Source organism: Aquidulcibacter sp. (assembly GCF_044346625.1).
GTDB lineage: Bacteria > Pseudomonadota > Alphaproteobacteria > Caulobacterales > Aquidulcibacteraceae > Aquidulcibacter.
The window spans coordinates 1-41,986 of record NZ_JBIIYV010000022.1 but is presented as its reverse complement, the minus strand read 5'-3'; the positions used below and the strand labels follow the sequence as shown (position 1 = coordinate 41,986).

45 protein-coding genes, 2 tRNA genes and 1 pseudogene are annotated in these 41,986 nt (G+C 55.8%); 11 read left to right on the top strand and 37 right to left on the bottom strand.

All coding sequences use genetic code 11. From position 1 onward, the window contains the following. The 9 genes and pseudogenes from ACIQ20_RS07745 to nuoF all read right to left on the bottom strand — a co-directional run. Positions 1-311, bottom strand: a pseudogene (locus ACIQ20_RS07745) (hypothetical protein); the annotation flags it as partial. 3 nt (positions 312-314) lie between these two features. Further along, positions 315-620 (bottom strand): NADH-quinone oxidoreductase subunit NuoK, encoded by a 306-nt coding sequence (gene nuoK, locus ACIQ20_RS07740; protein WP_290804187.1) that lies wholly within the window; start codon positions 618-620, stop codon positions 315-317. Continuing rightward, positions 617-1,234 (bottom strand): NADH-quinone oxidoreductase subunit J, encoded by a 618-nt coding sequence (locus ACIQ20_RS07735; RefSeq protein ID WP_346383194.1) that lies wholly within the window; start codon positions 1,232-1,234, stop codon positions 617-619. Before ACIQ20_RS07735 ends, nuoK begins: the two co-directional genes overlap by 4 nt. 76 nt (positions 1,235-1,310) lie before the next feature. Beyond that, positions 1,311-1,796 carry an NADH-quinone oxidoreductase subunit NuoI gene (gene nuoI, locus ACIQ20_RS07730; protein WP_290804191.1) on the bottom strand — a complete coding sequence of 162 codons (486 nt, stop codon included), beginning with the start codon at positions 1,794-1,796 and terminating at the stop codon, positions 1,311-1,313. Further along, positions 1,793-1,963, bottom strand: a complete 171-nt coding sequence (locus tag ACIQ20_RS07725; RefSeq protein ID WP_395779030.1) for a hypothetical protein — start codon at positions 1,961-1,963, stop codon at positions 1,793-1,795. Before ACIQ20_RS07725 ends, nuoI begins: the two co-directional genes overlap by 4 nt. Positions 1,964-1,969: 6 nt before the next feature. Continuing rightward, a complete protein-coding gene (gene nuoH / locus ACIQ20_RS07720; RefSeq protein ID WP_395779032.1) occupies positions 1,970-2,989 on the bottom strand; it encodes an NADH-quinone oxidoreductase subunit NuoH in 1,020 nt (339 codons plus the stop codon). A 78-nt stretch (positions 2,990-3,067) separates the two neighbouring features. After that, positions 3,068-5,152: an NADH-quinone oxidoreductase subunit NuoG gene (gene nuoG, locus ACIQ20_RS07715; RefSeq protein ID WP_395779028.1), complete on the bottom strand. Its 2,085-nt coding sequence runs from the start codon at positions 5,150-5,152 to the stop codon at positions 3,068-3,070. Positions 5,153-5,451: 299 nt separating this feature from the next. Further along, entirely contained in the window at positions 5,452-6,063 is a 612-nt protein-coding gene (locus ACIQ20_RS07710) for a hypothetical protein (RefSeq protein WP_395779026.1), read from the bottom strand. A gap of 105 nt (positions 6,064-6,168) precedes the next feature. Then, positions 6,169-7,473: an NADH-quinone oxidoreductase subunit NuoF gene (gene nuoF, locus ACIQ20_RS07705; RefSeq protein WP_395779024.1), complete on the bottom strand. Its 1,305-nt coding sequence runs from the start codon at positions 7,471-7,473 to the stop codon at positions 6,169-6,171. 213 nt (positions 7,474-7,686) lie between these two features. On the opposite strand from nuoF, the gene ACIQ20_RS07700 reads away from it, so the two are divergent. Next, complete coding sequence (locus tag ACIQ20_RS07700) at positions 7,687-9,126, top strand: M48 family metalloprotease (RefSeq protein ID WP_395779022.1); 1,440 nt, start codon at positions 7,687-7,689, stop codon at positions 9,124-9,126. Here the strand turns inward: ACIQ20_RS07700 and ACIQ20_RS07695 are convergent. The 12 genes from ACIQ20_RS07695 to ACIQ20_RS07640 form a co-directional block, all read right to left on the bottom strand. Continuing rightward, on the bottom strand, positions 9,091-9,531 hold the full coding sequence (locus tag ACIQ20_RS07695) for a hypothetical protein (RefSeq protein WP_395779020.1): 441 nt from the start codon (positions 9,529-9,531) through the stop codon (positions 9,091-9,093). The two genes, ACIQ20_RS07700 and ACIQ20_RS07695, sit on opposite strands and share 36 nt — an antisense overlap. 26 nt (positions 9,532-9,557) lie before the next feature. Continuing rightward, a complete protein-coding gene (nuoE, locus tag ACIQ20_RS07690; protein ID WP_395779018.1) occupies positions 9,558-10,217 on the bottom strand; it encodes an NADH-quinone oxidoreductase subunit NuoE in 660 nt (219 codons plus the stop codon). Positions 10,218-10,233: 16 nt separating this feature from the next. Then, entirely contained in the window at positions 10,234-10,605 is a 372-nt protein-coding gene (locus ACIQ20_RS07685; protein WP_395779016.1) for a hypothetical protein, read from the bottom strand. Then, a complete protein-coding gene (locus tag ACIQ20_RS07680; RefSeq protein WP_395779014.1) occupies positions 10,602-11,279 on the bottom strand; it encodes a nuclear transport factor 2 family protein in 678 nt (225 codons plus the stop codon). Before ACIQ20_RS07680 ends, ACIQ20_RS07685 begins: the two co-directional genes overlap by 4 nt. After that, the gene (locus tag ACIQ20_RS07675) at positions 11,276-11,620 is read right to left on the bottom strand and encodes a hypothetical protein (RefSeq protein ID WP_395779012.1); all 345 of its coding nucleotides are present in this window, start codon (positions 11,618-11,620) and stop codon (positions 11,276-11,278) included. Before ACIQ20_RS07675 ends, ACIQ20_RS07680 begins: the two co-directional genes overlap by 4 nt. Positions 11,621-11,622: 2 nt before the next feature. Next, positions 11,623-12,852, bottom strand: a complete 1,230-nt coding sequence (locus tag ACIQ20_RS07670) for an NADH-quinone oxidoreductase subunit D (RefSeq protein WP_395779010.1) — start codon at positions 12,850-12,852, stop codon at positions 11,623-11,625. 121 nt (positions 12,853-12,973) lie between these two features. Next, positions 12,974-13,570 carry a GNAT family N-acetyltransferase gene (locus ACIQ20_RS07665; RefSeq protein ID WP_395779008.1) on the bottom strand — a complete coding sequence of 199 codons (597 nt, stop codon included), beginning with the start codon at positions 13,568-13,570 and terminating at the stop codon, positions 12,974-12,976. Positions 13,571-13,646: 76 nt separating this feature from the next. Beyond that, positions 13,647-14,006 (bottom strand): hypothetical protein, encoded by a 360-nt coding sequence (locus ACIQ20_RS07660; RefSeq protein ID WP_395779006.1) that lies wholly within the window; start codon positions 14,004-14,006, stop codon positions 13,647-13,649. A 250-nt stretch (positions 14,007-14,256) separates the two neighbouring features. Then, positions 14,257-14,841 carry an NADH-quinone oxidoreductase subunit C gene (locus ACIQ20_RS07655; protein ID WP_395779004.1) on the bottom strand — a complete coding sequence of 195 codons (585 nt, stop codon included), beginning with the start codon at positions 14,839-14,841 and terminating at the stop codon, positions 14,257-14,259. Beyond that, a complete protein-coding gene (locus ACIQ20_RS07650; protein WP_395779002.1) occupies positions 14,838-15,404 on the bottom strand; it encodes a NuoB/complex I 20 kDa subunit family protein in 567 nt (188 codons plus the stop codon). Before ACIQ20_RS07650 ends, ACIQ20_RS07655 begins: the two co-directional genes overlap by 4 nt. Beyond that, entirely contained in the window at positions 15,395-15,823 is a 429-nt protein-coding gene (locus ACIQ20_RS07645; protein WP_290805935.1) for an NADH-quinone oxidoreductase subunit A, read from the bottom strand. The genes ACIQ20_RS07650 and ACIQ20_RS07645 overlap by 10 nt, the downstream gene beginning before the upstream one ends. A gap of 138 nt (positions 15,824-15,961) precedes the next feature. Continuing rightward, positions 15,962-16,816, bottom strand: coding sequence for an alpha/beta fold hydrolase (locus tag ACIQ20_RS07640; protein ID WP_395779000.1), 855 nt, complete (start codon positions 16,814-16,816; stop codon positions 15,962-15,964). A 52-nt stretch (positions 16,817-16,868) separates the two neighbouring features. Between ACIQ20_RS07640 and ACIQ20_RS07635 the strand changes: the two genes are divergently transcribed. After that, positions 16,869-16,944 (top strand) — tRNA-Thr (locus ACIQ20_RS07635). 213 nt (positions 16,945-17,157) lie between these two features. Beyond that, positions 17,158-17,682 carry a c-type cytochrome gene (locus ACIQ20_RS07630; protein WP_395778998.1) on the top strand — a complete coding sequence of 175 codons (525 nt, stop codon included), beginning with the start codon at positions 17,158-17,160 and terminating at the stop codon, positions 17,680-17,682. Positions 17,683-17,708: 26 nt separating this feature from the next. On the opposite strand, the gene rodA is transcribed toward ACIQ20_RS07630, so the two are convergent. From rodA to ACIQ20_RS07595, 7 genes are all read right to left on the bottom strand, one after another. After that, positions 17,709-18,869 carry a rod shape-determining protein RodA gene (gene rodA, locus ACIQ20_RS07625; RefSeq protein ID WP_395778996.1) on the bottom strand — a complete coding sequence of 387 codons (1,161 nt, stop codon included), beginning with the start codon at positions 18,867-18,869 and terminating at the stop codon, positions 17,709-17,711. Beyond that, positions 18,866-20,782, bottom strand: a complete 1,917-nt coding sequence (gene mrdA / locus ACIQ20_RS07620) for a penicillin-binding protein 2 (RefSeq protein ID WP_395778994.1) — start codon at positions 20,780-20,782, stop codon at positions 18,866-18,868. The genes rodA and mrdA overlap by 4 nt, the downstream gene beginning before the upstream one ends. Beyond that, on the bottom strand, positions 20,779-21,213 hold the full coding sequence (locus ACIQ20_RS07615; RefSeq protein ID WP_395778992.1) for a hypothetical protein: 435 nt from the start codon (positions 21,211-21,213) through the stop codon (positions 20,779-20,781). Before ACIQ20_RS07615 ends, mrdA begins: the two co-directional genes overlap by 4 nt. Before the next feature lie 59 nt (positions 21,214-21,272). Next, on the bottom strand, positions 21,273-22,484 hold the full coding sequence (gene mreC / locus ACIQ20_RS07610; RefSeq protein ID WP_395778990.1) for a rod shape-determining protein MreC: 1,212 nt from the start codon (positions 22,482-22,484) through the stop codon (positions 21,273-21,275). Positions 22,485-22,536: 52 nt separating this feature from the next. After that, entirely contained in the window at positions 22,537-23,580 is a 1,044-nt protein-coding gene (locus ACIQ20_RS07605; RefSeq protein ID WP_290805795.1) for a rod shape-determining protein, read from the bottom strand. 255 nt (positions 23,581-23,835) lie between these two features. Then, positions 23,836-24,705: an SDR family oxidoreductase gene (locus tag ACIQ20_RS07600; protein ID WP_395778987.1), complete on the bottom strand. Its 870-nt coding sequence runs from the start codon at positions 24,703-24,705 to the stop codon at positions 23,836-23,838. 90 nt (positions 24,706-24,795) lie between these two features. Beyond that, the gene (locus tag ACIQ20_RS07595) at positions 24,796-25,809 is read right to left on the bottom strand and encodes a hypothetical protein (protein ID WP_395778985.1); all 1,014 of its coding nucleotides are present in this window, start codon (positions 25,807-25,809) and stop codon (positions 24,796-24,798) included. A 438-nt stretch (positions 25,810-26,247) separates the two neighbouring features. Between ACIQ20_RS07595 and ACIQ20_RS07590 the strand changes: the two genes are divergently transcribed. Further along, complete coding sequence (locus ACIQ20_RS07590) at positions 26,248-26,994, top strand: rhodanese-related sulfurtransferase (RefSeq protein ID WP_395778983.1); 747 nt, start codon at positions 26,248-26,250, stop codon at positions 26,992-26,994. Between the two features lie 10 nt (positions 26,995-27,004). Here the strand turns inward: ACIQ20_RS07590 and ACIQ20_RS07585 are convergent, their stop codons facing one another. Together ACIQ20_RS07585 and ACIQ20_RS07580 are read right to left on the bottom strand one after the other, a co-directional pair. Next, the gene (locus tag ACIQ20_RS07585; protein WP_395778981.1) at positions 27,005-28,726 is read right to left on the bottom strand and encodes an amidohydrolase; all 1,722 of its coding nucleotides are present in this window, start codon (positions 28,724-28,726) and stop codon (positions 27,005-27,007) included. Positions 28,727-28,937: 211 nt separating this feature from the next. Further along, complete coding sequence (locus ACIQ20_RS07580; RefSeq protein ID WP_395778979.1) at positions 28,938-29,819, bottom strand: hypothetical protein; 882 nt, start codon at positions 29,817-29,819, stop codon at positions 28,938-28,940. 298 nt (positions 29,820-30,117) lie between these two features. Here ACIQ20_RS07580 and ACIQ20_RS07575 point away from each other — a divergent pair, with 298 nt between their 5' ends. Continuing rightward, positions 30,118-30,549 carry a hypothetical protein gene (locus ACIQ20_RS07575; protein ID WP_395778977.1) on the top strand — a complete coding sequence of 144 codons (432 nt, stop codon included), beginning with the start codon at positions 30,118-30,120 and terminating at the stop codon, positions 30,547-30,549. A 23-nt stretch (positions 30,550-30,572) separates the two neighbouring features. Here the strand turns inward: ACIQ20_RS07575 and ACIQ20_RS07570 are convergent. Continuing rightward, positions 30,573-30,662: transfer RNA gene (locus tag ACIQ20_RS07570), tRNA-Ser, on the bottom strand. A gap of 172 nt (positions 30,663-30,834) precedes the next feature. On the opposite strand from ACIQ20_RS07570, the gene ACIQ20_RS07565 reads away from it, so the two are divergent. Together ACIQ20_RS07565 and ACIQ20_RS07560 are read left to right on the top strand one after the other, a co-directional pair. After that, on the top strand, positions 30,835-31,542 hold the full coding sequence (locus ACIQ20_RS07565; RefSeq protein ID WP_395778975.1) for an HAD-IB family hydrolase: 708 nt from the start codon (positions 30,835-30,837) through the stop codon (positions 31,540-31,542). Between the two features lie 59 nt (positions 31,543-31,601). Then, positions 31,602-32,588 carry a mitochondrial fission ELM1 family protein gene (locus ACIQ20_RS07560; protein WP_395778973.1) on the top strand — a complete coding sequence of 329 codons (987 nt, stop codon included), beginning with the start codon at positions 31,602-31,604 and terminating at the stop codon, positions 32,586-32,588. Between the two features lie 13 nt (positions 32,589-32,601). Here ACIQ20_RS07560 and ACIQ20_RS07555 read toward each other — a convergent pair whose 3' ends face one another. Together ACIQ20_RS07555 and ACIQ20_RS07550 are read right to left on the bottom strand one after the other, a co-directional pair. Next, positions 32,602-33,249 (bottom strand): NrsF family protein, encoded by a 648-nt coding sequence (locus ACIQ20_RS07555; RefSeq protein WP_395778971.1) that lies wholly within the window; start codon positions 33,247-33,249, stop codon positions 32,602-32,604. Further along, positions 33,246-33,800, bottom strand: a complete 555-nt coding sequence (locus ACIQ20_RS07550; protein ID WP_395778969.1) for a sigma-70 family RNA polymerase sigma factor — start codon at positions 33,798-33,800, stop codon at positions 33,246-33,248. The genes ACIQ20_RS07555 and ACIQ20_RS07550 overlap by 4 nt, the downstream gene beginning before the upstream one ends. 124 nt (positions 33,801-33,924) lie before the next feature. On the opposite strand from ACIQ20_RS07550, the gene ACIQ20_RS07545 reads away from it, so the two are divergent. Continuing rightward, a complete protein-coding gene (locus tag ACIQ20_RS07545) occupies positions 33,925-34,494 on the top strand; it encodes a GNAT family N-acetyltransferase (RefSeq protein ID WP_395778967.1) in 570 nt (189 codons plus the stop codon). 37 nt (positions 34,495-34,531) lie between these two features. Here the strand turns inward: ACIQ20_RS07545 and ACIQ20_RS07540 are convergent, their stop codons facing one another. From ACIQ20_RS07540 to purD, 4 genes are all read right to left on the bottom strand, one after another. Then, complete coding sequence (locus ACIQ20_RS07540; protein ID WP_395778965.1) at positions 34,532-35,527, bottom strand: CorA family divalent cation transporter; 996 nt, start codon at positions 35,525-35,527, stop codon at positions 34,532-34,534. 84 nt (positions 35,528-35,611) lie between these two features. Beyond that, the gene (locus ACIQ20_RS07535) at positions 35,612-36,499 is read right to left on the bottom strand and encodes a response regulator (RefSeq protein ID WP_395778963.1); all 888 of its coding nucleotides are present in this window, start codon (positions 36,497-36,499) and stop codon (positions 35,612-35,614) included. A gap of 144 nt (positions 36,500-36,643) precedes the next feature. After that, positions 36,644-37,717 carry a phosphotransferase family protein gene (locus ACIQ20_RS07530; RefSeq protein WP_395778961.1) on the bottom strand — a complete coding sequence of 358 codons (1,074 nt, stop codon included), beginning with the start codon at positions 37,715-37,717 and terminating at the stop codon, positions 36,644-36,646. 125 nt (positions 37,718-37,842) lie between these two features. Continuing rightward, the gene (gene purD / locus ACIQ20_RS07525; RefSeq protein WP_395778959.1) at positions 37,843-39,123 is read right to left on the bottom strand and encodes a phosphoribosylamine--glycine ligase; all 1,281 of its coding nucleotides are present in this window, start codon (positions 39,121-39,123) and stop codon (positions 37,843-37,845) included. A 282-nt stretch (positions 39,124-39,405) separates the two neighbouring features. Between purD and ACIQ20_RS07520 the strand changes: the two genes are divergently transcribed. The 3 genes from ACIQ20_RS07520 to ACIQ20_RS07510 form a co-directional block, all read left to right on the top strand. Continuing rightward, on the top strand, positions 39,406-40,782 hold the full coding sequence (locus tag ACIQ20_RS07520; RefSeq protein WP_395778957.1) for a hypothetical protein: 1,377 nt from the start codon (positions 39,406-39,408) through the stop codon (positions 40,780-40,782). Positions 40,783-40,825: 43 nt separating this feature from the next. Continuing rightward, positions 40,826-41,212, top strand: coding sequence for a fluoride efflux transporter CrcB (gene crcB, locus ACIQ20_RS07515; protein ID WP_395778955.1), 387 nt, complete (start codon positions 40,826-40,828; stop codon positions 41,210-41,212). Between the two features lie 9 nt (positions 41,213-41,221). Continuing rightward, positions 41,222-41,986: pseudouridine synthase (locus ACIQ20_RS07510; RefSeq protein WP_395778953.1), on the top strand; the 765-nt coding region annotated here is incomplete at its 3' end.

The window sequence follows — 41,986 nt, the reverse complement described above, 5'->3', positions numbered from 1 at the left end:
ATCATCATAACGGCACTAATGGCATCCAATCGGATCGACCAGGTGCTCTTGAGGTCGCCAACATCGATCCAAGTCGCGATGCGAATGGGCTCAGCGGGCAGATGTAGGCTGTGCTGCCAATGGCCGATGAAGATGGTTCCGGCACAGGCTGCAGCAACGAATAGCAAAGCCGTGGCAACAAACATCGCCACTTTCTCGCCAATGAAACGGTTGAAGAGCCCGCAGATGATGGCACCCAAAAGCGGCGCGAACACAACGATCGTCGCGAGCGTTTCAGCGAGGCCAGTCGTGGCGTGAGGATCAGCAGACACGCGTTAGCCCTTCATCAGATTGAGATCTTCAACCGCGATATTGCCGCGGTTTCGGAAATAGACGACCAGAATGGCAAGACCGACGGCCGCCTCAGCGGCAGCAACGGTCAGCACGAACATCGCAAAAACCTGTCCGACCAAATCGCCCAAGAAGGACGAGAAAGCGACCAGATTGATGTTTACTGCCAGAAGAATGAGTTCAATCGACATCAAAATGACGATGACATTCTTGCGGTTCACGAAGATGCCGAACACGCCAATGGTGAACAAAGCGGCAGCAACCGCCAGATAATGAGAAAGGCCGATCAAAGTACCACTCCTTCGCCCGGCTTCGGGTCAGTCATTTCAACGCCGTCCGCACGGGTGCGGCCAACTTGTGCGGTGACATTCTGGCGGCGGATGCCGTCGCGGTGCCGCAGCGTGAGGGCAATCGCCCCCACCATGGCAATAAACAGAATGATACCAGCGGATTGGAACAAGAAGATGTAATCGGTGTAGAGGATGCGACCGATGGCTTCTGCGTTCGAAACAGCCGCTGCGGCGGGCGTTGGTGCGGCGATGGCTTCGGCTGAGACGGACTTTTCAATCCACGCCCCACCGACCATCACGAACTGGCCGAACAAAATCAAAGCAATCAGACCGCCAAACGGCAGATAGGTGAAGAAGCCTGCTTTCAACTCTGCAAAGTCGATGTCGAGCATCATCACCACGAATAGGAAGAGAACAGCGACCGCGCCGACATAAACGACGATCAAAAGCATGGCGAGGAATTCTGCCCCCAACAACACGAACAGGCCGGCTGAGGTGAAGAAGGTCAGGATCAGAAACAAGACGGAGTGCACAGGGTTGCGGGCCACCACGACCATAAAGGCCGAGGCAATCGCAATCGCACTCAAGATGTAAAAGGCGGCGACCGCAATCATCGCTACTCTCTTCCCCTCTGCGCCCTGTGCTTTGTGTAACAGGCGCGCGCTTTGTTAAACGTACCCAGACTGCGGCTTAACGATAAGCCGCATCCAACTCTAGATTCTTCGCGATTTCGCGTTCCCACCGGTCGCCATTGGCCAGAAGCTTGTCCTTGTCATAGAACAATTCTTCCCGCGTCTCGGTGGCAAACTCAAAGTTCGGACCTTCCACAATGGCATCCACCGGGCAGGCTTCTTGGCAGAAGCCGCAATAGATGCATTTGGTCATGTCAATGTCATAGCGCGTGGTGCGGCGTGAGCCATCATCGCGCGGCTCTGCCTCAATCGTGATGGCTTGCGCGGGGCAGATAGCTTCGCACAATTTACAGGCAATGCAGCGCTCTTCGCCATTGGCATAGCGGCGCAGCGCATGCTCGCCCCGGAAACGCGGGCTGATATGGCCCTTTTCAAACGGGTAGTTGATGGTGAACTTCGGCTCGAAGAATTTCTTCATCGCAAGGCCAAACGCGCCTGCAAAGTCGAGCATCAAAGCGCCTTTTAGAGCTTGGGCTATGCTCATGATTTTTGATCCTTGATCATCGCATTCAACTTCACTTGGTTCTGCTTGATTTTAAGCTTCAAGAGCGTAGAAAAGTCCAATAAGATAATTACAGCCACCACAAAGACGACGACGATCAGGATCGCCCAAAAGGCGAAGAAGAAAAACTCAAGCCCGAACGAAGACATCGCGGTCTACCTCCCGAAGTAAGCGACATAGCCGCCTACCACTGCCACGGCGACCAAGGTCGTGGGCAAAAAGATTTTCCAACCAATGCGCATCAGCTGGTCATAGCGATAACGGGGCACAATCGCCTTCACCATGGCGAACATGAAGAAGACCAGCCAAATCTTGATATAGAGGATCAAGAAGCCAACCCATGGGTTCTCAATCGGGCCCCAAGGTGCGTTCCAGCCGCCCAAGAACAGGATGGAGATCATGGCGCACATCAGCACGATGGCGAGATACTCGCCGATCATGAATAGCAAATATGGCGTGGAGCTATACTCGACTTGATAGCCCGCCACGAGTTCAGATTCGGCTTCAGGCAAATCAAACGGTGGGCGATTGGTCTCTGCCAAAGCTGAAACAAAGAAAATGCCCAACATCATGAACATCACAAGGCCGACGATGAAGCCATACACGGTGCCAACAACGCCCGCGCCCTCTTGAGGATTCACCAATGCGCCGATGAAGGAAAAGGCGTGCCAATCCCAAATGCCAGCCTTTTGATTGTCAACAATGTCGGTCAAATTCAGGCTGCCGACCACCAGAAGCACGGTGATCAACACAAAGCCGATGGAGACTTCGTACGATACCATTTGCGCGGCAGAGCGTAGCGAGCCCAAGAATGGGTATTTGGAGTTCGACGCCCAGCCACCCATGATGATGCCATAAACACCCAAGGACGACATCGCGAGCAAATACAAAATCCCGACATTCATGTCGGAAATCACCCAGCCCGGCGCAAAGGGCACAACGGCATAGGCGACAAAAGCCAAGGTAATAGTGATCAGAGGCGCTAGAATAAAGACCGTCTTATTCGCGCCAGCAGGGATGACGATTTCCTTGACAACAAATTTCAAGAAGTCAGCAAAGCTCTGCAACAGGCCGAAGGGGCCAACCACGTTTGGCCCTTTGCGCATCATCACGGCCGCCCAGACCTTGCGGTCGAACAATAGGATAAACGCCAAGGTCAATAGCAGCATGACCATGATCGCCAAGATCTGGCCTGCCCCACCAATCACGCCCCATAATGGGCCCCAATCGCGAACGAGATCCTGCATGGGCCCCTACTCCGCTGCTATCGCAGCCATTGTGGCTGCTTTCTTCGCTGCCGAGCATTCCGCCATGATTTGGCTGGAGCGGGCAATCGGATTGGTGAGATAAAAGTCGGTGATTGCGCTGGTAAACGGCGCAGCATCCACGTCACCCGCCACGCCCAAAAGCTTGAGTTCTAGAGGCGTACTGGCACCTGGCGCATAGTCAAGACCAGCAAAGCTCGGGCTATCGGCCATCAGTTTGGCGCGAAGGGCTTCGAGATTGTCATAAGGCAAGGTCTTGCCAACCAGAGCGGAGACCGCGCGGAAAATCGCCCAGTCTTCACGAGCATCACCCTTGGGGAAAACAGCCCGGCGTGCCTGTTGCACCCGGCCTTCGGTGTTCACATAGGTGGCGTTCTTCTCGGTATAGGCGGCTGCTGGCAGGATCAAATCTGCCTGTTGCGCGCCCGCATCGCCATGGCTGCCGACATAGACGACAAAGGTCCCGGCTGGGGCTTTGACTTCGTCTGCACCCAACAGGATCAACGTATCTAGCGCGCCGACTTGCAGCATCTGCGCGGTTGGGAGGCCTTGGTCACCCGGCAAGAAACCTAAGTCTAGCGCCCCAACGCGGCCAGCGGCTTGATGGACGACATTCCAGCCATTCCAGCCTTCCCGCACGATCTTGGCCTTCATGCCAATTTCAGCGGCAAGCTTCAGGACCTGCGCGCCATCTGGACGCGCGAGCGCGTCCATACCAATGATGACCATCGGCCGCTCTGCCTTAGCAAAGCGCTTGAAGAAGTCGCCCTTGCCCTTGGCCAAATCCGCCAAAGTCTTTGGGCCTGCCCCAACATGCTCATAAGCATAGGTAAGGTCGGTCGCCTCACCAACAACACCGATCAGATCCAACGTGCCGCGCAGCCACGTCTTGCGAACGCGGGCATTGATCAACGGGGCTTCCAGACGCAAATTAGAGCCGATGATCAATAAGGCATCGGCATCTTCAATGCCCATGATGGTGGTGTTGAACAAATATTCGCCGCGCTGGCCGGACATGCCAATGGCCGCGCCATCTTGGCGGCAATCGGTATTGGTGACGCCTAGGCCACGTAACAGGTCCAAAGCGGCCTTGAGGCCTTCAGCATCGCTCAAATCACCAGCAATCGCGCCAATTTTAGTAGCATCACCTTTTAGGCGCGCCGCAAAAGCTTCAAGTGCTTGTGGCCAGCTGACAGGGGCCAATTTGCCATTGGTCTTGAGATAGGGCTTATCGAGGCGCTGACGGCGCAAGCCATCGACTGCATGGCGCGACTTATCCGACAACCATTCCTCGTTGATCTCTTCATTGAGGCGCGGCAACACACGCAACACGTCATTGCCGCGGGCATCGACGCGAATGTTGGAGCCGACCGCATCCATCACGTCGACAGTTTCGGTCTTCTTCAATTCCCACGGACGGGCGTTAAACGCATAGGGTTTGGAGGTGAGCGCACCGACGGGGCAGAGATCAACCACATTGGCCGAGAGCTCACTCGTCAAGGATTGCTCGAGATAGGTGGTGATTTCCATATCTTCGCCGCGGCCAATGGCCCCAAGCTCTGACACGCCAGCCACTTCGGTCGCAAAGCGGACACAGCGTGTGCATTGGATGCAGCGCGTCATCACCGTTTTGACCAAGGGGCCCATATTCTTTTCTTCAACCGCGCGCTTATTCTCGTCATAGCGCGAACCAGCGCGGCCAAAGGCCACTGCCTGATCTTGTAGGTCACATTCCCCGCCTTGGTCGCAAATCGGGCAATCCAGTGGGTGATTGATCAGCAGGAATTCCATCACGCCTTCGCGTGCGGCCTTCACCTTTGAAGACTTGGTGACGACGACGGGCGGCTCACCATTCGGGCCGGGGCGTTGATCCTTTACCTGCTGGGCGCAAGACGCCACAGGTTTAGGCGCACCTTTGACTTCCACCAGGCACATGCGGCAATTGCCAGCCACACTTAAACGCTCATGATAACAAAACCGCGGAATCTCTGCGCCGGCAGCTTCGCACGCTTGTAACAGCGTGTAATCGCCAGGCACATCTACTTCGGTTCCATCGACGACGATTTTCGTCATCTTCTCGCCCCATCGTTTGAAACAGACTCAGCCAAGCTGACCCGCTGTTCGCCGAGATACGACGCTACGACCCAAATTGCCACCGCCAAACTCACCCCAAAACCAGCAAAAATCCAGCCAGATACAGCAAGCTCATAAACGAACGCCAAAACGATCCACCGGTATCCGGGTAGAAGTTGATTTTGCTAGCGATTGCCTTGCCTATCATAGGGACATCGAACGCGTCGATCTGGTGCGTGATACGTGGAATGGTAGGGTATTTCCCGTGGTGGAGACGCTCTGATCTCGCATCAAAAACCCTAATGCCGAATGTCGTAAATTGGCATATCCTTAAACGTCATCTCGGGAACCTTCGCGGCCAACAGCGCCCAGACGGCGGCGGAGGTGTCAAAGGTACAGTCCTCTGCCGAGGTCTCATCACATGCTGGCAGCCGAAGCGCCAGTTCTCGACTCGGTTCTTCACTCAGAGATGCTTTGATCAGGATCAAACCATAAAATGCTGAAGCCGCTTCGCTTCGAAACCTGCGAAGTTCAGACTTGGTTTTGCGCCCCTCCGTGTTATCGGGGAGGTCTGTTTTCGGGATCGCATAACCATAGACCCGACCCAGCGAATTCGAGCCCAAATATTTCATCGCAAGTCGGCCATTTAAGGGGCCTTCGCTAAGTGACGACGCATAAAACTGGATGCCATCCATGGTGCGCGACAAACGAATTGTTTGTGGTGGGGGAAACATTGATTCGATCGGCTGAAGCTCCAAGGTAACCTCATTCACCTCCGGACCAAACGGCCAATCGCGCACGGAGGGATATGGCCCAACCAGTAATGTACACGCCGCCGCAAGTACCAAAGCGCTAAACGCCAAGACCAATCTTGCCCACCGCCAGCCACGACTGAACAACCCAAACGCCATGCGCAAACCCTCACCTAAGGTCAGCATTTGGGCACGTGCTTAGCTATTCGTCAAACGATGAAATTGACGTGTGAGCTATGCGATTTTGTTGGGAATCTAAACCGCCTACTCCGCAGCGATGGCCGCCCCCATCACATGGGGTTTGCCCAAGCGATAACGGTCGATACGCTCTTCAATCTCGCCACGGAAGCGCCAGATGAGGCCTTGGACGGGCCAAGCGGCCGCATCGCCCAGAGCGCAAATTGTGTGGCCTTCAACTTGGCCAGCGACTTCGAGCAAGAGGTCAATCTCGCGGTGTTCGGCTTGGCCGACGGCCATGCGCTCCAACACGCGCCACATCCAGCCAGTGCCTTCGCGGCACGGTGTACATTGGCCACAGCTTTCATGCTTATAGAAATAGGCCAGCCGCGCGATGGCTTTGATGAGGTCGGTCGACTTATCCATCACGATCACGCCAGCGGTGCCAAGGCCCGACTTCAAGGCCGACAGGCTGTCAAAGTCCATCAGCGCATCTTCAGCCATTTCTTGAGTGATCATGCGGACCGACGAGCCGCCGGGGATGACGGCCTTTAGGTTCGACCAACCGCCACGCACGCCGCCACAATGCTGTTCCAGCAGATATTTCAACGGGATCGACATCGCGTCTTCAACATTGCAGGGCTTGTTCACATGGCCCGAGACGCAGAAGACTTTCGTGCCGGTATTGTTTGGACGGCCAAAGCCCGCAAACCACTGCGCACCACGACGCAGGATGGTTGGCACTACAGCGATTGATTCGACATTATTGACGGTGGTTGGGCAGCCGTAGAGACCGGCATTCGCTGGGAAAGGCGGCTTCAGGCGAGGTTGGCCCTTTTTGCCTTCCAAGCTTTCCAAGAGGGCGGTTTCCTCGCCGCAGATATAGGCCCCTGCCCCATGATGGACATAGAGATCAAAGTCCCAGCCGTGAATGTTGTTCTTGCCGATCAGCTTGGCTTCATAAGCTTCTTTGATGGCTGCTTCGAGATGTTCACGCTCCAGCACATACTCACCACGGATATAAATGTAGGCAGCATGGGCTTGCATCGCGAAAGAGGCGATCAAGCAGCCTTCGATCAGCAAATGCGGATCGTGGCGCATCATATCGCGGTCTTTACAGGTCCCAGGCTCTGACTCATCAGCATTGACGACCAGATAATGCGGCCGGTCTTTGACCTCTTTCGGCATGAAGGACCATTTGAGACCCGTCGGGAAGCCAGCGCCACCCCGGCCACGCAGCCCCGAATCCTTCACCTGCTGAATGATCCAATCGCGCCCTGCATCGATCATATCTTTAGTGGCATTCCACGCGCCACGCTGTTTAGCCCCTTCCAAGCGCCAATCATGGCGGCCATAGAGGTTCAGGAAGATACGGTCTTTATCGGTAATCATAGAACACTCGATCAGCTAGGCGTGATAGTTCGTCACTAGGCTTCTATAGGGCTTCACCCAGCCTGCCAACGACATTTGCAGCCTGACGCGCATACGGACTGCAGGAAGGAACCTACTGCTGAGTCATCCAAACATGGCAAAAGCAACCTGCGAATTTGAATAGTCAGATCAAGCCAACGCCGCCATCATGAGTCTCTGTTTTGGAGATGTGTAATGCGCAAGAATTGGGTTCTATATGGGGCTTTGGCAGTCTTGGCCGCGCAAGTTGCCACACCCGCAGTCGCTCAAATCATCAAGCCGAATGAGCGCGCGCAAGCGATCAAACAGCACCCTCAGCTCGTCGCACAATTTGGCGGCGCCATCACCGGCCCGATCGCGACCTATGTCTCAACTGTGGGGGCAAAGGTTGCTACTGCCGCAGGACTGAAGGACCAATGCACCTTTACCGTCATCAATTCCGACGTCGTCAACGCCTTTGCGGTACCGGGATGCTATATCTATATCACGCGCGGCTTGATGACGATTATGAATTCTGAGGACGAGCTCGCCTCAGTTTTGGGCCATGAGGTCGGCCATATTGTCGGCAAGCATTCGTTGAAGCGGACCCAAGCCTCCACGCTCTCGACCTTGGGCGCTATTGCGCTCGGCATTGCCACCAAATCCGAAGAAATCATGCAGACCGCCGGGCAATTGGCGCAGGTCTATACGCTCAGCTATTCGCGCAAACAGGAAAACGAATCCGACGATTATGGCGTGCGTTATCTGCAGTCCAATGGCTATAATCTCTATGCCGCATCCGACATGTTGGCCGCCTTGGCGGCACAAGAAGCCCTAGACGCCAAAGTGAAAAATCGCCAATCGCGCGATGTGCCAACTTGGGCGCGAAGCCACCCAATTACGGCCGAACGTGTGGCGCGCACCGCCAATGCCGCCCAAGCAGCTAAAGCTAGCCGCGACGTACCGCCAGAACAGGTCCGCCCCTATCTGACTGCACTTTCAGGGATGCGCGTAGGCGATGACCCAGAGCAGGGCTTTGTCGATGGACGGCGTTTTTCTCATCCCAGCATGAAGATCACCTTTGAAGTTCCGCAGGGTTTTTCTCTTAACAACACCACTGAAGCTGTTGAAATTGAAGGACCAAACAGCCTCAAAGGTCGCTTTGGTGGCGGTGTCCCGCTGACGGGCACGCTCGATGCCTATGCCATCGCCAAAGTGCGCGAAACATTGGGCCAGACGCCGGCTACTTTGGGCCCTGCGACACCGGGCACCACCAATGGCATGCCCACCATCACCCTGCTGGCACGTGCGCAAACTCGCTCTAGCCGCGTTGATGTCGGTGTGATTGCTTACAATCTAAATGGGCAAGCGTATCACTTCGTCATGATGAGCCCCGCAGACGGTCTGTCGCCCACCTTCCCGATCACGCAGACCTTCAAAGAAATGTCGGCCACCGAAATCGCAGCCCTCCGCCCGCGTGAGCTTGAGATTGTGACGGTTCGCGCAGGTGACACGGTGGCGAGCCTTTCAGCCCGCATGGCCTATCCAGACTTCAAGACGGAGCGCTTCTTGATGATCAATGGCATGAGTGCGGAGCGGCCGTTAAAGCCCGGTGAGCTTCTAAAGATCGTCCGGTTTAGCGGGGCCAGCCGTTAAAGCGCGATAGATGACAAAGCCGCTCCATGCCGTCAGGCTGGCGCAAACGCCGTAAACCAAGCGTGCCGGCAAATCGCGGGTGTAGATCAGGCCAAACCAAGCCCAAGCCCCGGTCACCGCGACCATCACGGCCAGCATGATCCAAGCCTGTGTTCGGGGCAGACGCATACCCGTCGGCAAGGGCCGTTCCAGCCCCTTGAAAATCGCAATACCGACGAGGGCGATCCCAGCCACTGCCGTCAAATTCACCGCCCACTGGTCGACGTCGAGCAAATGGTCGAGGGATTGGGCCACCCACGACAGCATCATGGATGCCCAAAAGGCCGCATCACTGGTGATGGGGATACAAACGCGATTTGGATCATCCTGCGGGCGCAGATGGGGAGGTTTACGACCGATATTCATCTCTACGCCCGGGCCAAGGCGCTGCCTTAGGCCTTCTCGGGCAAGTTTGGCAGTTTGATCTTTTTGGCGAGGCTGCCGTCAAACAAGGTTTCGTCGTTCAAGACATTGGGGCCACCATCTGGCGCACTGGTCAAACGACCAATGGCAGAACCTGGTGTCACGTCCTTGCCAGCGGCCAGATCGTCGATGATGGCGCTGAAGCTCTCAGCAGTCAGATCTTCATGATAATAATCATGGATCGCAACGATGGGCGCATTGGCACACGCGCCCATACATTCCATTTCTTCCCACGAGAATAAGCCATCGGGTGTGACATGGTGGTGATTGCCGATGCGCTTCTTACACACTTCGATCAAATCGCCAGAGCCGCGCAACATGCAGGGCGTCGTGCCGCAGACTTGCAAATGGTGCTTCCCGACGGGGGCCAAGTGGAACATCGTGTAGAAGGTCGCGACTTCATAGACGCGGATATAGGCCATGGCGAGGTCAAGCGCGATCTTACGAAGCGCAGGCTCACTCACCCAGCCTTCTTGTTTTTGCGCCAACCACAGAAGTGGAATGACAGCCGATTGCTTGCGGGCTTCTGGATATTTTCCCATCCAAAAAGCGACCTTGGCAGAACTATCGGCCGACCAGTCAAACGACTTGGGCTGAACTTCGGGGGGCGCGAGGCGACGTGTGGCCATGGGTGAAGAACTCTCTTTATCGTCTGGAATTGTAGGCTGTAAGTCTTTGGATACGACCAACTTCATAATGTGCGTGGTCTAGGTCAGCCCATAAGGGTCCCAGTGGGCTCCAGCGCTTTAAGGCAAACCACGAGATCAGGCTAAGGCCTAGCACAACAAATATCGCATAGTTGGGCAAAACAAGGCCAAGTAGGGCCAGCAACAATTTACCAACATGAGGCCAAAGCAGTGCCATCGTCAAAGTTGAAATTGCCAACCGATACCTTGCAAGGCCACCTGGCATTTGCGCCACAACTTTTGGATTTGGTTTGATATAAGTCACCCAAACCAAAAAAATAAACGCCAAACAAATCAGCGCCGGCCATGCCAGAATTGACAGTTCGCTCATTTCACAAAGTCCACGCGCGCGATTTTGCCATCCTTGATGGTGTAAATCGCCAGCACTTCAAACGGCTCACTGTCAGGGCTGCGGCGCACGCGCTCATGATCAACCACGACATTGCCGCAGGCCAAACGGTTCACAATCTCGGCGTGGTTTTGCGGATATTGCGCGAACACACCTTGATAACGGGCGCGATAATCGGCGATGCCGTGCAGGTTTTCTGCACCATTGAGGTCTGCGATCACCACATCATCAGCAAAGCACGCCACATGGGCGTCTAAGTCTTGCACATTATAGGCTTCCAGCTGCTTAGCCACGACGGCCAGCGCTGCTGTCTCATCGCCCTGCCGAGAAATGGATTCACACCGGGCGATCAAGCCATCGCGCACGGTATAGATCATCATCACATCGGCGGCCGGGGCCCTAGAGCCTTCGCCCGGCTCGGAATGTTCCCGCTTGATCGTGACATTGGCCAATTCCATGCGGCCCAACACGTCGGTGCGGTCCATCGGGTAGTCCACCAAATGGCGCGTATAGAGCTTACGCGCTGCATCCCGGCTGGTTAGCCAAGGTAATCCGCCGAATGGCGAGACGGTGTAATCAACCGCTAATGTCGCCAAAATGCCCTCTAGGTCATTGGCAGCATAGGCGGCATAGTTTTGGTCGATAATCGAACTCATTGCGGCACTTCCTTTGTTTCACCACCGACCCAAACAGCAATCCGACTGAAAAATGGTAGGACTTGGGACCAAGCCATGATGCCACATACCGTCAAGATCATAGCGCCTAAATCGGCGCTAAATAAGCCGCCATACCTCGTCTCAAAAGCCCATTGAGTCCCCAAACCTGGTACATAGGTCAGCGCAAGTTTGTGCAGTGGAAACAAGAGTACACCAACAGCCACTAACGCCAAACCTGACAGCAACAAATAGACAAACACAGCCTGCCGCGGCTTCGGCAAGGCTGTCAGGTCGTCAAACGTCGCAAGCCATTTTGATTTAGTTGGCTCAACTTGCGCCATGGCTAGCGATCCACCTCACCAAACACGATGTCGAGCGAGCCGAGGATGGCTGACACGTCGGCCAGCATGTGGCCTTTATTCAAATGGCTCATCGCCGCCAAATGGGCAAAGCCCGGGGCGCGGATTTTAGCGCGGTAAGGCTTATTGGTGCCATCGGCGACCAGATACACGCCAAACTCACCTTTGGGCGCTTCCACCGCGGCATAGACTTCGCCAGCTGGCACATGGAAGCCTTCGGTGTAAAGCTTAAAGTGATGGATAAGGGCTTCCATTGAGCCCTTCATATCGGCGCGGCGCGGTGGGGTCACTTTGGAGTTTTCGGCCAGAACCGGGCCCTTCGGCATCATCTCAATACATTGCTTGATGATGCTGGCGCTTTCGCGCATTTCGTCCATCCGGCAAAGATAGCGGTCATAGCAATCGCCATTCTTGCCGACTGGCACCTTAAACTTCAGCTCGGAATAGACTTCATAGGGCTGACTGCGGCGCAGGTCCCAAGCAATGCCCGAACCGCGCACCATGACGCCGGAGAAGCCCCAGTCGAGAATGGTCTTTTGATCGACAACACCAATATCGACATTGCGTTGCTTGAAGATGCGGTTATCGGTCAACAAGGTCTCGATATCGTCGCAGAGCTTCAAGAATGGGTCACACCAGTCATAAATATCGCGCACTAAAGCATCCGGCAGGTCTTGGTGAACCCCACCTGGGCGGAAGTAGGCCGCATGCATGCGCGAGCCTGAAGCCCGCTCATAAAAGCCCATCAGCTTCTCACGCTCTTCAAAGCCCCACAGCGGCGGGGTCAGTGCGCCCACGTCCATGGCTTGGGTGGTGACGTTCAAGATATGCGACAGGATGCGGCCAATTTCCGAGAAAATAACGCGGATGAATTGCGCGCGGCGGGGTACTTCAATCCCCGCCAAACGCTCAATCGCCAAGCACCACGCATGCTCTTGGTTCATCGGCGCCACATAGTCCAACCGATCGAAATAAGGCATGGCTTGCAAATAGGTCTTATACTCGATCAGCTTTTCCGTGCCGCGATGCAGAAGACCAATATGGGGATCCACCCGCTCAACAATCTCGCCGTCCAATTCCAGAACCAGGCGCAACACGCCGTGGGCAGCGGGGTGCTGAGGCCCGAAATTGATGTTGAAATTGCGCATGGCGGTCTCGCCCGGCAAAAGATCGGCAGAAGGATTGGTTTCTAGGGTTTGTGTGCCGTCTGCCATGGGTCAAAATCCTACCAAGTCACGCGCTTATCAAAGCACCCGATTCATCGTGTCCTTGTGGGCCAAGATGGCCACAGGATCAATAGTTTTGCCTGCGGTTTTCAGGGCTGGAGACTGCTTGCTAAACGCTATTTGGATCATCGCGCGGCACGCGCAGGCGGTAGGCCTCAAGCGTGAGCGGTTTGAGTGGCTTGTACATGACATAGCTGAGGTGGGTTTTGCCATTTGGTGCCGTGCCTTGACGACGGCGTGTCTCTAAAAAGCCATGCCGGGTCCAAAAAGCCATGCCGCGCGCATTGCCGTCCAAGACCCCTAGCCGCAACACATCCGTGCCACGGCTTGCCAGCCAGTCTTCCAAGCCTTGATACAATTCGTGCGCCAAGCCAGTGCCATGCAGGGCCGTGGCAACTTGAAAAAGCCCGATATGGCCGACGCCCTTGGCGATCATGTCTTCGGTGACATCCAGGATGGCGGCGATTGTATTGGGGTCTTGATGGCGGCGTGCGATCAGCTTGTGGGTATTTGTCCAATTGAAGGATGCGGGCGGCAGGTCCGTCATAAAATCCTCAACCCACTCGGCTTCATCCGGCACTTCCCCCGTCAAGAACAGATCATATTCTGGATTATCGCGGCAAAAAGCTGCCAAAGCGGGGCGATCCGCCTCGGTCGCGGTCCAGACGTCGGCGTCAGAGAGGGAGAAGACGGGTTCGGGATTCATGAGGCTGGATTAGCGGTTTTTGGGGACAGCGTTACGGGGATGGTATGGCGGAGTCCATCCACAAACCTAAGCAGAGTTATTTCGTCTTTGTTTGCGAGGGGTCTGGTTCCAATTCGGCTAAGGCACCCCGAACGAACGGGAAGCGTCTTAAAGCCATGTTGATCGCTATAACGCCCCCGATAACAACAATAAAAAATAATAAACTGAAATCAGAGTCACCGATCATGATGTCTTTCTCATCCATGAAGAAAAGGCTGGATACAATGAATGCAAGGGTGGTTGCTTCAACCAAAGCGTCAAGCGAGCAATAAAGGAAAAATTTTCCCTGTCCTAAGATAGCAGCTCTTCCGCGCTTACGATGAAGCGTAAAAAGCAGACGCACTGTGAACATCATCACAAAACATAAGGACCAAGTTTCCAAGGAAGACTGCGACATCAAAAATTCTCACGCGCAAAGTTCAAGCTTGAGCGTCGCAAAAATTCAACTTGAGGTCAAACTGTTTTTGATGGCGCGGCTATTTGGAACCCGTTTTCCACTTGGGGGTCCAGATGAGAATAGGCGTACCCCTTCAGTCCCTTCGGGACAGCTTCCCCATAAATGGGGAAGCTGCGTGACTTCACTGTCGCCGCCAGCCGCTTCCCCGCTTGCGGGGAAGCTCCGCCGAAGGCGGTGAAGGGGTAACCCCCTACTCGGCCGCCTTCTCATCCCCGGGGAGCATGCCTTCCCAAGGGCTCAAGAAGTCGAAGTTGCGGTATTCTTGGACAAGCTTGACGGGCTCATAAATCACCCGCTTTTGAGCTTCGTCATAGCGCACTTCGGTGTAGCCGGTCAGCGGGAAGTCCTTGCGCAGTGGGTGGCCATGGAAGCCATAATCAGTAAGGATCCGGCGCAAGTCTGGGTGGCCGGAGAAGAGGATGCCATACATATCGAAGGCTTCGCGCTCAAACCAATCCGCAGCTGGCCAGAGCCCAAAAGCCGAAGCCACGGGCGTGTCTTCGTCGGTTGTGACCTTCACCCGGATGCGCGCATTCTTACTCATCGACAAGAGGTGATAGACGACCTCAAACCGCTCTGCGCGTTCTGGATAGTCAGCGCCGCAGACATCAACAAACGTCGAGAAGCTTTCGATGTCGCGTAAATGCTGCAGCACGGCTAGGCTATCGTCGCGGCGCACAACAACCGTCAGCTCACCAGTCGCCTGCGTTGCGGACAAGATAGATGCGCCCAGAGCCGAGGTCAGACGCTCTTGCAACTCAGCCAAAGCGCTCATCGTTCGATCGTTCCTTCACGACGGATTTTCTTCTGCAATTGCAGAATGCCATACATCAAAGCTTCCGCTGTTGGCGGGCAGCCTGGCACATAGATATCGACGGGCACGATACGGTCACAGCCGCGCACGACCGCGTAGCTATAGTGGTAATAGCCACCGCCATTGGCGCAGGAGCCCATGGAGATCACATATCGCGGGTTTGGCATTTGGTCATAGACCTTGCGCAAAGCCGGGGCCATTTTGTTGGTCAAGGTCCCTGCGACAATCATCACGTCAGACTGACGTGGGCTGGCGCGTGGCGCAAAACCAAAGCGCTCCATGTCATAGCGCGGCATGGCGGCCTGCATCATCTCAACGGCACAACAGGCAAGGCCAAAGGTCATCCACATCAGCGAGCCAGTGCGCGCCCAGGTGATCAGATCATCAGCGGCTGCAACGACAAAGCCCTTATCAGCCAATTCATCCGACAGCCCTGAGAAATAGGGATCGTTTGGAATAACGGGGCCGATGTTATCGAGTGTGGCAGGGACTACCCCCGCGCGTGCGGGAAGCTTTAGTTCCATTCCAAAGCACCTTTCTTCCACTCATAGATAAAGCCAACCAACAAGATGCCAAGGAAGCTCATCATCGACCAATAGCCGAAGGGTCCAATGTCATCGAGTGCCAGTACCCACGGGAACAGGAAGGCGATTTCGAGATCGAACAGAATGAAGAGGATCGAAACCAGATAGAATTTCACGTCAAACTTCATGCGCGCATCGTCAAACGCATTAAAGCCGCACTCATAGGTCGAAACTTTTTCTGGGTCAGGGCTGGAAGGCGCCAACACCCACGAAGCCAACATGAAAGCGCAGCCAAGGCCTGCAGCGATCACCAGAAAGATCACGATGGGGAGAAAGTCGAGCAGAAAAGCGTTCGAGACCAAGGTCTGCTGAACGCCCGAACCGGCTTGGTTGACTGCTGACACTGCACTGTCGGCCATGTGTGCCCTCTTGAAACGACTCTTTGAGCTGCCACCCGCGCTAACTCGGCAAGGCAATCGAATCTGATTTTACTAGGCTGGAGTGGGCTTTGGCGCAATGCGCGAAGGCGGTAAAGTCCTGCGAAATGTCTTTAAAGATCAGCCCAAGCTGGCAAAGCAGGATGCGACCACATCCGGGTGGGTCAACATGCCATTGCGCGCTGTCGGCACATCGATCCAGCGCCAGCCAGCCTCCCTTCCCGGCCCCCACATGGCTTGTGAGGAAGGGGCAAAGGTCTGCAAAGTCGTGTGAATGTAAGTGCGCGGGCGGTCTTCCCAACCGCCACTGGCAAAGCTGACGGGCTCTATCCATTGCCCGGCTGGGTGCCACGTCAATTTACGCTTTAGCAGGGCGATATTGGCGGTATCGTCCTCCGGCACCAGCATTTTGATTGGGTAATGCGCGAAGAAATTCATCTTGTAGCCCTCGATGAAATGCGCCTGCCGATCTTTCCACCATTTGGGCCAAGAACCATCGGCTTCTTGCATTATCCAGGCTGGCCGCGCCCGAGTGGGGATGAAAGCGTCATAGAAAGCGATATGCGCAATCCGGTTGCCCAACCGATCGGCGACGCCCGTAATAGTAAGACCGCCAAACGAATGCCCGATCAAGATCACATCTTCGGCGTCTTCGGCTTCGATCACGGCGCAGACGTCCTGCACATGGGTCGTCAGATTGGTATCGGGCCGGATCAGATGCGCGCGCTCCCCGCACCCAGTTGCCGTAGGCGTCAACACACGATGCCCCTGAGCCTGCAATCTATCAGCCACTTGCCGCCAAACCCAGCCGCCATGCCACGTGCCATGAACAAGGACAAAGGTCTTCGCCTTTGCGGCTTGAATTGCCGGTGTCGATGCGCTCGCAAGCTGAGGTGCCACGAGTAAAGCGGCTGGGATTGAGGCGCGCTGCAATGCCGCCCTGCGGCTTACGCTGTGTTTTGCCTGATCATTCATTGCGCTTCTCCCTTGCAAAACGTTGTCCATAACGTTTAGAGACACCCCCGATGCCGGTTTAGCTCAGCAGGTAGAGCGCCCGATTTGTAATCGGACGGTCGCGGGTTCGATTCCTGCAACCGGCACCATTTTCCCTAAACAATAAGATCTGACAAGCCTGAACCGATTGGCGTGTCGTTACAGCTCACGCCCTAGTGCAGTGACCCTCACTGGGAAGTGATCACAATTGGCTGAGAGATCAGGGGGTTGCCCCTGTTCGGATTGGGCCCAACAATCTACCTCTGCGGCAAGGGGCGGTCTAAGCGCGCAGCCCAACCCATTCAATCTGTGGAGCAGAAACCATGTTGATACGGACCAGCCTAGCCCTTATCCCATTGATGGCAGTCGTTGCTTGCGGTCCGGCGGCGCAAACCGGTGAAACCAAGACTGCAACTGAAACTGCCAACAAAGAAGTAGCCCCGGCTGCGGGACCCGCGGCACCCGCTCCTGCCGCCCCTGGCCCATCGCCTGAAGACGCCAAAATTCTGGCGAGCCTACCCGTCCCCTATAATGAAGGCGATCTCGCCAATGGCCGTCGGCAATTTGCTAAGTGTCGGTCGTGTCATGTGATCGAAAAAGGTGGTGACAATCGCGTAGGCCCTGCCCTTCACGGTATTTTTGGTCGCACGGCAGGCACCGCTGCTGGCTTTGCTTACTCGCCCGCTTTGAAGGGCGCTGGCTTTTTGTGGGACGGCGGCAAACTTGACCAATGGTTGGCTGATCCAAAGGGCTTTCTGCCTGGCAACCGCATGACCTTTGTTGGCCTAAAACAGGAGAAAGACCGCCGCGACGTGATCGCTTATATCAAGGTTGAGAGCGCCAAATAAAGGTAGCTAAAGACGTTTCTTGCTGCTTATCGCACCCGCTTCGACGACTTAAAGCCAGACCCCAACGTCTTGTCGCGGAACACTTTGGCGTTTTGCACTAAGCCAAAACCAAACATCAGCGACAGCATCACACTGCCGCCATAGCTGAGGAACGGCAAAGGCTCGCCGACCACGGGCATAAGGCCCATGATCATGCCGGCATTGATGCCCACATAGATGAACAACAGCATCGTGACGCCTGCCGCCAGAAACTTCCCAAAAATATGGCGACAACCGATAGAAATATAAATGCCAAAGGCCATAGCGGCGAGGTAAAGGGCCAACACAAACAAGCCGCCCACCATGCCAAACTCTTCCAAAAGCATGGCGAACACAAAGTCTGTGTGGCGTTCTGGCAAGAAGTCGAGCTGGCTTTGCGTGCCTTGCATATAGCCTACACCAAATATGCCGCCAGAGCCGATGGCAATCTTGGATTGGGTGATGTGATAGCCTGAACCAAGAGGGTCGCGAGATGGATCAAGGAAGGTCAGAATGCGATTCTTCTGAAACTCTGCCATGAAGAAAAAGAAGGCCGCCAAGGCAAAGGTGGCGACCGAAGTGCCCGCAGCGATCACGTACCACCAGGAGAGGCCGGCTAAAATTACCATCGTGGCCCCAACCCCTGCCACCATGATCGCGGTGCCCAAATCAGGCTGCAGCGTAATCAGAGCAGCAGGTGCTGCCAGCATCACAAGCGGTATCACATGTGCGCGGATCGTCCACATCCGGTCGGACTCCGCGTCTTGATAATAGCGGGCGAGCGCCAGAATTAGAGCGATTTTCATGAATTCCGACGGTTGCAGGCGGATCGGCCCCACTTCCAGCCAACGCTGCGCGCCGAGTGCGACCTTCCCGAACAATTCTACCGCAATCAATAAGATGAACACGCCAAAATAGGCTGGATAGGCCAAATGATACCAAATGCGCACATCGACAGTGGCCACAACCAGCATAAAGCAAGTCACGATACAAAATCGGATGATGTGATCTCCGGCCCAAGGTTCCCAGCTGCCGCCAGCAGCTCCGAACAATAGGATGGTCCCGACCACGCTGATCATTGCCATTACAAAGACGAGCCCCCATTCGATCCGGCGCAGCTTGCCAAAGAAGCTGTCGCGACCGCTCTCCATATCCGGCAAAAAGGTCATGCTTTGCCTTCTCCCGTTGGAGAGTTAGGGGACGCCGGGGCTAAATCTGCGGTCTTTGTTCTGGTGGTAAAAGCTGGACGGGCTGAGGGGTCCTTTAACAGCGTCGCCTTCATGATTTCTCGTGCACGCGGTGCCGCCGCCGCACCACCCCCGCCGCCATGATCCACTACCAGAGCGCAACAATATTTGGGGTCCTCAGCCGGGGCATAACAGACAAACAATGCATGATCGCGCTGCCGCCAAGGTAGCGACGCATTGGAGCGAACGCCGGAGCGCCGCTCGGCCATCGTGATCCGTCGCACTTGCGCTGTGCCGGTTTTCCCCGCCATGCGCACACCCTCAATACCAAGGTCGCCCCGGGCGGTACCGCCAGCCTCGTTAGACACAGCGATCATGCCTTGATGGACAAGATGCATGTTCTCGAACCTAAAGGGCAAAGATTCAAACGGCGTAATAGGCACAGCCCCGGGCCCTTCGCGGATTAAGCGCGGTACTACCGCTTTGCCCTGCGAGGCAATGCGCGCCGTCATAACGGCCATTTGCAAAGGGGTTGCGGCAATCAAACCCTGACCAATTGCCACGTTGAGTGAGTCATAAACCGCCCAAGGCTGGCCGCGATTCTTCATCTTCCACGCATTATCGGGAACATGTGACGCGGAAATCCCCGGGATCCCAAGGTCAAAGCGCTGACCAAAGCCAAAGCCACGCGCCACCTCGGCCATTTTGTCGCCACCAATCCGCTTGCCCATCTCATAGAAATAGACGTCGCAGGAGACCTTTATTGCGGTATTCAAATTGACGCTGCCATGGCCGCTCCGAGAATGACAATGGAAGCGGTGATTGCCCAACATATAAAAGCCCGGGCAATTGATGGTCTCTTCGGGGTCTGTAATGCCAGCTTCCAAAGCAGCCAAGGCTGTCACCATCTTATAGGTCGAACCTGGCGGATAAATGCCGCGCACCGCTTTGTGATACAAGGGGCGCATCTCTGCCGTGTTGTACTCATTGAAGTCGGTGCGACTTATGCCATCAACAAACTTATTGGGGTCAAAGCTTGGGGCTGAGACCAGAGCTAAAAGCTCGCCTGTACGGATATCCATCACCACCGCAGAGCCTGCTTCGGCAGGGCGTTTGTCCTTGGCTTGGAACTGGTCATAGGCGACTTGTTGAATCTCTGCGTCAATGGTGAGGACGATTGGTGTCCCACTTTTGGGATTGAGGCGGGGGTCGACCACTTCGCGGATTACGCGGCCATGGGCATTGACCTCTAGTTTGGTTGCGCCATGCGCGCCCTTAAGGCCCTTTTCTTGTGCCTTTTCAATACCCTCTTTACCAACCCTGATACCTGGATGACGCGCTTGCGGGTCCGTCGCCACATCCTTGTCATTGGCTTTCGCGACATAGCCCAAAACATGGGCCATACTCTCTGCCAGCGGGTAATTGCGCGCCTCCCCCATCTCGCAGCGGACTCCGGGATAGGAGGCTGCATAGACGCTGACGCGCGAATAATCTTCCCAAGACAGATTTTCAGCCACCATAGAGGGCATAAAGCGGGACGACGTTTTGGCCTCACTTAAAGATTCCTTGGCCTTCTCGGGCGACATGCGCAGAATGGAGGCCAACGCGCCCATGGTCTTGGGCAGATCATCGACATCTTCGCGCATGATGGACACGCGGAAGTCACGCCGGTTTACAGCTAACGGTACGCCAAAGCGATCATAGACGGGCCCGCGTGAGGCCGGATTGACCAGAAGGTTGAACTGGTTTTCTGCGGCCTCTAGGCGGAATTCGTCATTCTCAAAAATCTGAAGCTGCGCCATGCGGAGGCCAAGGACAGCAAAATAGAGCCCCCCAAGCGAAGACAGTACCAAGGCCCGTCGGCTAAACAGATCTGACCCACCACTTTGGCTCATGCTTCTTCCTCAGATAGATCAAACCAAGGTGCCACCCATGCATATGTCAGAACCGCACTTAAAATTGGGACCAAGATTGAGAGCACGTTAAACCCTTTCCCACTTGAAATCGACAGGATGAAGGCGGCGACCAAGAAGAAAAGCCCGGTAATGGTGGCGGCCCCTCTGGGAGTAGCGGCCATGGCAACACTGAAGCGGGCGGTCAGCATGGTCAGCGCGTGCGCAATCAATGCCACAACAGCCCAAGCGCCTAAAGGTCCACCAGTCAAAAGATCAACCCAAAGGCCCAATCCGAACAACATCAGCGCAATTACTGCGTTCGGACCTTGATTGGCCCAGCCACAAGCTGCCCATATCAGGCTGGCGGGCCAAATACTGCCAAATGGCCCAAGCGTGAGCGAGACAAGATTGAGCAAGCTTGTCCCTGCCACGATGGCCAAGCCAGCAAAAAGACGTGACCTGGTCGAGGGCCGCCCAGGTAGAAGCGTGCTCACTGCTTGGGTGCCCCGCTTGGTGGGTTGGAGGCAGCTGGCGGCGCTGCAGGGGCCGCTTGAGCGGCGGGCTCGCTGGCGCTGGAAGCTGGAGCGGTTGCTGACCCGGCAACAGGAACAGAGCGACTTTCAGCTGCAAGGCGCGCTGCATCCGCCTGGCGGGCCTGTTCACGGGCGACGTCGCGCTCTTTCGCGAGGCGGGCGGCAGTGGCCCGTGCGGCTTCGATCTCACTGCTGCGCAACGCTTGCGCGGCGCGGATGGCTTCGGGTGTCGCCGCGGTTGGTACACCTGCCGCGTCTGCCGCCAAGGGCAAAACGCCGCCTTGGACCGGTGATGTCACTGCCCCTTCGGTAGGAGGTGGCGCAAGGGACGGGGCGGTTACCGGGTCCAAGGGTGGTGGGAAGTTGGACGGCGGAACGAGCCTTACAAAATCAATTGGCGAGGCCGTGGAAGCCAAACGAACACGCCATTGCTTGTCGGGCGCTAAGCCAGCTTGTCCAACGGCGATGCCGCGCGGAAAAATGCCATCATCGCCCGAAGTCATGACGCGCTCGCCGTCGCGCATCAAAGTCGGTGTATTCAAATGGGCAAGCCTTGGCGCTGACGTCTTATCCCCGATCGCAATAGCACGGGCCCGCGTTGTTTCACCCATGACTGGGACCCGGCTGTCCCCATCGGCCAAGAATAAAACGCGCGAAGTATCGCTGCCAACGGCGATCACACGACCAACCAGACCATTCTGGTTCAGCACGATCCAATTCACTTTAACGCCCGCTGTCGCCCCTAAATTGACGATGCCAGACTTGGCAAAAGGCCCGCTACTCTCGCTGATTAATCGCCCGGTTAGGCCTTGAGGCAATTGCTCAGCCTTGACGCCATGTAGCTTTTCATAGGCGTCCAGACGTTCGGCCATGGCTTTGGCTTGGTCGCGCCATTGCAGGAGAGCCAGATTTTCTTCTTTCAGTTTCTGATTAAGGCCAGCGCCGCCAAAGAAGGAACCAGTCGAGGAAACGAGGCCCTCGCCCCAACGCACTGGTGCCATCAACACGCCGCCAATCGCGCCTGAAACATCAGAAGCAATTCCCGCAACAGAGCCGCTACGCTGGTCTGTCACCAAAATGGTGACCCCTGCCGTGATCAGCGCCGTCAGCACCGCGACTCCAACGAGTGGCCCTGCCCCCCCTGTTCGCCGATTGCCTCTGCGCGCCATATCCCTACTCCTTCACCTCATATATCCGAACAAATCGAGGCATTTATCCGGCCTAGACCTTGGATAAAACACCCTTCCATTGCTCGAAATTATCGACGCATTTGCCAGTGCCTAGCACCACACACGACAAGGCATCATCAGCCACGGAGACTGGCAGGCCCGTACGCTCACGCAGAACCACGTCCAAGTTCCGAAGAAGCGCGCCACCGCCGGTCAGCATAATCCCTTTTTCGACGATATCGGCGGCAAGTTCAGGTGGCGTGGTTTCCAAGGCAACCCGGACCGCTTCAATGATTTCATCAACGGGATCTGACAAGGCTTCTGCGATCAATTGCTCAGAGATTTGGATTTCCCGCGGGACCCCATTGAGCAAATCGCGGCCCTTTACAGACAAGGATAAGCCATAGCCGTCCGCCGGCGGCAATGCGGTACCAATTTCCTTCTTGATCCGCTCTGCTGTGGTTTCACCAATCAGCATGTTTTCTGTGCGGCGCAGGAAATTGATGATGCTTTCGTCCATCTTATCGCCACCCACGCGGACAGAGCGCGCATAGACGATACCTTCCAGCGATAGAACAGCCACTTCGGTGGTGCCGCCACCAATATCGACCACCATCGAGCCAGAAGGTTGATCAATGGCTAAGCCTGCGCCAATTGCTGCGGCCATGGGCTCTTCAATCAAATAGGCGTCTGACGCGCCGGCATTCAAGGCAGCGTCCTGGATTGCGCGCCGTTCAACAGGGGTGGCCCCCGATGGCACGCAGATGATGATGCGGGGTCTGCCACGCAAGAAGCCCTTGTTGGAGTTCACCCGACGGATGAAGTGCTTGATCATTTCTTCAGCGACTTCAAAGTCTGCGATCACGCCATCGCGCATGGGCCGAACGGCCTGAATTTCGCCCGGTGTGCGCCCCAGCATCAACTTAGCTTGATGGCCAACCGCTTGGACTTCCTTGCGACCGCCGCGCTGGCGATAGGCAACCACGGAGGGTTCATTCAGGACCACGCCTTGGCCTTTCACATAGACAAGGGTGTTAGCTGTACCAAGGTCGATTGCCATGTCGCTGGAAAACCAGTTGAAGAGGCGTCCGAACATTTTTCTCTCGCGATTCTAAGTCTGTTCTATGCGATGATTCGCAATTCTTGAATCTGGGTCGTGCCGCTTCATGACGGCCAAATCAAGGCCGTTAAGCCCCGAAGACCTGCGAATTTTGTCGATTCACGGCAGTTCTGAGCAGTTAGGGGCCACACAAACGTGTGGCCCCGATTGATTAGCAGATTAGCGCAAGCAAACAGAATGCAATCCAGTCTGTACTCGGTCGTGCAAGCTTCGCGCTACAGGCGAACTTAACTAACCAACCGCGTGTATAGACACGCCTGGCGGGAAAGGCGTATCGGCTGGCACGAAGAAGTCCGGCATCAGATCTTTACTGGGATCAACCCGGTAGTGATCAAATGACGTCACCCCAGACTCGGCCAAAACCACGTCATCAATGAAGAAATTGCCGGTGCAAGTTTTGGCGTCGCGGGTCAGGATCACATGGGCGGCATCAGCCATAATGTCGACTGTGCGGCAGTGGCGCAGCCCCTCATCCCCAGCTAGGGCAAACTGGATCGCAGCGGTTGCAATGCCAGTGCGCGGCCAGAGGCAATTAAAGCCAATGCCGTCGTGCTTGAATTCTTCAGCCATACCAAGTGCACACATGCTCATCGTATACTTCGCCATCGTATAGGCGACGTGATTGCCAAACCAATTCGGGCTCATATCCAAAGGCGGAGACAGGTTTAACACATGGGGATTTGCCGCCTTCTTGAGGAAAGGAATGCAAGCGCGGCTGACCAAATAAGTACCCCGTCCATTGACCTGATGCATCAGGTCATAGCGCTTCATTTCGGTCTGCAAGGTGCCGGTCAATTGGATCGCGCTGGCATTATTGATGCAGATATCAATGCCGCCGAACCGGGCCACGGCCTGTTCCACGGCAGCTTGAACCGAGGCTTCCTCCCGCACATCGACCATAAGGGGCAAGGCTTGACCGCCTGCGGCTTCAATTTCAGCTGCGGCAGAATGAATAGTACCGGGCAAATGCTTGTGCGGCTCAGACGTTTTGGCCGCGATGACGACATTGGCCCCGTCGCGTGCAGCCCGCAGGCCAATGGCAAGGCCAATCCCGCGCGACGCCCCCGTTATAAAAAGGGTCTTATTTTTTAGACTGCTCATACTGGCCTCTCCCATAACTTTGATCTGCCAACTGACTTAGCGTCTTGTTGGGGCAGAGCAAGAAGAAAGGCGCAAGTTGGCTAGGCCTAACTATTTGATCGCATCGCGCACGCAGCCAGAGGATTCTTGGAAGCTGTGGCGCGACAAGCAAAACAAATGCTCATAGGGATAGCGGCTGGCCGCCAAGCATTGGCGCACATTCAATTGCACCCGGTTCATGCACATCTTGCCGCTGGTCCGGGAGATAAGCTTCGTCGACGCCACATCGTCACCCAGCACATGATACGCCGCTGCAACTAAAAACCTTTTGTCCAAAGGCACCTCTGCGCGCGTATTGCGCATATCTGACGCGCCAAGCGGGCTAAGCTCAACGGCACTGGTTGAAGCCGCACGATGCGCTGTCAACACGAGTTGGGCGTCCATTTCGCGTTGTGCCCAAGCTTCTTTTTGCACGCTATAGGCCGCTTCGCCCAGTAAGGCGCTGGCCTTATCCATTTTTACCAAGCTATCGGCCATGACGCCGCTGGCAATGGTGGCCGCCTCTTGCGAGGAGGCGACGAGTCCTAAGAAAGCCTCAGGGTCAGTTTTCAGGCGATCCATAACCGCATCGCGTCCCAGCAGATTGACGGCTGTCTGCAAACTTGAAGCAAATGGGGCGTGGGCAGAAGCCGACAACACCGCATAGGAGGCCGCACCTTCGGAAATGCCAGCTGATGACAGGCGCGCAGTCGACAAAAGCGCACCCTGCACGGCCTCTGGCGTCAGGGTCCGCAACGTCGTTAGCCGATCTGCCTCGCCTACCAGCGCGTTGAAGCGCGCAGCCGTGGCGGCCATATCAAAAGCGGGTAGCTCAGCAGGGGGCAATGGTGCGGCAATGGCTTCGACGGGCAAGGTGGTTTGCGGAAGTTCAGAAGTAGCGGGAGCAGGTGCAGACGGAGACTCTGGCGCAGGCGCACCGGCTGGCGGTTCAGTGGCGGCAGGGCCAGGCACTTGGGTTGCACTGGCATCCTGAGACGCAATTCCAGACGCTTGCACCGCTAAAACGGGCACAAAAACAGAGATGGCCAGCGCCGAAATACCAATGATCCGCTTCACTTTGTTCACCTCAAGCTCCACCCAGTTCTTATTCTAACAGTCAAACCTTCACCCAAATCAAATCTGACACCTCAATTTGAACTTTGTTTCGCAACGCTAGTCCCGCATTCCATTAACCTTGATGGGCGTCAAGGCAAAGCTTAAAAAAACTGGGCGGTGAATGTAGGTGGTGCGGCATCCGAGGGCGGACTTAACGGCAGAAATGCGCTTCGCGTCGTAGGGTACATTCCAACCATGGAATGCGCTATGATCAAGAGAGTCCTGAGCTCGTTTATCTTGGGCCTTAGCTCAATCACTTAGAACAGCTTCAGGCCGCACTCCACTTGCCTCCAACCCGTCCCCAAACCGCCCACCCTTGGCCCAAAGCAGCCATAGCCCCCCAACAAGCCCCCGGACTCAAAAAGCACCTCAGCGCTCCCTTCCCCCATCTGCACGCCGGGGGTGCCCATGGTGGTGCTGTTTTGCTATGGCCTTGCAATGACTGCCAAGATTTGCGCCCTCTATAAGTTTGCCTATTGCCCGGACTTTGAAGTCCTGCGCTTGGATCTGTTGGCGACGACGAAGCAATTGGGGATTATGGGCACGCTTTTGATTGCGCCTGAAGGCATCAATGGCACGATCGCGGGCCCGCCTGAAGGGATTGATCAATTCGTGACCTATCTGGAGAATGACCCGATGTTTTCTGGTCGTTTCAAGGACGCCGAAATCAAATATGCGCAAGAGGACAAAAATCCGTTTGTGCGCATGAAAGTGCGATTGAAGCGGGAAATCGTCACCCTGCGTGCGCCAAAGGCAGACCCCCGCCAAGTCGTGGGTACCTATATCGCGCCTTCAGACTGGAATGCCTTTATCGCGGACCCTGAGATTGTCCTGGTTGATACGCGCAATGCCTATGAGACCGAAGAAGGCATATTCAAAGGTGCCATCGACCCCAAAATTCGCACCTTCACCGCGTTCAAGAAATGGGCCGAAGACAATCTCGACCCGGCGCGCGACAAAAAGGTCGCCATGTATTGCACCGGCGGTATCCGCTGCGAAAAGGCTTCCGCCTACCTGCTCGCAGAGGGCTTCGAGAGCGTCTATCACCTCAAAGGCGGCATCTTGGCCTATATGGAGCAAGTGCCCAAGGAAGAGAGCCTGTTTGAAGGCGGCTGCTTTGTGTTTGACTCCCGCGGGGTCGTCGGGGCGGAGTGAGAGCGACGTGTCACCCGGCTGGATTAAAGCGGCTTTCGCCGTTGAGCCAAGTTGAATGAACGCCTATCTTTCGCAGCGTATCAGGCGCTACCTGCAACGGGTCACGTTCCAACACCACCAGATCAGCAGCCTTACCAACCTCCAGGCTCCCGCACGTTTGATCGAGGTGGCACTGCCAAGCGGCATCAATCGTCATGGCCCGAATAGCTTGAAGTGGCGTGATGCACTCATCGGGATTTAAGATGCCGCCGCCTTCATTCATGTCCCTTATGACTGCATTTTCAATGCATCGAAGCGGATCGATCGGCGTGACATTGTAATCTGAATGCAAGGATATCCGCAGGCCGCCGGCAAGGGCTGATCGGCAGGGATCAAGTCTGTTGGCGCGATCTGGCCCTAATAAGCGATCGCGGAACGCCCGACCCCAATAATGCACATGGCCGATCAGGAATGAAGGCGAGATGCCCAAGGCCTTCATTCGGGCGATCTGATCGTCATGAAGAATGCTACAATGCTCAATCCGATGGCGAAGCTTATGGCCACCTTCGCCGCTGGTTCCCCGCTCATAAGCATCAAGCACCACATCAATCGCGGCATCTCCATTGGCGTGAATGCCAATTGGCCAGCCATCAGAATGGAGGGTTCGTACCAGTGTCTCAATCTCTTGTGGCGAATAGTTCAACGCGCCACGATTGGTAGAATTCAAATAGGGAGCGCGCTGATAACCGGTCAGGCCTTGATTGGAACCGTCCGACCAAGCCTTGATGCCGCTAAAGGAAAAATTGGGTGAATGCAGACCGGGCTTCAATCCCATTTCTTTCCATTTTTCGTAATGGGTGGAAACAAGAAGCCCAGCATAGCGCACGGGTGCTTCATCTTTCAGCGCCGCTTGAATTAGGGCAATGTCGGCTTCGGCAAATAATCCACCAATTCCGCAATCATGCAGGGAGGTGCAGCCTTTAGCTGCTGCGTCATCAAGATCTGCACGCAAGAAACCGACCAATTCGGGGCCAGTTGGCGAGGACATGACACGAATAAAGGGTTGAAATGCCGGGGGTTCTTCCAAACGACCAGTTAAATTGCCATCTGGGCCCCGAACAAAACGTCCCTGCGGTGGATCGGGGGTATCCTTCTTCACCCCCGCCAGAGCAAAGGCGCGGGTATTGGCATAGGCATTATGTCCATTGGACTCCAAGATAAAGACCGGCACATCTGGGGAAAGCGTGTCGAGGTCCTGTTGCGTCAATGGTGGACCCGGCATAATCGACGGGTCTAGCATTTTCCCTTGAATCCATCCCCCCGGGGATGTCTTGGCAACAGCATCGCGAATTTTTTGACGCGCGTCATCCATCGTCGCCGTTGTAAAGGGGCCGATATCCAACCAAGGGCGCAATCCGGCGAAATTGGAGTGCATGTGTGGATCAACAAAGCCGGGCAGCACGGTATAATCGCCAAAATCGACCACCTGCGTGCGGGGCCCCTTCAGCCCTAAAATCCTGTCGCGTCGACCCCGAGCTAGGATCACGCCGTCGCGCACGGCGACAGCTTCGCCGATCGAGTTGCGGGCGTCCATGGTATGGATGCGCTTGGCAAGAAAAATCTTATCGGCGAAGCTTTTCCCATCCGCTGCAGCGAAAGCCGCGCCGGGCGTTGCAACGGCCGTGGCTACAAACCCGCCGCCCATACCGCGCAGAAAATCGCGTCGTCCATGTAACGTCCGCATGACCGACATGAATTTTTCATCGCACGCATTACACATAAGAACCTCATTTCTTGGCTATTCATAAAGATCAGAAGCGACCCGTGAGTTTTACATCAACTCTCTCATGCTCCAAGTCCCCGAGACTTGGCGGGCATCTACTCAATCGCAGTCTCTCATCCCCCCAAGCAACCTAGCATCAGATGGCTGGTGAAATCGGTTATTCAGACGGGTCGAAAGGACCTTAACGGGCATATAAATCGACGCGAGCCGTTCGCCAGTTTGTTATGTTATCCGCCTGCCGGAAGAACAGATACACATAGCGGATGTCCAGTCTTTTGCCGCCTCGCAGATAATACTCCCGCGTACACTGGCCCCTTTTGACCCGCGACTGAACTCGGATGTCTTGCTTTCCGCCGGCCTCGAACTGGACCTGTGCGTCATAAAATGCCACATCTGCCACTCTCACACATAGTTTGATGCGGGAGTAACGATAGCGTCCATACGCCTGAATAATATCCTTATCAGCGCCCTTGCCCGCTTCAGCGAAGCCAAGCCGGACCCAACCTTGGATGACGGACCGTTGATAATAATTGCCGGGGTTCCAGCCTTCCCCAGTCGCCCCGTTCCAAGCACCACCTGCGTTATGATCGGGACGAGAGTTGCTGGTGCCGGGATTATAGCCGCTGCCGCCGCTATTGCCGCCCGGATTATAGCCACTGCCGCCGCTGCCGCTATTGCCGCCGGGGTTATAGCCACTGCCGCCGCTATTGCCGCCGGGGTTATAGCCACCGCTGCCGCTACCGCTATTGCCGCCAGGGTTGTAGCCACCGCCACTGCCGCTATTGCCGCCGGGATTATAGCCACTGCCGCCGCCGCTATTGCCGCCGGGATTATAGCCACCGCCACTGCCGCTTGCCGTTGAGGGTCGTGAAGCTGGTGTTCCTGCTGGCGCTCTAGCTGTCGCGGCAGGAGGAGCGGCGGGAGCAGTCGCGGCAGGTTTTTCCGCTGGTGGCCGTGACGTGGATTGTGCGATTGCAGCTCCACTACCTAAAGCTGCCAAACATAGGCACAATCCGGCAGAAAATGGGCGCGACATCAGACGCCCAACTACATCACGAACCATAGCTATTCTTCCTCCACACACAATCTCGCTGCGTCGAAAACTAACCAGCGGGTCAGTTGTGTCAAGAACATTCTGACATGGCGCACGCCAGAATCTGCTTGCTTTCTCGCCCACTTCTTACAGCCGCGAGCTAGCTTGAAACGCAATGATTTGGTTTAAGTAACTGTTTAAAATAATAAAAAATCCAGATAATTGCGCTTGTTCTCTAGGTCGCTAAATTGCTGCCTTCAACGAGTGAGGCCCATCCAGAGCGAAAAAGCGCTCGCCCCTTCCAGGATCGACAACAAAGAGGTTAAACATGAAGCCAAAGCCTAAAAGACCAACCGACTGGCGAAAGCGATTTGACGCAGCCAAGCCACCTAAAACCGTCGTGCTACACACTGATTTTGCGGGCATCAAAACCGGAACGACTATGCATATCGGGTCGCCAGGCACCATCGCAAACTATATCTCGCGCATCCCGGCTGGCGAGGTTCGCAGCATCGAGCGGATGCGGAATGAGTTGGCCCGCAAGAATGATGCGCAAGCCACTTGTCCTGTCACAACCGCAATTTTCCTCAAAGTGGTTGCTGAAGTCGCGCTCACCGATTTGGCCGAAGGCAAGGCGTCCACAGAGATTGTGCCGTTTTGGCGGGTTATAGAACCTGATAGCAAGATCGCGAAAAAACTTAGCTGCGACAGCCAACTCATTGAGCATTATCGATTATTAGAGCAGGCTGATCGTAGCTGAAGAAACGCTTGGAAACAGGGAGCTGGCGGAGGAGGAGGGATTCGAACCCTCGATAGGCTTGCACCTATAACGGTTTTCGAGACCGCCGCATTCGACCACTCTGCCACCCCTCCGGTGCGCCTTGCAGATCGCGCTGCAAGTTGGTCAAGGGCGCGGTTTTTAAGCACCAAACGCGGCTCTGGCAAGACGTGGTTTGCAGGCGGCCCTGCTGGTCTTATGTCGCCCAAGCATAAGATGCGTGAGTTGACTGGCACGAAAGACACAAATCTGTGTAAACGACAGGCCATGCGTGAGCCTGATACCATCCCTTTAGATAAGAAAGACAACCGCCCCGTTGCGGCGTTTGATGTGGATGGCACGCTGACGTGGGCAGATTCCTTTGTCTTGTTTTTGCGCTTTGTTGCTGGCCGCTTCGGCTTTGTAGTGAAGATGGTGCAGCTGATCCCTATCTTTTTGGCCTATCGACTGGGTGGGGTGCCCCGCAGTGCAGTGAAGGAAAAGACGCTTCAAGTCTTTCTCGCGGGGATGAGCGCTGAGGATTATCTGGCGCGGTGCCGGGCCTTTGCGCAGGCGATTTATCCCATCATCGCGCGGCCCGACGCACTGGCCCGATTGCGGGCGCATTTGGGGGTGCGCGATCAGGTGGCTTTAGTCTCAGCTTCGTTGCGCGACTATTTAGCGGTGTGGGCAGAGGAGCTTGGCGTGGATCATGTGTTGGCGAGCGAAGTTGAAATCGTCAATGGGAAACTGACCGGACGCTTATTGGGCGACAATTGCTGGGGACCTAGCAAACTTGCCGCCATTCAAGCAAACTTCGGTGCCGCCCCTTTGGTTGCCGCTTATGGCGACACTCGCGGCGATAAAGAGATGCTGGCTGCAGCGCAAAATCCGGGATTTCGCATCTTTGAAGAAGCCCCGCGAAACCGCTTCTTTCACTTGTTTTCGCTTTATGCTGGCAAACATATGGAACGTAGGCTGACGAATCGGCTTTAGTACGCTTGAGTAGCAGTTGGGTAACTCGTGAGCATGGCGCAGTTTCGGAGAGAGAACGCATGGAAGGTCATGAAGTCTCAGTCTGGTGTGTGTCAGACGGGCGGGCCGGAATTGAACGCCAGACCTTGGCCATTGCCCACGCTTTGAGTGAGCGCGTTCCCACCCGAATTAAAGTGCTCCGGCTACAGCCTACTGGGTTTCAACTGTATTTGCCACCCAACCTCTGGCTGATGCCCAAATTCGCCCTCCCCCTCGAACAAGCCCAACGTTTAAAAGCCCCATGGCCGGACGTGTGGATTGCCAATGGTCGGCGGTCGATTCCTTATTCTTTGCGGATGAAGAAATGGAGTTTAGGTCAGACGCTTGTGGTGCAAGTGCAAAACCCACGCTTGAACCCAAAGCACTTTGATCTGGTCGCCCCACCCCAGCATGATGGGGTGCGTGGCGAAAATGTTATCACCACCATGGGCGCGCCGGTGTGGTATACGCAGAAACAGATAGAATCCAACCTCGCCCAAGTTCCAGAGTGTCGCCATCCCAGCAAGAAGAAGGTGATGGTAATATTGGGCGGCACATCCAAGCGCCACCAACTCAGCCTCGCGCGCGCCCACGCCATCGTCGCAGAACTGCAAAGGCTGGCGCATCAAGATGTTCATCTGATGATTACGACGTCGCGGCGGACACCTAGATCTGCTGAGGACTTGTTCCGCGCCTTTGCCTTCACGTCCGGCGCAGACTTCTTTGCCAATGAGAAGCGAGATGGCCCAAATCCTTATCTCGCTTGGCTGGCGCAAGCCGATGCGGCTTTGGTGACGGAAGACTCGACCAATATGATGACCGATGTCGCGTTTTTTGGCATCCCAATGCACCTCATCAAATTAGACGGCGGCGATGCCAAATTCGACCGCCTACACGCAGCATTTATCGAACGCGGCGCGGCGCGCTGGTTTAACGGCAACCTTACCCATTGGACTTACGAACCCATCCGCGATGCCATGGCGATTGCTGAAGGTATCCAAGCAAACCTCAACCTGATCACACGCTAAAATCTGCACGTGCTTACCAGCGCAGCAATCGTGCGCCGACCATCGCCCCAATGGCAGCGGCAAGGCCAATGCCGACAACATACCAGATCGTGACAAAGGTAACGGAGTCGACAGAGCAGAACATGGCATAGACCATGGCCCCTACCCCGCCCGAAAGTGCGCCAATGGCTGCGCCAGCTAATGCCAAGCGCGTTGGGGCAGCCTCTCGCATCGCCCAGACCAGCAGCAAGGCTGTTGGTAAGCCGCAGAGGGGGATTAAGATGATGCACCATGGAAAGCCGCCACCCGTAAAAGCGGCAAACCGGTGCCCCGGTTCTGTGGCCATTAAGGTAATCACACCAATTGCGATCGCAGAAAGGATCACTAAACCCAGTGGCGTCGCGAGACGTCGTATGGTCCCGGTATCCCCGCCAATCGGCTTTGCAAGGCGCAATGCAAGCCCACCGGCAAAGGTTGCAATCAAGGCTGAGAAGCCAGCCTTCATGGCCACCATCGGCGCAGCCACGCCGATATCAGGGCGAAAGCCCATCACTATCCGGGTCAGTGTCAGACCCAAAACAAGGCCAACAATCAAGGCCAAGGCCAAGCGCCGATAGAGGCGGTCGGGTGTTGCCGTCTCAGGGGTTCGAGCCAGCGCTTCGATCAAGTCTTCGGTTTTCATGAAATGTCTCCTGTCGCTGACGTGCCGACCAGACGCATGAGCGTCTTGAGGCCGCGATGGATAGATATTTTTATGTCAGAGGCGCTCCAGCCGGTCTGGGCAGAGGCTTCAGCGATGCTCAATTCCTTCAGTTTCACCAACTCAATCGAGGTTCGCTGTTTGGGTGGGAGGTCCCCCAGTAAGCGGGCAATATCGCGACTTGGGTCGCCCGCCTCGGTTTCTTCCGCCGACAATGCATGTTCAAAATCTTCAATCGGAAGATCAAGTCCGCGCTTGCCGGTCCGCCGCCACCGATCAATCATCCGATAGCGCGCGATGGCATATGTCCAAGCCAAGAGTTTTTGGTCGGGATCAAACATCGCCCGCTTGGTATAGATGGCGATCAAAGTTTCCTGTACCAAGTCTTCCGCGTCTTCAGGCCGTGCGCCTTTACCCCGGAAAAAAGCCCGCAGGCGGGGTGCCAAGCCATCGAGCAAGCGGCGCGTAGCAACTGGGTCGCCAGCTTGCGCACCAAGCATCCACGCGTGCAATTGGGTTTCGTCTGGTGTCAAAATGGCCCCTCCAGAAAGCGCTACGCGACCACCTATAGGATGGTTACACCCAAGGCAGGGCAGAGCCTTACACGATTGCAGAAGCGAGGCTTGCGCTTTTTCAGATTTCGGCCACCTTGCTTCTATGAGCTTGATGATCCGCCGCGCCGAACAAAGTGATGCCCCTTCGATTGCTGAATTGCAACAAACGACTTGGCGCGAGACCTATGCCGGCCTATTGCCGACCCCCGTGTTAGACGGCTTGGCGCTGCCGCGTCTTTATCGGACTTGGCGGGCAGAATTAATCCGCCAAGATGGAGATTTAGATCACGGAATTTTCGTGGCTGAAACCGAAGACGGCAAGGCTCTGGGCTATGCAACTTGTGGCGCAGCAACTGGTCAGGCCACGGATATTCTCGGCGATGGCGAAATTCACCAGATTTATGTGAAAGCTTCCCATCAGGGTCGCGGGCTGGGTCGGGCGCTCATGTTGGCTTGTTCGCGCTGGCTATTGATGCGCGGTCTGTTTAGCGGTGGTCTTTGGGTCGTGAAGGGCAATGATAAGGCCCGCGCCTTCTATGAATCAATCGGCGGCGAAATGGCCGGTGACAAGCGCGATTCCATGCAGGGCTGGCAAATCCCAGTTGTAGGATACACGTGGTCAGACCTCTATGAATTGGCAGGCCTTGAATCTGAAGTGCCTAGCTGGCTTTAAGTTCGGACGAAATCCGAGATTAAATCCATTTGCCCAGTTAAATCCATTTGCCCAGTCGCGCGATCGAGAAAATAACGGCCGAAGACGCAGCCATCAAGGCTGCGGCCCAGAATGGCCCCATGGGGTCTTCAAAGACAGTCATGTGCTGAAAATTCATGCCAAAGGCCGACGCCAATAAAGTAGGCGGTGCAAACAGCAAGGTCACAACCGCCATCGCCTTCAAGGTCTCATTCTGGCGCGCACCGACTAGCCCTAACGTCGCATCTAAGAAAAAGGTGAGGTCATTGGTCAGGGCTTCGGCCTGACGCTGCAGCGTTTCAATATCGGTTGCCAAAAGGTTCAAACGTTCTTTGGAAACTGACCAAGCCGACCCATGGGCCAAAACAAAACGCGACAAGCGGGATAAACTCGACAAGGAATCCCGCGACTGGCTGGCCCCTGCCCCCAATTGACCCAAGCGCTTTAAAATCGTTTCCAAGCGGATGGTCCGACGACTAACCAAGACCCGCAGGTTCAAGTCTTCCAATTCTTGCGCACTCGCACTTAGAAAATCGGCAACGCGCTCAACCAAGCTCTCAATCAGGGCCAACAGCACGTCTGGCCCCGTTTCAACCTCAGCCAGATCAGCCGAGGCGCGCCCTTCATTGGCCTCAAAAGCGCGCAGTGGGCAAGTGCGGACAGTGATCAAAGCGGTCTTGGTCAAAAAGAAGCTGACGATTTCACGCTTATGGGCAATATGGGGAAGCTTCGTCTGGGTTTCGGCCTCTGCTTCAGGTTTCGCGCGCGCCACGACAGTCGCATGTAGGACCATCACGTCATTCTCGAGATAGAAGCGGGCCGACTCCTCTAAGGCCGCACGCTCCGCCTCTGAGGGGGCATCTATCCCAAAAGTTTCCTCGACCAATTGCTCCTCGCCGCGCGATGGAGTCAACAAATCGATCCAAATCACGTCAGGGGCTGCAAGGTCTGCGGTTGTGGGTTCGTTGAGTACCACAGGCCCCTTGGCCTGGCGGGATAAAATGCTGAGTGTCATGACAACCTGCTCTAGACCAATTTGCAGCAATGCCAAATTCTAAGACTAGCCTTACTTCAAAGGTAGGCCAAAAGGCACAGCAATTTAGGCAACGTCGCGCACGCGGGTACGCTTGGCCACCGCACGCTCTAGAGAATCCACCACTTGGTTTGAGAGATTGAGGTCTTTGCCTGCCAAATCCAACAATTGCTTCACAGCATAACCATGCATCTCAACCATATCGGCCTCAAGCTTGCCTTGCGCAGTCGCGAGAGCGGCATATTTCAGCAAGGACATGGCTGCGCGTTCCAGCAGTCCATCGCGGATTTTCTGGGCACGGGCTGCGGTGATTTCACCAATCCGGGTGATGGCCGCGGTCGAGGTTTCTTCAAGTTCATCATAGCCAGCAATATCGATCAAGATCTGCGCATCGCCCTGCATCAAGTTACGCTCAACGTCGAACTCGTTCATGATGGCCATTCGATCGGCCTCGCGCCGCTTTAGGCCAGACAGAATGGGGTCGACCTTACGGCGGCGGCACGGGCCAATATAAGTGTCCGACACAATGAAGGGACGCTGCATATTGACCGCAGAATCAATACGTTCTGCGACAGCTAACGTAGTGAAAGGCTTGGCCAAAAACTCGTCCACGCCCGCATCACGCGCCGCCATAAGACATTTCTTGGTGCCAAAGCTGGTGACCATAATGATCGGGATAGACGGATTGAAGCGCGGGTTCTTTGACCGGATTTCTTGGCGAATACGTTGCGCCAGACCAATCCCCGAAAGGCCCGGCATATTGAAGTCGGTGATTACCAGATCAATCGGCTCTGCCTGCAGGGTCGACAAGGCGCGATCCGAGCGATCCGCCGTCGACAAGCGAAACATGCCTAAGCCATTAAGAATACTTGTGAAAATAGTCCGAATATGCGTGTGGTCGTCCACCAGCAGGATGCGCTTATTCGCGAAATCCTGCACTTTTGTTTCAGTCATTTTTCTGACAGACGACATCACACACCCAAATAACTTTGGTTGAGGATCTAGTGGCTATTCCATGAATTAAGGTTTAACCGCATGACGAAAACGTGTGTTTCTAGTCAATTGGACGCGGGATTTCACACCTAAAAACCAATTCATTTAAGGGGTCATGCCAGCCTTCAAGGCAAACCCATAGGCGGCCAATGCCAAGGGCTTCACGCGATCGGCATTATCTTGAGCGTGGGCACTTGCCGCAGTGCCATCTCGGACACGACCTACAATCCCTTGTATAATCCCAGCTAAACGGAACATATTATAGGCAAAGTACCAATCGATATTCTCAATGCTTTTGCGACCAGTCCCTTGGCAATAAAGCTCAATATAGCGCTCCATCGATGGAATACCCAAGGCTTCCAGATCAAGCCCGGCAAGACCTGAGCGCTGGCCAGAGGGCATAACCCAATTCATCAAATGGTAGGTAAAGTCGCCCAATGGATCACCCAGCGTCGAAAGCTCCCAATCCAGCACCGCCAAAACACGCGATTCTGTCGGATGCAGGATCATATTATCGAGACGGAAATCGCCATGCACAATACTGGTGGTCTCGCCTTCTGGCACACTGGTCGGCAGCCATTCGATCAAGCGATCCATTTCAGGGATTTTGGTGGTTTCTGAGAGCTGATACTGCTTGGTCCAACGGCTGATCTGGCGGGAAAAGTAAGAGCCTGCTTTCCCAAAATCTTCCAGCCCAACCGCCTGATAATCGGTGGCATGTAGGGCTGCTAAGGTCGCGATCTTGGCCTCATAAATTGCCGTACGCTGGGCCGGCGTGCTGTCAGGCAAAGAGCCATCCCACAAAATCCGACCGTCAACAGAGTCCATGATGTAAAAGATGGTGCCAATCACACTTTCGTCCATGCACAGCCCAAAGGGTTTGGCGACGGGAAAGCCAGTTGGATAAAGGGCTGAAATCACCGCGAACTCACGGTCAACAGCATGGGCCGAGGGAAGAAGCTTCCCCGGTGGCTTACGACGAAGCACGTAGTTCTGGGTCGGCGTAATGATCTGATATGTGGGGTTCGACTGGCCGCCCTTGAACTGGCGGATTTCCATCGGCCCTCCAAAGCCTTCGACATTGGCGTCCATCCAAGCATGCAACGCAGGCTCGTCCAGCTGATAGCGTGGGTCCACGGGCTTCGTGCCACTGAAAATATCTGCTTCAGTATCGCTCATGGTGATTGCTCCCTAAATGATCATTATTGTTGTTTCATTATTTTGTTGTGGCGAACTTTAACCTGCTTGCTGCGCAGGGGAAGGCTTTTTTCCAGCCCAGCGACTCCTAGTCCAACATAAAGGCGTCATCCACCGCGGCTTAGTTCGCGCCAGCCGATGTCGCGGCGATGAAATCCCATCGGCCAATCAAGCGCGTCAACAACCTGATAGGCAGTATCTACTGCGGCTTGCAGGTTAGGCCCAAGGCCAATGGCGTTGAGGACGCGGCCACCGGCCGAGCGCAGCTTACCATCTTCATCGCGCCGCGTGCCCGCATGCAGCAACACCCCGCGTTGGATCGCCGATGCGCCGACCTCACCCCGAATTTCAGAGCCTGTGATCGGGTCTTCGGGATAGCCTTGGGCGGCCATCACCACCAAGGCAGCTGTCTGATCCGACAAGCGGAACTGGGGCGCAGCATCCAGCCTACCCTGCGCGCACGCCATGAGGAGCTGAGCTAAATCGCCTTCAAAGCGTGCCATCAATACTTGGCACTCAGGGTCGCCAAATCGGGCATTATACTCGACCAGCTTAGGCCCCGACGGCGTCAACATCAGGCCAGCATAAAGCACACCGCAAAACGGCATGCCCAATTTCTCCATCGCGGCCAATGTGGGCTCGATAAAGCGAGCCATGATATCCTGCACGAATTCTGGCGTTGCATGGTTGGTTGGCGAATAGGCCCCCATGCCGCCCGTATTTGGACCACGTTCGCCATCAAAGGCGCGCTTATGGTCCTGAGCCGAGCCCAGATAGACCGCTCGTTTCCCATCACACAGGGCAAAAAACGACACTTCCTCGCCCGTCATGAATTCTTCAATGACCAAGCGGGCCCCAGCACCGCCGAAACGGCCATCGACCATCTCATGGATCGCGACTTTCGCGGATTGAAGGTCTGGCGCGATCACCACGCCTTTACCCGCTGCCAAGCCGTCCGCTTTGATAACAAAGGGCGCCTTCACCGTCCCCAAGTATGCGATCGCCTGATCCGCAGAAGTGAAGGTGGCAAACCCTGCGGTTGGGATATTCTTGGCCTCGCAGATGGTTTTGGTGAAGGCTTTGGAGCTCTCCAATTGCGCGGCGGCTTTTGTGGGGCCAAAGCAGGCAATAGTCTTCTGCGCCAAGGCATCGGCGAGACCCGCAGCAAGGGCCACTTCAGGTCCGACAACGACCAAATCAATCCGCTGCGCCACAGCTAATTGCACCAGCGCCCCAACGTCGTCGGCGCTTACTGGATTAATCGGGGCAATCGCGGCAATGCCAGGGTTGCCGGGGGCGACCAACAAAAACGTCACCGACGGGCTGTTATTCAAGGCAAGGGCGAGCGCATGTTCCCGTCCACCAGAGCCGACCAGCAATACACGCATTTTTTTCCCCTGCCTGCTGCTAGACTGGGCTAGGCAGTAAGGCCGATGAGGTCAAGATCACGGCCCTTTTCTTGACGGCGCGATTGCAGTTTTGGGGATCATTCACTGCGGCTTTTGCCTTTAATCGGTCCTGTTTTATTCGTAAGGGGCAAGATGAGGCTTTAGCGGCTCGAATTCGCTCATGATGCGTGAACGATTTGGCCCTAAACAATAGTGAGGCAGAACCACCGACCAAGGCGGCCAACGCACTGAATCGATGGGAAGCCAAAACGAGGGAACAGCTTGCGTACCAAGGATCTCGGGCCAATTGTGATTTCAGATTTGGGGCATTCGCGTCCCCAATTCTGGACGATTGCGACCGTTGGTACCGTTCATTTGATCCTGTCAGCCGTGTTGCTGACTTCCACTGGCCCGCTCCTTGAACCCGATTTTCTCGACAATGTTGAGATTGTGACGCTGCCGCAAACTAACAATACGCAGACCGACGCGCCTGTGCCGACAGAGCTCAACCCAGCGCCCATAGTACCTATGGCAGAACCACCTGCAGAGACAATTCCGGCACCACCGCCACAGGTCGAAGCACCAGTACCACCGCCGACCTTCGCACCACCAATCCCCCGGCCGCCTGCCCCGACAAAGCAAGTTGCGCCGGACGTGCCCAAGGCCCCGCCAGTACTGTCTCAAGCCAATAGTCCAAAAGCGGATGTTGCGCCTGCCCCCGTGGAAGAGGCGGCACCCATTCCCTTCAAGCCAATCGCAGCCCCCTTGCCCAAGCCGGTTACGCTGCGACCTGCTTCGCCAATTCTGACTCAACCGACACCAGATGCGCTGCAACTAAAAGGGCAGAGACTGAAGGCCGCCACAGCGCCCGCCGTGCAAGCGACACCGAACCTGCAAGTGCCTGATGCGGTCGAAGACGAAGAGCCCCCACCCTATCAGCCGAGTCCCTTATCGACTTTAGCCCCTGCTGCTGCGCCAAATCTGCGCACCTTGCCCAACCGCCCGATCACCGCGACGCCAACCCAAGCCGCCCCGCTTGCTCTACCCAAATCGCAAGTCGCGCTGCCTAAAGTCCAAGTGCCCCAGATTAAGGCGGCGGACTTGCGGGTTCCCGAAGAACAATCGGTTGCGAATGCGAATGGCGGCAATGCGGCAGCAGCAGGCGGGACAAGCGGCGGCGGCGCGACTTCTCAAGCCAGCGCGCAAGCGGTTGCCGGCAAATCAGGCGGGGTCACGTCGCTTGGCGGATCCCTTGTTGGTGGTGGGGCGTCACCTTCTTCAGGCGGTGGGGGTCAGGCCGGTTCACAGGCAACTGCTGGCTCCAGTGGTGCCCTGCCACGCAGACCCGGTGGCGCAGGCGTTAAAACGGAATTCCCAACTGGGGTCGGTGGGACCCTGCTTTCCAAGATGGCCCGAACCGGGGAATGCGCGCAGATCAATCGCGACCGCGACGGCAAATGCCCCGATTGGGATCCGATTGATGGCAGGTCACCCCGTTTAGCCAAACCTATGCCTGTAGCCGTGCCTAAAGATGCAGCGCCCGGTCGTTATCCCTTGGGCAGTAATCCTCTGCCTCTGTGCAAGCCCGGCACACCGCAAGCCCAATTTGGCTTGTCCTGCCTGCCGCGCGATGATGGACCGGGTATTCCCAAGCAATAATCCAGCGCTTGTTTTTTACGCCGTACCACCGGCATAGTGCCTCATGATGCAAGCTTTTCTGGTTTTTCTAGGCGGTGGTCTGGGCGCTGTAGCGCGCTGGGCCTTTGGTCTAACTGCCGCACGCTGGCTGGGTACTGCTTGGCCTTGGGGCACTCTTGGGGTGAATGTCTTGGGCAGTTTCGTGATGGGTATCGTCATGGCCACTTTGATGCGTGGCGGCGCGATGACTGGCGGGCTAGAGAATTGGCGGCTGTTTCTTGCCACCGGGATTCTGGGCGGATTTACTACCTTTTCTGCCTTCTCGCTCGAAAGTGCACGCATGATTGAGGCGGGCCATTGGGGCCAAGCAGGTCTTTATGGCCTGACCTCTGTTGTGGTCTCGATTGCTGCCCTGTTTGCAGGCATGGCACTTGGGCGGCTTAACGGCTAAGAGAGCGCCATGTCATCTCCCATCACCCTCCCCGTTCGCGAAACCGACGGCGAAGTTCGCCTCGATCGGTTCCTGCGCCGCAAGTTCACTACCCTCACGCAAGGGCGGATCGAACAGATGATCCGCAAAGGCCAGATCAGGATTGATGGTGTGCGCGCCAAAAAGGCGGGCGACCGCCTTAGCCCGGGTGCCGAAGTGAGTGCGCCACAGGAAATCGTCATCCCAGAGAAGAAGGACGACGGGGTCGTCCGCGTCCGCCTAAGCCCCGAGGATGAGCGTTGGCTGCGCGATATGGTCATCCATGAGGATGAAGATGTCATCGTACTGAACAAGCCACCCGGCATTGCCGTGCAGGGCGGTACAGGCATGACCAAGCATCTCGATAAGATGATGGAAATTTTTGCCATGGATGAACATGGCAAACCCAAACTATGCCACCGTTTGGACAAGGATACCTCGGGTGTCTTGATCTTTGGTCGCAATCCAGCCGCCACCGCTAAATTGTCAAAAGCCTTCGCTGGACGCAAAACCACGAAGGTCTATTGGGCTATCTGTTTGGGTACACCCCATCCGCTGTCAGGCGAAGTGCGCGGCTGGATGATTAAGGCCGGCAGTGCCAAGAACCCTGATAATGAGCTGATGCGGCGCGCAGCGCACGGGGAACCCAATGCGGTGTTCGCCATCACCGATTATCACGTCATCTCGAACGCTGGTACCAAGGCATCTTGGGTGGCGCTGAAGCCTATTACCGGACGCACCCACCAATTGCGCTTC

Coding starts and splice junctions, on each gene's coding strand:
- ACIQ20_RS07735 (WP_346383194.1), bottom strand. CDS start 1,234: ATGATTGCGGTCGCCGCCTTTTACATCTTGAGTGCGATTGCGATTGCC.
- nuoI (WP_290804191.1), bottom strand. CDS start 1,796: ATGAGCATAGCCCAAGCTCTAAAAGGCGCTTTGATGCTCGACTTTGCA.
- ACIQ20_RS07725 (WP_395779030.1), bottom strand. CDS start 1,963: ATGTCTTCGTTCGGGCTTGAGTTTTTCTTCTTCGCCTTTTGGGCGATC.
- nuoH (WP_395779032.1), bottom strand. CDS start 2,989: ATGGTCATGCTGCTATTGACCTTGGCGTTTATCCTATTGTTCGACCGC.
- nuoG (WP_395779028.1), bottom strand. CDS start 5,152: ATGACGAAAATCGTCGTCGATGGAACCGAAGTAGATGTGCCTGGCGAT.
- ACIQ20_RS07710 (WP_395779026.1), bottom strand. CDS start 6,063: ATGGCGTTTGGGTTGTTCAGTCGTGGCTGGCGGTGGGCAAGATTGGTC.
- nuoF (WP_395779024.1), bottom strand. CDS start 7,473: ATGATTACCGATAAAGACCGTATCTTCCTGAACCTCTATGGCCGCCAT.
- ACIQ20_RS07700 (WP_395779022.1), top strand. CDS start 7,687: ATGCGCAAGAATTGGGTTCTATATGGGGCTTTGGCAGTCTTGGCCGCG.
- ACIQ20_RS07695 (WP_395779020.1), bottom strand. CDS start 9,531: ATGAATATCGGTCGTAAACCTCCCCATCTGCGCCCGCAGGATGATCCA.
- nuoE (WP_395779018.1), bottom strand. CDS start 10,217: ATGGCCACACGTCGCCTCGCGCCCCCCGAAGTTCAGCCCAAGTCGTTT.
- ACIQ20_RS07685 (WP_395779016.1), bottom strand. CDS start 10,605: ATGAGCGAACTGTCAATTCTGGCATGGCCGGCGCTGATTTGTTTGGCG.
- ACIQ20_RS07680 (WP_395779014.1), bottom strand. CDS start 11,279: ATGAGTTCGATTATCGACCAAAACTATGCCGCCTATGCTGCCAATGAC.
- ACIQ20_RS07675 (WP_395779012.1), bottom strand. CDS start 11,620: ATGGCGCAAGTTGAGCCAACTAAATCAAAATGGCTTGCGACGTTTGAC.
- ACIQ20_RS07670 (WP_395779010.1), bottom strand. CDS start 12,852: ATGGCAGACGGCACACAAACCCTAGAAACCAATCCTTCTGCCGATCTT.
- ACIQ20_RS07665 (WP_395779008.1), bottom strand. CDS start 13,570: ATGAATCCCGAACCCGTCTTCTCCCTCTCTGACGCCGACGTCTGGACC.
- ACIQ20_RS07660 (WP_395779006.1), bottom strand. CDS start 14,006: ATGTCGCAGTCTTCCTTGGAAACTTGGTCCTTATGTTTTGTGATGATG.
- ACIQ20_RS07655 (WP_395779004.1), bottom strand. CDS start 14,841: ATGAGCGCTTTGGCTGAGTTGCAAGAGCGTCTGACCTCGGCTCTGGGC.
- ACIQ20_RS07650 (WP_395779002.1), bottom strand. CDS start 15,404: ATGGAACTAAAGCTTCCCGCACGCGCGGGGGTAGTCCCTGCCACACTC.
- ACIQ20_RS07645 (WP_290805935.1), bottom strand. CDS start 15,823: ATGGCCGACAGTGCAGTGTCAGCAGTCAACCAAGCCGGTTCGGGCGTT.
- ACIQ20_RS07640 (WP_395779000.1), bottom strand. CDS start 16,816: ATGAATGATCAGGCAAAACACAGCGTAAGCCGCAGGGCGGCATTGCAG.
- ACIQ20_RS07630 (WP_395778998.1), top strand. CDS start 17,158: ATGTTGATACGGACCAGCCTAGCCCTTATCCCATTGATGGCAGTCGTT.
- rodA (WP_395778996.1), bottom strand. CDS start 18,869: ATGACCTTTTTGCCGGATATGGAGAGCGGTCGCGACAGCTTCTTTGGC.
- mrdA (WP_395778994.1), bottom strand. CDS start 20,782: ATGAGCCAAAGTGGTGGGTCAGATCTGTTTAGCCGACGGGCCTTGGTA.
- mreC (WP_395778990.1), bottom strand. CDS start 22,484: ATGGCGCGCAGAGGCAATCGGCGAACAGGGGGGGCAGGGCCACTCGTT.
- ACIQ20_RS07605 (WP_290805795.1), bottom strand. CDS start 23,580: ATGTTCGGACGCCTCTTCAACTGGTTTTCCAGCGACATGGCAATCGAC.
- ACIQ20_RS07600 (WP_395778987.1), bottom strand. CDS start 24,705: ATGAGCAGTCTAAAAAATAAGACCCTTTTTATAACGGGGGCGTCGCGC.
- ACIQ20_RS07590 (WP_395778983.1), top strand. CDS start 26,248: ATGGTGGTGCTGTTTTGCTATGGCCTTGCAATGACTGCCAAGATTTGC.
- ACIQ20_RS07585 (WP_395778981.1), bottom strand. CDS start 28,726: ATGTCGGTCATGCGGACGTTACATGGACGACGCGATTTTCTGCGCGGT.
- ACIQ20_RS07580 (WP_395778979.1), bottom strand. CDS start 29,819: ATGGTTCGTGATGTAGTTGGGCGTCTGATGTCGCGCCCATTTTCTGCC.
- ACIQ20_RS07575 (WP_395778977.1), top strand. CDS start 30,118: ATGAAGCCAAAGCCTAAAAGACCAACCGACTGGCGAAAGCGATTTGAC.
- ACIQ20_RS07565 (WP_395778975.1), top strand. CDS start 30,835: ATGCGTGAGCCTGATACCATCCCTTTAGATAAGAAAGACAACCGCCCC.
- ACIQ20_RS07560 (WP_395778973.1), top strand. CDS start 31,602: ATGGAAGGTCATGAAGTCTCAGTCTGGTGTGTGTCAGACGGGCGGGCC.
- ACIQ20_RS07555 (WP_395778971.1), bottom strand. CDS start 33,249: ATGAAAACCGAAGACTTGATCGAAGCGCTGGCTCGAACCCCTGAGACG.
- ACIQ20_RS07545 (WP_395778967.1), top strand. CDS start 33,925: ATGAGCTTGATGATCCGCCGCGCCGAACAAAGTGATGCCCCTTCGATT.
- ACIQ20_RS07540 (WP_395778965.1), bottom strand. CDS start 35,527: ATGACACTCAGCATTTTATCCCGCCAGGCCAAGGGGCCTGTGGTACTC.
- ACIQ20_RS07535 (WP_395778963.1), bottom strand. CDS start 36,499: ATGACTGAAACAAAAGTGCAGGATTTCGCGAATAAGCGCATCCTGCTG.
- ACIQ20_RS07530 (WP_395778961.1), bottom strand. CDS start 37,717: ATGAGCGATACTGAAGCAGATATTTTCAGTGGCACGAAGCCCGTGGAC.
- purD (WP_395778959.1), bottom strand. CDS start 39,123: ATGCGTGTATTGCTGGTCGGCTCTGGTGGACGGGAACATGCGCTCGCC.
- crcB (WP_395778955.1), top strand. CDS start 40,826: ATGATGCAAGCTTTTCTGGTTTTTCTAGGCGGTGGTCTGGGCGCTGTA.